The 48,449-nt window shown below is 70.8% G+C and carries 53 protein-coding genes; 28 read left to right on the top strand and 25 right to left on the bottom strand.

Features of this window, described 5'->3' with window-relative positions:
• Positions 1–107: 107 nt before the first annotated feature.
• Positions 108–1,208, top strand: a complete 1,101-nt coding sequence (locus EXE48_RS16575) for a DUF2891 domain-containing protein (protein ID WP_053770918.1) — start codon at positions 108–110, stop codon at positions 1,206–1,208.
• Here the strand turns inward: EXE48_RS16575 and uppS are convergent.
• A complete protein-coding gene (gene uppS, locus EXE48_RS16570; RefSeq protein ID WP_053770917.1) occupies positions 1,205–2,209 on the bottom strand; it encodes a polyprenyl diphosphate synthase in 1,005 nt (334 codons plus the stop codon). The two genes, EXE48_RS16575 and uppS, sit on opposite strands and share 4 nt — an antisense overlap.
• Before the next feature lie 65 nt (positions 2,210–2,274).
• Here uppS and lwrS point away from each other — a divergent pair, with 65 nt between their 5' ends.
• From lwrS to EXE48_RS16545, 5 genes are all read left to right on the top strand, one after another.
• The gene (gene lwrS, locus EXE48_RS16565) at positions 2,275–2,658 is read left to right on the top strand and encodes an LWR-salt protein (protein ID WP_137712062.1); all 384 of its coding nucleotides are present in this window, start codon (positions 2,275–2,277) and stop codon (positions 2,656–2,658) included.
• A gap of 51 nt (positions 2,659–2,709) precedes the next feature.
• Complete coding sequence (locus tag EXE48_RS16560; RefSeq protein WP_053770915.1) at positions 2,710–3,078, top strand: hypothetical protein; 369 nt, start codon at positions 2,710–2,712, stop codon at positions 3,076–3,078.
• A gap of 62 nt (positions 3,079–3,140) precedes the next feature.
• Positions 3,141–3,857, top strand: coding sequence for an HAD family hydrolase (locus tag EXE48_RS16555; protein ID WP_137712061.1), 717 nt, complete (start codon positions 3,141–3,143; stop codon positions 3,855–3,857).
• Positions 3,858–3,891: 34 nt separating this feature from the next.
• Entirely contained in the window at positions 3,892–4,215 is a 324-nt protein-coding gene (locus EXE48_RS16550) for a PadR family transcriptional regulator (protein WP_053770913.1), read from the top strand.
• 76 nt (positions 4,216–4,291) lie between these two features.
• Positions 4,292–4,807 carry a CopG family ribbon-helix-helix protein gene (locus EXE48_RS16545; protein ID WP_137712060.1) on the top strand — a complete coding sequence of 172 codons (516 nt, stop codon included), beginning with the start codon at positions 4,292–4,294 and terminating at the stop codon, positions 4,805–4,807.
• A gap of 43 nt (positions 4,808–4,850) precedes the next feature.
• Here EXE48_RS16545 and EXE48_RS16540 read toward each other — a convergent pair whose 3' ends face one another.
• Positions 4,851–7,082 (bottom strand): AAA family ATPase, encoded by a 2,232-nt coding sequence (locus EXE48_RS16540; RefSeq protein WP_137712059.1) that lies wholly within the window; start codon positions 7,080–7,082, stop codon positions 4,851–4,853.
• A gap of 490 nt (positions 7,083–7,572) precedes the next feature.
• On the opposite strand from EXE48_RS16540, the gene endA reads away from it, so the two are divergent.
• Positions 7,573–8,727 (top strand): tRNA-intron lyase, encoded by a 1,155-nt coding sequence (gene endA / locus EXE48_RS16535; protein WP_121599786.1) that lies wholly within the window; start codon positions 7,573–7,575, stop codon positions 8,725–8,727.
• A 55-nt stretch (positions 8,728–8,782) separates the two neighbouring features.
• Complete coding sequence (locus EXE48_RS16530) at positions 8,783–9,385, top strand: LURP-one-related family protein (RefSeq protein WP_053770910.1); 603 nt, start codon at positions 8,783–8,785, stop codon at positions 9,383–9,385.
• Positions 9,386–9,422: 37 nt separating this feature from the next.
• Here EXE48_RS16530 and EXE48_RS16525 read toward each other — a convergent pair whose 3' ends face one another.
• Positions 9,423–10,277, bottom strand: coding sequence for an NmrA family NAD(P)-binding protein (locus tag EXE48_RS16525; protein ID WP_137712058.1), 855 nt, complete (start codon positions 10,275–10,277; stop codon positions 9,423–9,425).
• Positions 10,274–10,933 carry an NAD(P)-dependent oxidoreductase gene (locus tag EXE48_RS16520; RefSeq protein ID WP_077152245.1) on the bottom strand — a complete coding sequence of 220 codons (660 nt, stop codon included), beginning with the start codon at positions 10,931–10,933 and terminating at the stop codon, positions 10,274–10,276. Before EXE48_RS16520 ends, EXE48_RS16525 begins: the two co-directional genes overlap by 4 nt.
• A 115-nt stretch (positions 10,934–11,048) precedes the next feature.
• On the opposite strand from EXE48_RS16520, the gene EXE48_RS16515 reads away from it, so the two are divergent.
• The 3 genes from EXE48_RS16515 (at position 11,049) to EXE48_RS16505 (ending at position 13,465) form a co-directional block, all read left to right on the top strand.
• Entirely contained in the window at positions 11,049–11,456 is a 408-nt protein-coding gene (locus EXE48_RS16515) for a winged helix-turn-helix transcriptional regulator (RefSeq protein ID WP_053770908.1), read from the top strand.
• Positions 11,457–11,555: 99 nt separating this feature from the next.
• A complete protein-coding gene (locus tag EXE48_RS16510; RefSeq protein ID WP_053770907.1) occupies positions 11,556–12,596 on the top strand; it encodes an ABC transporter ATP-binding protein in 1,041 nt (346 codons plus the stop codon).
• Complete coding sequence (locus EXE48_RS16505) at positions 12,593–13,465, top strand: ABC transporter permease (RefSeq protein WP_137705310.1); 873 nt, start codon at positions 12,593–12,595, stop codon at positions 13,463–13,465. Before EXE48_RS16510 ends, EXE48_RS16505 begins: the two co-directional genes overlap by 4 nt.
• A gap of 49 nt (positions 13,466–13,514) precedes the next feature.
• Here the strand turns inward: EXE48_RS16505 and serS are convergent, their stop codons facing one another.
• The gene (gene serS / locus EXE48_RS16500) at positions 13,515–14,885 is read right to left on the bottom strand and encodes a serine--tRNA ligase (RefSeq protein WP_137712057.1); all 1,371 of its coding nucleotides are present in this window, start codon (positions 14,883–14,885) and stop codon (positions 13,515–13,517) included.
• Positions 14,886–14,972: 87 nt separating this feature from the next.
• Positions 14,973–15,542, bottom strand: coding sequence for a DUF8162 family protein (locus tag EXE48_RS16495; protein WP_053770904.1), 570 nt, complete (start codon positions 15,540–15,542; stop codon positions 14,973–14,975).
• Positions 15,543–15,660: 118 nt separating this feature from the next.
• On the opposite strand from EXE48_RS16495, the gene EXE48_RS16490 reads away from it, so the two are divergent.
• The 5 genes from EXE48_RS16490 (at position 15,661) to yciH (ending at position 22,062) form a co-directional block, all read left to right on the top strand.
• Positions 15,661–16,992 carry a dihydroorotase gene (locus EXE48_RS16490; protein ID WP_137712056.1) on the top strand — a complete coding sequence of 444 codons (1,332 nt, stop codon included), beginning with the start codon at positions 15,661–15,663 and terminating at the stop codon, positions 16,990–16,992.
• A gap of 208 nt (positions 16,993–17,200) precedes the next feature.
• Complete coding sequence (locus EXE48_RS16485) at positions 17,201–18,241, top strand: AAA family ATPase (protein ID WP_053770902.1); 1,041 nt, start codon at positions 17,201–17,203, stop codon at positions 18,239–18,241.
• Positions 18,242–18,271: 30 nt separating this feature from the next.
• Positions 18,272–19,432, top strand: a complete 1,161-nt coding sequence (locus EXE48_RS16480; protein WP_053770901.1) for a DUF58 domain-containing protein — start codon at positions 18,272–18,274, stop codon at positions 19,430–19,432.
• A complete protein-coding gene (locus EXE48_RS16475; RefSeq protein ID WP_137712055.1) occupies positions 19,429–21,714 on the top strand; it encodes a transglutaminase TgpA family protein in 2,286 nt (761 codons plus the stop codon). The genes EXE48_RS16480 and EXE48_RS16475 overlap by 4 nt, the downstream gene beginning before the upstream one ends.
• A gap of 54 nt (positions 21,715–21,768) precedes the next feature.
• A complete protein-coding gene (yciH, locus tag EXE48_RS16470; RefSeq protein ID WP_004596695.1) occupies positions 21,769–22,062 on the top strand; it encodes a stress response translation initiation inhibitor YciH in 294 nt (97 codons plus the stop codon).
• Between the two features lie 119 nt (positions 22,063–22,181).
• On the opposite strand, the gene EXE48_RS16465 is transcribed toward yciH, so the two are convergent.
• On the bottom strand, positions 22,182–23,015 hold the full coding sequence (locus EXE48_RS16465; protein WP_053770899.1) for a geranylgeranylglycerol-phosphate geranylgeranyltransferase: 834 nt from the start codon (positions 23,013–23,015) through the stop codon (positions 22,182–22,184).
• 145 nt (positions 23,016–23,160) lie between these two features.
• On the opposite strand from EXE48_RS16465, the gene EXE48_RS16460 reads away from it, so the two are divergent.
• From EXE48_RS16460 to EXE48_RS18515, 3 genes are all read left to right on the top strand, one after another.
• Positions 23,161–24,204 (top strand): disk-shape morphogenesis protein volactin, encoded by a 1,044-nt coding sequence (locus tag EXE48_RS16460; RefSeq protein WP_053770898.1) that lies wholly within the window; start codon positions 23,161–23,163, stop codon positions 24,202–24,204.
• Between the two features lie 129 nt (positions 24,205–24,333).
• Entirely contained in the window at positions 24,334–24,942 is a 609-nt protein-coding gene (locus EXE48_RS16455; protein ID WP_053770897.1) for a helix-turn-helix domain-containing protein, read from the top strand.
• Between the two features lie 69 nt (positions 24,943–25,011).
• Positions 25,012–25,179: a hypothetical protein gene (locus tag EXE48_RS18515; protein WP_158295141.1), complete on the top strand. Its 168-nt coding sequence runs from the start codon at positions 25,012–25,014 to the stop codon at positions 25,177–25,179.
• A 19-nt stretch (positions 25,180–25,198) separates the two neighbouring features.
• Here EXE48_RS18515 and EXE48_RS16450 read toward each other — a convergent pair whose 3' ends face one another.
• Positions 25,199–26,434, bottom strand: a complete 1,236-nt coding sequence (locus EXE48_RS16450) for a TIGR04347 family pseudo-SAM/SPASM protein (RefSeq protein ID WP_137712053.1) — start codon at positions 26,432–26,434, stop codon at positions 25,199–25,201.
• Entirely contained in the window at positions 26,431–26,805 is a 375-nt protein-coding gene (locus EXE48_RS16445) for an Htur_1727 family rSAM-partnered candidate RiPP (RefSeq protein WP_137712052.1), read from the bottom strand. The genes EXE48_RS16450 and EXE48_RS16445 overlap by 4 nt, the downstream gene beginning before the upstream one ends.
• Before the next feature lie 329 nt (positions 26,806–27,134).
• On the opposite strand from EXE48_RS16445, the gene EXE48_RS16440 reads away from it, so the two are divergent.
• Positions 27,135–28,541, top strand: a complete 1,407-nt coding sequence (locus EXE48_RS16440) for an ATP-binding protein (RefSeq protein WP_053770894.1) — start codon at positions 27,135–27,137, stop codon at positions 28,539–28,541.
• A 356-nt stretch (positions 28,542–28,897) separates the two neighbouring features.
• On the opposite strand, the gene fer is transcribed toward EXE48_RS16440, so the two are convergent.
• The gene (gene fer, locus EXE48_RS16435; protein ID WP_049931604.1) at positions 28,898–29,287 is read right to left on the bottom strand and encodes a ferredoxin Fer; all 390 of its coding nucleotides are present in this window, start codon (positions 29,285–29,287) and stop codon (positions 28,898–28,900) included.
• A gap of 232 nt (positions 29,288–29,519) precedes the next feature.
• Between fer and EXE48_RS16430 the strand changes: the two genes are divergently transcribed.
• Together EXE48_RS16430 and EXE48_RS16425 are read left to right on the top strand one after the other, a co-directional pair.
• Positions 29,520–30,389: a CheF family chemotaxis protein gene (locus EXE48_RS16430; protein ID WP_137712051.1), complete on the top strand. Its 870-nt coding sequence runs from the start codon at positions 29,520–29,522 to the stop codon at positions 30,387–30,389.
• A gap of 82 nt (positions 30,390–30,471) precedes the next feature.
• Positions 30,472–31,377 (top strand): heavy-metal-associated domain-containing protein, encoded by a 906-nt coding sequence (locus tag EXE48_RS16425; RefSeq protein WP_137712050.1) that lies wholly within the window; start codon positions 30,472–30,474, stop codon positions 31,375–31,377.
• A gap of 249 nt (positions 31,378–31,626) precedes the next feature.
• Here the strand turns inward: EXE48_RS16425 and EXE48_RS16420 are convergent, their stop codons facing one another.
• From EXE48_RS16420 to EXE48_RS16385, 8 genes are all read right to left on the bottom strand, one after another.
• The gene (locus tag EXE48_RS16420) at positions 31,627–31,860 is read right to left on the bottom strand and encodes a hypothetical protein (RefSeq protein ID WP_053770891.1); all 234 of its coding nucleotides are present in this window, start codon (positions 31,858–31,860) and stop codon (positions 31,627–31,629) included.
• Positions 31,857–33,848: a TRAP transporter permease gene (locus tag EXE48_RS16415; RefSeq protein ID WP_137712049.1), complete on the bottom strand. Its 1,992-nt coding sequence runs from the start codon at positions 33,846–33,848 to the stop codon at positions 31,857–31,859. The genes EXE48_RS16420 and EXE48_RS16415 overlap by 4 nt, the downstream gene beginning before the upstream one ends.
• Before the next feature lie 154 nt (positions 33,849–34,002).
• A complete protein-coding gene (locus tag EXE48_RS16410; RefSeq protein WP_053770889.1) occupies positions 34,003–35,094 on the bottom strand; it encodes a TAXI family TRAP transporter solute-binding subunit in 1,092 nt (363 codons plus the stop codon).
• 173 nt (positions 35,095–35,267) lie between these two features.
• Entirely contained in the window at positions 35,268–35,696 is a 429-nt protein-coding gene (locus EXE48_RS16405) for a universal stress protein (RefSeq protein ID WP_053770888.1), read from the bottom strand.
• 51 nt (positions 35,697–35,747) lie between these two features.
• Positions 35,748–36,569, bottom strand: a complete 822-nt coding sequence (locus EXE48_RS16400; protein WP_053770887.1) for a fumarylacetoacetate hydrolase family protein — start codon at positions 36,567–36,569, stop codon at positions 35,748–35,750.
• A gap of 21 nt (positions 36,570–36,590) precedes the next feature.
• On the bottom strand, positions 36,591–36,938 hold the full coding sequence (locus tag EXE48_RS16395) for a cupin domain-containing protein (RefSeq protein ID WP_053770886.1): 348 nt from the start codon (positions 36,936–36,938) through the stop codon (positions 36,591–36,593).
• Positions 36,935–37,723 carry an SDR family oxidoreductase gene (locus EXE48_RS16390; protein WP_053770885.1) on the bottom strand — a complete coding sequence of 263 codons (789 nt, stop codon included), beginning with the start codon at positions 37,721–37,723 and terminating at the stop codon, positions 36,935–36,937. The genes EXE48_RS16395 and EXE48_RS16390 overlap by 4 nt, the downstream gene beginning before the upstream one ends.
• A gap of 98 nt (positions 37,724–37,821) precedes the next feature.
• Entirely contained in the window at positions 37,822–39,141 is a 1,320-nt protein-coding gene (locus EXE48_RS16385) for a nickel pincer cofactor-dependent isomerase, group 22 (RefSeq protein ID WP_053770884.1), read from the bottom strand.
• Between the two features lie 224 nt (positions 39,142–39,365).
• Here EXE48_RS16385 and EXE48_RS16380 point away from each other — a divergent pair, with 224 nt between their 5' ends.
• From EXE48_RS16380 to EXE48_RS16355, 6 genes are all read left to right on the top strand, one after another.
• Positions 39,366–40,586, top strand: a complete 1,221-nt coding sequence (locus tag EXE48_RS16380) for a mandelate racemase/muconate lactonizing enzyme family protein (RefSeq protein WP_137705301.1) — start codon at positions 39,366–39,368, stop codon at positions 40,584–40,586.
• Between the two features lie 179 nt (positions 40,587–40,765).
• Complete coding sequence (locus EXE48_RS16375) at positions 40,766–41,926, top strand: acyl-CoA dehydrogenase family protein (protein WP_137705300.1); 1,161 nt, start codon at positions 40,766–40,768, stop codon at positions 41,924–41,926.
• Positions 41,927–41,976: 50 nt separating this feature from the next.
• The gene (locus EXE48_RS16370) at positions 41,977–42,369 is read left to right on the top strand and encodes a CopG family ribbon-helix-helix protein (protein ID WP_053770881.1); all 393 of its coding nucleotides are present in this window, start codon (positions 41,977–41,979) and stop codon (positions 42,367–42,369) included.
• Between the two features lie 78 nt (positions 42,370–42,447).
• Entirely contained in the window at positions 42,448–43,032 is a 585-nt protein-coding gene (locus tag EXE48_RS16365; RefSeq protein WP_053770880.1) for a methyltransferase family protein, read from the top strand.
• Positions 43,033–43,191: 159 nt separating this feature from the next.
• Positions 43,192–43,428 (top strand): hypothetical protein, encoded by a 237-nt coding sequence (locus EXE48_RS16360; protein ID WP_053770879.1) that lies wholly within the window; start codon positions 43,192–43,194, stop codon positions 43,426–43,428.
• Positions 43,421–43,774 carry a type II toxin-antitoxin system PemK/MazF family toxin gene (locus tag EXE48_RS16355; protein WP_053770878.1) on the top strand — a complete coding sequence of 118 codons (354 nt, stop codon included), beginning with the start codon at positions 43,421–43,423 and terminating at the stop codon, positions 43,772–43,774. Before EXE48_RS16360 ends, EXE48_RS16355 begins: the two co-directional genes overlap by 8 nt.
• A gap of 171 nt (positions 43,775–43,945) precedes the next feature.
• Here EXE48_RS16355 and EXE48_RS16350 read toward each other — a convergent pair whose 3' ends face one another.
• The 7 genes from EXE48_RS16350 to EXE48_RS16320 form a co-directional block, all read right to left on the bottom strand.
• Positions 43,946–44,362 (bottom strand): PIN domain-containing protein, encoded by a 417-nt coding sequence (locus EXE48_RS16350; protein ID WP_053770877.1) that lies wholly within the window; start codon positions 44,360–44,362, stop codon positions 43,946–43,948.
• A 9-nt stretch (positions 44,363–44,371) separates the two neighbouring features.
• Complete coding sequence (locus tag EXE48_RS16345; protein ID WP_053770876.1) at positions 44,372–44,602, bottom strand: AF_0619 family ribbon-helix-helix protein; 231 nt, start codon at positions 44,600–44,602, stop codon at positions 44,372–44,374.
• A gap of 244 nt (positions 44,603–44,846) precedes the next feature.
• Positions 44,847–45,140 (bottom strand): chorismate mutase, encoded by a 294-nt coding sequence (locus EXE48_RS16340; RefSeq protein WP_004596730.1) that lies wholly within the window; start codon positions 45,138–45,140, stop codon positions 44,847–44,849.
• Between the two features lie 22 nt (positions 45,141–45,162).
• A complete protein-coding gene (locus EXE48_RS16335) occupies positions 45,163–46,056 on the bottom strand; it encodes a shikimate kinase (RefSeq protein WP_053770875.1) in 894 nt (297 codons plus the stop codon).
• Positions 46,057–46,153: 97 nt separating this feature from the next.
• A complete protein-coding gene (locus tag EXE48_RS16330) occupies positions 46,154–46,783 on the bottom strand; it encodes a hypothetical protein (RefSeq protein ID WP_053770874.1) in 630 nt (209 codons plus the stop codon).
• The gene (locus tag EXE48_RS16325) at positions 46,780–47,241 is read right to left on the bottom strand and encodes a hypothetical protein (RefSeq protein ID WP_121599808.1); all 462 of its coding nucleotides are present in this window, start codon (positions 47,239–47,241) and stop codon (positions 46,780–46,782) included. Before EXE48_RS16325 ends, EXE48_RS16330 begins: the two co-directional genes overlap by 4 nt.
• On the bottom strand, positions 47,238–48,449 hold a 1,212-nt coding region (locus tag EXE48_RS16320; RefSeq protein WP_137712048.1), incomplete at its 5' end, for a hypothetical protein. The genes EXE48_RS16325 and EXE48_RS16320, both read right to left, overlap by 4 nt.

Below are 48,449 nucleotides of genomic sequence, written 5' to 3'. Positions count from 1 at the left end.
CGGCGGGAGGGTGCGGGCCGACGGGGTGACGCGGCCCGACCTGACGCCCGCGCCGCCCCGCCGCACGCGACCGACCGATTGAACAGGCGCGCCGCCGACCCGCCGCCATGAACGCCTTCGAGGAGCTGTCGCCGGACGCGCTCCGGGCCGGCCGCGCGGACGCGCTCGACGACGCCGTCGCCGCCGCGCTGGCAGCGCACCCGCTCGACGGTGTCGAGACCGAGTACCCGCACTACCGGGGGACCGTGGAGGGCCCGGAGGCGCCCCCGCGCCCCTCGGAGACGCACCCCGTCTTCTACGGCTGCTTCGACTGGCACTCCGCCGTCCACAGCCACTGGGCGCTCGTCCGCGCGCTGCGGCTCGCCCCCGACCACCCGAACGAGGCCGAGATCGCGGCTGGCGTCGACGAGCGATTGACGCCCGAGAACGTCGCCCGCGAGGTCGACTACCTCGACGAGAACCCCGGATTCGAGGAGCCGTACGGCTGGTCCTGGCTGCTGCGCCTCGCCGCGGAGCTCGACCTGTGGGACGACCCCCGCGCCGACGCGTGGCGCGAGACGCTCCGCCCGCTCGAAGACCGGATCAGCCGCGGAACCCGCGAGTCGTTCCTCGGGGTCGACCGCCCGCAGCGCGTCGGGACCCACGGCAACAGCGCATTCGCGCTCGCCGCCGTCCTCGACTACGCGCGGGTCGTCGGCGACGCCGCCTTCGAACGCGAGGCCGAAGCGGCGGCGCGGCGGCTGTACGCCGACGACACCGCCGCGGTCGTCGGCGCGGAGCCGGTCGGCTGGGACTTCCTCTCCCCGGCGCTCGTCGAGGCGGACCTCATGCGCCGCGTCCTCGGCCCCGACCCGTTCGCGGCGTGGCTCGGCCGGTTCCTGCCCGACCTCAGCGCGCCCCCGCACGACGCGCTGCTCGCGCCCGTCGACGTCGAGCCGGAGGAGGGCGACGGCGCCGCGATGCACCTGATCGGGCTCAACGTCTCCCGCGCGTGGTGTCTCGCCGGGCTGAGCGACGCGCTGGCGGATCGGACCGGCCCCGTGGCGGCCCGGCTCCGAGAGCCCCTCGACGCCGCGGCGCGCCGCCACGCCGAGGCGGGGGCCGCGGACGTGCGCACCGACGACTACGCGGGGTCGCACTGGCTCTCGTCGTTCGCGCTGTACCTGCTGACGCGGAACGAGGCCGGGATCGCGCCCGGCGCCGCTTAGTCGGCTCCCGACGGGTCGCGCGCGTCGCCGGTCCCGCCGTCGGTCCGACCGACCGAGTCGCCGTCGGTCGACCCGACGGCCTCGCCCTCCGCGATGCCGAGGGCGTCGTCCGAGAGGTCGCTCCCGTCGAGCCGGGGGACGCGCTCCCGGAGCCGGGCGGCGGCGGCCCGCGCCTCCGCGAACTCGACCTCGGCGAGCGCGCGCACCAGCGCGGCGGCCCGCTCCGCCCGGGCGCGCTGCCACGACTCCTCGCGCGACTCGTAGGTGCGGATCGCGCGCAGGAAGTCGGCCTCGGAGAACTCCGGCCAGTACGGCGCACAGAAGTAGACGGCCGCCTCGTTGCCGTTCGCGTGCCACGGGAGGAAGTTGGACGTTCGCTCGTCGCCGCCGGTGCGGACGATCAGGTCCACGTCGCGGATCGGCCGGTCGTACAGCCGCTCCTCGACGGTCTCGACGTCGACGTCCTCGGGGGCCATCTCGCCGGCGTCGACGTCCCGGGCGATGGCGCGCGCGGCGTCGAGCAGCTCGGTCCGACCGCCGTACGCGAGCGCGACGTTGAGCGTGAAGCGGTCGTTACCGGCGGTGCGCCGCTCCGCGTACGCGACCGCGTCGCGGACCCGCGGCGGGAGGCGGGGCACGTCGCCGATGGCCCGGACGCGGACGCCCTGCTCGTGGACGCGGTCGGCGTCGGCGAACTCGCGCAGCTTGCGTTCCAACAGGTCGAAGAGGGGCTCTAGCTCCTCGTCGGGGCGCTCGAAGTTCTCCGTGGAGAAGGCGTAGAGGGTGAGCTCAGAGACGCCGAGGTCGGCGCACCAGTCGAGGACGCGCTCGGTGGTGTCCGCGCCGGCGCGGTGCCCGTCGGGGGCGTCGTCGCCGCGCTCGCGGGCGTACCGCCGGTTCCCGTCCTGGATGACGGCGACGTGGGCGGGGACGTCGTCGATCTCGCGGCGGAGGTGTCGCCGGTACGCGCGCCCGGCGAGGCCGCGGAGTCGGTTCAGCATCTTCCCTGACTCAGACGGCCGAGCGGTATGTACTTTTATCCTCCCGCCGGTCCTCCGGCCCGAAGATGGAGGCCGCCTACGTCGTCAGCGTCGCGATCCGGCTCGACCCGCCGGCCGCCGCCGTCGACCCCGACCGCTTCGAGACGACGGTGGAACTCCCCGCGAGCGAGCCGGGGACGGACGGGTGGCTGTTCTTCCGCGACCGCCTGTGGCGCGGCGAGATCGGCGACGAGCCGTCGTTCCGGCGGTTGGCGGAGGAGCGGCTGGGGCTCGCGGACGCCGGGAGCGTCGAGGTCGTCGCCGCCGACTTTCGGGAGCTGCGAACCGACGGGGCGTACCTCGACGCGCTGACGGCGGCGATCGCCGACGACCTTGACCGGTTCAACGCCGACTCGGTCGACGAGGTCCTCCGCAAGTACCTCGGCTCGTCGGTCCACGTGCGGGGCTGATCCAGCGGGACGCAGCCCAGATTTATGCCCGCTCGCGGCGACGCGTTCGGTATGCGCCCTCCCCTCGACGAGACGACCGAAACAGGTTCGGACGGGTCAGGCCGCGCGGGCGGGACCGCCGGCGACGAGACCGCCGGCGACGCGGCCGGTCGCGGCGCTTCCGGGGACGCCCCCGAGTACGACGCCGCCGACCGCTACTGGGTCGTCAGGGAGGCGGTCGAGGACGCGCTGATGAACGTGTTCTGGACGCTCGCCCTGTTGGGGTTCGGCCTCGCGCTGCTGGCCGGCGGCGCGCTCGCGGTGCTCGAAAACGGTGGCTCGCGGATCTCGGTTCTCGTCGGCGTCGCCCTGGTCGGTCTCGGCGTCGGCAACGTCGCCGTCGCGCTCGACGTGCGACTCCCGTTCGTGAGCGCCGACTGAGCGCTCGAACCGTCGCCGGAGCTTCACAACGCACTTACCCGGTGGCGGCGAAAGGACGTGGAATGCGGATCGCCGACTACGATTTCCACCTCTTCGACCTCGACGGGACGCTCGTCGACGCCGAGTGGGAGTACACCCGGACGGTGTTCGACCGCGTCGGCGACCGGCTCGACCGCGAGTTCTCGGACCGCGAGGCGCGCGTCCTCTGGCACGGGCTCGGCGGGTCGCGCGCCGAGACGCTCCGCGGAATGGGGGTCGACCCCGACGCGTTCTGGCCCGCGTTCCACGCCGTGGAGGACCCGGTCGCCCGCGCGGAGGCGACGTACCTCCACGACGCCGCGCGACTGCTCGACCGCGTGGGCGAGGTCGGCGGGCCGACCGGCCTCGTCACCCACTGCCAGGAGTTCCTCGCCGAGCCGGTCCTCGACCGCCTCGACCTCGGCGGCCGCTTCGACGCGGTCGTCTGCTGTACCGACGAGACGGGCTGGAAGCCGGCGCCGGACCCGATAGAGGCCGCGACGAGCGAACTCGGCGTCGACCCCGCCCGCCACCGCGGCTACTACGTCGGCGACGGCGAGAGCGACGTGGCGGCCGCCTGGAACGCCGGCCTCGACGCGGTCCACGTCGAGCGCGTCGGCCACGACGAGCGCGGCCGCTGTATCCTCGGGGACCGGCGCGTGCGCCGCCTCGACGAACTGGTCGGCGGCGAGGGCCGGACCGACGCCGGCCGGAGCGGCGACGACCCGCTCGGCGCCGGCGAGCCGGTCGACGCGTCGTGAGCGATTTATCCGCCCGCGGGGCGAGGCGCCGACCATGACGAAGTGGTTCCACAGCGGCCGGCGCCGCGACCTCTGCGCGCTCCTGTACGACCACGGCGAGCTGCGCGCGCAGTCGGCGAAGAGCCGGCTGGAATCGCATTACGACGAGCGGATCGACCCCGGGTCCTTCTACGGCACGCTCTCCGCGCTCGTCGAGGCCGGATACCTCGACCGCCGGGCCGAGGGGATCGCCGACGTGTACGCGCTCACCGACGCGGGCGAGGCCGCGCTGCTCGCCCACTACGACTGGCTCGGCGAGCGGATCGAGGGCGGCGACGGGGACGACGGCGACGGGGACGACGGCGACGACGGAAGGTAGCGAGGCGGCGGGCGGGGGGCGGAGGGCCGCGGGCCGGACCTCAAGGATTAACAACTCCGTGGGCGTGAATTAACATATGACAGTCGTCAGCGTGTCCATGCCGGAGGAGTTGCTCGAACGGATCGACCGGTTCGCGGACGAGCACGGGTACACCGGCCGGAGCGAGGTCGTCCGCGAGGCCTCGCGGAACCTCCTCGGGGAGTTCGAGGACGCCAAGCTGGAGGACCGGGCCCTGATGGCCGTGGTGACCGTCCTGTTCAACTACGAGACGACGAGCGTCGAGGAGCGGATGATGCGGCTGCGACACGAGGACGAGGGGATCGTCGCCTCGAACTTCCACAGCCACGTCGGCTCGCAGTACTGTATGGAGCTGTTCGTGCTGGAGGGGGGCTTAGAGGAGATATCGGCGTTCGTCGGGAAGGTCCGCGCGACGAAGGACACGCTCACGGTCGATTACAGCGTCACGCCGGTGGACGAGTTCGGCGCCGGCGCGCTCGGCGACGGCCACGCCCACGGCGGGCACGGGCACGGGGCGTCCGAGGAGGCGGAGGGGCAGGCGGACGCGACCGCCGAGGCGAACGAGGACGGCTGAGCGGGCCGCGGCCCGGGAGGACGGACCCGGCCGCTCGCCCGCCTCAGGTGGTCTCGGGGCGGACGGACTCTATCGCCGCGTCGAAGTCCTCCCCGGTGATCCCGACCTCGTCTGCGTGGTCGTTGGCCGCCTCGCCGTGCTCGTCGGCGACGCGCTCGATGGCGCGCATCGCGGCCGCCCGCGACAGCGAGGCGATCTCCGCGCCGGAGTACCCCTCGGTCTCGTCGGCGACGCGCTCCAGGTCCACCCCGTCGGTCAGCGGCTTGTCGCGGGTGTGAACCTCTAGGATCTTGCGCCGGGCCTCGCGGTCCGGCTCCGGCACCTCGACGTGGGTCTCCAGGCGCCCGGGGCGGAGCAGCGCCGGGTCGAGCGCGTTCCGCCGGTTCGTCGCCGCGAGGACGACGAGGTTCGGGTTGTCGCTGGCGCGGTCGAGCTCGGTCAGGAGCTGGGAGACGACGCGCTCGCTCACGCCGGAGCCGTCGCCGCCGGCCGCGTCGCGGTCGGTCGCGACCGCGTCGATCTCGTCGAAGAAGACGATGGCCGGCGCGGCCTGTCGGGCCCGGTCGAACAGCTCGCGGACCGCCTTCTCCGACTCGCCGACGTACCGGTCGAGCAGCTCCGGCCCCGCGACCTGGATGAAGTTGACGCCGCTCTCGCCCGCGATGGCGCGCGCGAGCAGCGTCTTCCCGGTCCCCGGCGGGCCGTACAGCAGGACGCCGGTCGGCGGGTCCGCGCCCGCCGCGTCGAACAGCGGGCCGTACGACAGCGGCCACGTCACGGCGCGGTCGAGCTCCGCCTTCGCGTCGTCTAAGCCCCCCACGTCGGCGAAGTCGGTCGTCGGCTGCTCGGCGACGTACTCGCGCATCGCGCTCGGCTCGACGTTCGCGTGCGCGGCCTCGAAGTCCGCCTTCCCGACCGTCACCTCGTTCAGCGCGCGGGAGTCGGACTCCCGGGCGCGGCGGAGCGCGGTCATCGCCGCCTCCTGCGCGAGCCCCTCGATGTCGGCGCCGACGAACCCGTGCGTCCGGCTCGCGATCCGGTCTAAGTCCACGTCGTCCGCGAGCGGCATCCGGCGGGTGTGGACGTCGAGGATCTGTCGGCGACCGGACTCGCCGGGGACGCCGATCTCGATCTCGCGGTCGAACCGGCCGCCCCGCCGGAGGGCGGGGTCGATGGTGTCGACGCGGTTCGTCGCGCCGATGACGATCACGTCGCCGCGCGCGTCAAGCCCGTCCATCAGCGAGAGCAGCTGGCCGACGACGCGGTTCTCGACGTCGCCGCCGTCGTCGCGCTTGCCCGCGATCGAGTCGATCTCGTCGAAGAAGACGATGGCCGGGGCGTCCTCGCTCGCGCGCTCGAACACCTCGCGGAGCCGCTCCTCCGACTCCCCCTTGTACTTCGACATGATCTCCGGGCCGTCGACGGTGATGAACGTCGCGTCGACCTCGTTGGCGACGGCGCGGGCGATGAGCGTCTTCCCGGTCCCCGGCGGCCCGTGGAGGAGGACGCCCTTCGGCGGGTCGATGCCGAGCCGGGTGAACACCTCCGGCTCGGAGAGCGGCAGTTCGATCGTCTCCCGGACCAGCTCCAACTCCTCGTCTAACCCCCCGATGTCCTCGTAGGTCGCGCCCGCGGTGTGCTCGGCCGGCGGGGCGTCGCCGCCCTTCGGACGGGCGTCGTCGCCCGGGCGGTCGGTCCCCGAGCCGGCGGCGGACCCGGACCGGTCGTCGGCCGACGCGCCTCCGCGGCCGCCCGCGTCCGCCCCGTCGCCGGCGTACTCGACCGACACGTCCGTCGCCGCCGTGATGCGGACGGTCCCCGCGGGCGACGTCCGCGCCACCACGAAGCGGAGGCCGCCGAGCCGCTCGACGTGGACGGCCTCGCCCTCGGTGACGGGGCGGTCGCGGAGCTCCCGGGAGAGCGCCCGCTCGACCACCTCGCGGCTCACGTCCACCTCCGCGAGGCGGCCGGGGGCGGTCAGCGTCGCGCGGTCGGCGTCGGACACGTCGACCGGGGCTATCGTCACGGTGTCGCCGACCCTCACGCCGGCGTTCGCGCGGGTGTCGGCGTCGATGAGGACGGAGCCGTCGCCGGCGTCGGGACCGCCCGGCCACACCTTCGCGACCGCGGTGCGCTCGCCGCGCACCTCGACGGTGTCGCCGCTGAGGAGGGCGAGCCGCTTGCGGGCCGACTCGGGGAGCCTGGCGATGCCCCGGCCCGCGTCCCGCTTCTCGGCGGCACGCACCGTGAGCCGGAGCCCTGCGGTGTCGTTCATACCACTCGTTCTCGCCGGCGGCTCTTTACAGTTGTCCGACACCGTCGTGAACCGGTTCCCGATCATAGTTGTGGGATTGAAACAGCCGTGCGGGAACGACGATTACTTATAAAAGAGGATACGGTCGGCGCGTGCCTGCGAGCGGTCGCCCTCGGCGACCGCGAGCCAGCACGCGCGAGGGAGTCGCTGGCGCCGACGGCGCCAGCGACGAGGTTGGGGAGGCGTGAGGTGCGGTTGCGGTGCGGTGCGGGGTGGGGCTCAAAGGGGCAGTCGCGAGGCGGGCGCAGGTGACGCGAGCACCGCAGGGAGCGAACGAAGTGAGCGACTGAGGAGCGCGGCGAGCGTGCGCCCGCCTCGCGACTGGGGCTTTGGAGGTGTTCTCCGCAGCGTCCCCGCTCGTTTATGAGTGTACCACCGCCCGATCCGATTCGCCCCGGTCCCGCGAGCACCGACCGCAACCCCCTTCCCTCGGCCGGCCGCGATAGCTGGTATGCAACCGACGGGACACCTGCGGGGCGACGCGGTCCGCGTCGGCGGGGACGCCCGCCAGCGCTTCTACGACGCCCGGGGGTACGGGCGACCGCTCGACGGTAACGAGATCGCGCTCTCGCGGGTTGAGGCCGCCCACCTGCTGTTCCGCGGCGACCTCTCGGGGATAGAACTCGGCGGCGACGGGAGCGCCGAGACCGACGCCGACCCGGTCGGCTTCGAGCGCTTCTTCGTCGCGAGCGCGGCCGCGGCCGACCGCTTCGCGGTGCGCTTCCTCGTCTACTCGGACCTCCGCGACCGCGGCTTCTACCTCTCGCCCGCACGCGAGCCGTGGCCCGGCGGGCGAGACGCGGCGAGCGACGCGGTCGACTTCGTCGCCTACGAGCGCGGCGCGACCCCCGACACGGGGAACGTGAAGTACCCAATCCAGGTCGTCGGCGAGCGCGAGTCAATCGCGGCCGCCGGGCTCGCGGGGCGCACGCTCGCGGTCGTCGACGAGGAGTCCGACATCACCTACTTCGCGGCCGAGAAGGGCGCGATCGACGGCGCGACGGGGTACGAGCCGCCGGCGGCCCTGAGCGGCGTCCTCCTCGCGGACCGCGTCGTCGTCTGGGACGCCCCCGAGGGGCTGTACGAGCGCGGCTTCTACGGGCGCCCGCTCACCGGACGCGCCGCCGACGTCGAGGGCGCGCTCCAGCTCTCCCTCGTCGAGGCCGCGTCGCTGGCCGCCGACGGACGCCTGTCGCTGTCGGCGTCGGTCGGGAATCCCGAGGCTGCGGACGCGGAATCGGGGGACGCCGCCGCCCGGATCGTCGCCCGCGGCCGCGACGTGGAGGGCGAGCGGTTCGATCGCCGGCTCGCCGTCTACCGGCGCCTCCGCGCGGCCGACGCGGTGCCGAAGACCGGCTTCAAGTTCGGCGCCGACTTCCGGACGTACCTCGACGTGGAGACGGTCGAGGACCTCCCGCACTCCGAACACCTCGTGCGCGTGGTGGGGCCGGGCCACGAGTTCTCGCCCCGAGAGCTCTCGCTCGACGTGCGGCTCGCGGGCGGCGTCCGCAAGGAGATGGTGTTCGCCCTGACCGAGGTCGGCGACGGGCGTCCCGGCGACAGCGCAGACGTGGAGTGGCTCGCCGTCGACCGGCTGACGCCCTGACGCCCGGGTCGGCGCGAACAGAAGGCTTTTTTGACCGCTCGCCGTCGTCGCGTCCATGCCGTTTCCCTCCGCGTCCGACGCCGAGTCGGGCACGTACGACATCTCGACCGTCGACCTCAGCGACGACCGCTACGAGGTGAAACAGTCGCTGGTCCGGAACAAGTACGCCGTCCGGGACAGCGCCGGAAACGTCGTCCTCCGCGGGAAACAGAAGATGTTCAAGCTGAAAGAGGAGTTCCCGTTCGTCACCGGGGACGACGAGGACGCCTTCTCGGTGAAGGCGGGCGGGATCGTCGACATCGGCGGCAACTACGCCATCGTCGACGCGGGCACCGGCGAGGAGGTGGTCGTGCTCGACGAGGACTACTCGCTGTTCGTCGAGAACTGGACGGTCCGCGACCCCGACACGGGAGAGGCGCTGGCGACGATCGAGTCCAAGAACAAGCTGCTGTCGGCGCTCCGGCACCTCGTCGGCGCCGCGAACCTGATCCCGAACAAGTACGAGATATTCGACGCCGACGGCGGCCACGTCGGCGACATCGAGGGGCAGTTCTCGATGCGGGACGCCTACACGGTCACCGTCGACGACGCGAGCGACGTGCCCAAGGAGGCGGTGATCGCCGCCGCCTGTATCCTCGACGCCCTGGAGAACCAGTAGCGGCGCTCGCGGCGCCCCGGTGGAAACCGCGGCCGCGCTACGGTCGGAACTCGTCCGCGTAGTCCGCGACGAACTCGCGGACCGTCCGCGGCGGGCGCCCGAGGACCGCCTCGACGTCGCCCGTCGTCCGGCCGGAGCGACCCAGCCGCACGACCGAGTACTCGGCGGTCATGAACGCGACGAACCCCGGGGAGAAGCCGCGTTCGTACATCCGCCGCGCGAACGTCAGTCGCGACGGGTCGGCGTACGCGATCGGTCTGTCGAGCACCGCCGCGAATATCTCGGCCACCTCCTCGAAGTCGAGCGCGGCCGGGCCGGTGAGGTCGTACGCCCGGTCCGCGTGACCCGACTCGGTGAGCGCCCGCGCGGCGACCGCCGCGACGTCCCGCGCGTCGGTGAAGCTCAGGACGCCGTCGCCGGCCGGGACGAATATCTCGTCGCGCTCGACGATCTCTCGGCGGTGGATCTCGCTCAGGTTCTGGGCGAACCACGAGGCGCGGAGGAACGTGTGGTCCATGCCGGTCCCGGCGAGGTGGCGCTCGATCCGACGATGGGGGAGGACCGGGAACTTCTCCGCGCCGAGGATCGAGAGGAAGACCACGTGCTCGACGCCCACGCGGTCGGCGGCGTCGGCGAACTCGCGGACGTCGCTCACCGCGCTCCCCGGCGGGTACAGGAGGAAAAGTCGGTCGACGCCAGCCAGCGCCGCCCCCCACGTCTCGGGGCGACCGAGGTCGAACGCCACGGGCTCCGGGCCGTCGCCGAACGCGTCCCGCGCGTGCTCCGGCCTCCGGGTCGCCACGCGGACGGACGCGTCCCGGTCCGCGAGCGCTCTGACGAGCGGATCGCCGACGGTCCCCGTCGCACCGGTGACCAGTAACCGTTCGGTCATCGCTCGTCCGCGACCTTCGGCATCTCGCCGACGTATTCGACCCCTTCGAGGCAGTCGAGGACGAACGCGGCGACGTTCGCCCGCGCGGCGGCGTCGCGCACCCCGAGCGTGAGGTCCGTCCCGTGTCGGAACGCGCCCGCGTGCGCGGCCTCGGTGAGGCGCGGGGCGCGAACGACCGTCCAGCGCGCGTCGCTGGTCCGGACGGTCTCGACGTGGTCGCGGGCGTCTTCGAGGGCCGCCCGCGCCAGCAGCTTCAGGAGCGACTCCATCACCCTCCCGCCGAGACTCACCGACTCGCCCGCCTCCCTGACACCCGCGCCGACGAGCGTCACGAAGCGATCGACGCCGTGCTCGTCCATCGCCGCGAGCACGTGCTCGCCGGCCGCCGTGAGGAGGTCGTCCGGGCTCCCGTCGGTCTGTCCGAGGACGCTGACGACGGCGTCGACCGGGGTCCCGTCCCCGCCGACGGCGCGGTCGACGCCGTCGCCGGTGTACGCGTCGCCCGCGACGACGGCGACCCGGTCGTCGTCCCGGACCGACGACGAGAGGCTCGCGGGGTCCCGGACGAACGCGACCACCTCGTGCCCGCGGTCGAGCGCCTGTTCGACGAGCGGCCGGCCGGTTCGTCCCGACGCACCGAGTACTGCGATTCGCATACCCGAGAGCAGCGCGCCGAGGACATATACTTGTGACTTCGAAGCTTCGAAGTATTAGCCCGCATTCGGCCTGTATCCCAAAGATACAATAGCAATAGCGTGCAGTGATCGCTCGATGAACGGACAGAGCGATGTGCCGGACGTGCCCGGACTGAGCGGGGGGTTGACTCGCGCGGAGGCGACCGCCCTCCGCGAGTCGTTCGCCCCGGAGGAGCAGGAGCGCATCGGTCGGACGGTGGCCGAGCTCCTGGATCTCCTCGGAAAGACGCGCACGATGGCGGTGTTGAGCGCGTTCGCGTTCGCCGAGGACTCGCTGCGGTTCAGCGACTTGGAGAGCGAACTCGACGCCGCCCCGAACACGCTCTCGGCGCGGTTGAAGGAGCTGACCGAGGCGGGGCTGCTCGACCGCGAGGCGTACGACGAGGTGCCGCCCCGGGTGGAGTACACGCCGACGGAGAAGGCGGAGTCGCTGTTCCCCGCCTTCGCGCACCTCCACCACTGGGCGATCGAACACGAACTCTGACGTACCGAGCGGTCCACCGCGCTCGCCGGCTTCAATTTTCGTAGTAACAATGGACGTTCGAAGTCGGGAGTATATGCCGCCGGATCCGGTACTACGGATATGCCTACACAGGACACGGCGGGGCCGAGCGACCGGTCCCGAGACGGCAGCGCCGGCGAGCCGGCGTCCGCCGCCGCGATCGACGTCGACGGGCTCGAACTCACCTACGCGGACGGGACCGTCGCCGTCGACGGGATCGACATGACCGTTCCCGAGGGGGAGTTCTTCGGCTTTCTGGGGCCGAACGGGGCCGGCAAGACGACGACGATCAAGGTCTTCGCGACGCTTCTGTCCCCGACCGGCGGAACGGTCCGGGTCAGCGGCTTCGACGTGCGCTCCGACTCCCGGAAGGTCCGCGAGTCGATCGGGTACATGGCTCAGGAGACGAGCATCGACCCCGAGCTCACCGCCGCGGAGAACATCCGGTTCGCCTGCGAGGCGTACGGAGTCCCGCGGGACGAGCAGTCCGAGCGGGTCGACGAACTGCTCGACCTCGTCGACCTGGCGGACGTGGCCGACAAGCGGGCCGAGGAGTTCTCGGGCGGGATGAAAAAGCGGCTCGACGCCGCGACGGCGCTGGTCCATCGACCGCCGCTCGTCTTCCTGGACGAGCCGACGACGGGGCTCGACCCGAAGGCCCGCAACCGACTGTGGGAGTACTTCCGACGCATCAACGACCTCGGGACGACGATCTTCCTGACGACGCAGTACCTGGAGGAGGCGGACCAGCTCTGCGACCGCCTGGCGGTCATCCTCGACGGCGAGATCGTCGCCGACGGGAGCCCGAGCGAGCTCAAACGCGAGGTCGGGGGTGAGGTCCTCGACGTGGAACTGGAGGGCGACGGGACGGCAACCGAGCGGGCCGCGGCGATAGCGCGGGAGTTCGACGCCTTCGCGGACGCCTCGGTCGCCGAGACCGAGGAGGGAATCAGCGTCACCGCGGAGACGGCCCGGGAGCACGGCACCGACCTCCTCGTCGCGCTCCGGGACGCGGACGTAACGGTGACCGGGTTCAACATCCGCGCGCCGACGCTCGACGACGTCTTCCTCGCGATCACCGGTGAAGAGCTCGACATCGACGACGAGGAGGTGGCGCGATGAGCGCGCCCGCGAACGACCGCTCGGGGTCGAGCGCGCGCTCCGGGAACACGTTCGTCGGCGACGCGTGGGTGAACTTCAAGCGGTGGAACCTCAAGGCCGTGCGGAACCCGTTCGTCCTCGTCGTCTCGCTCGTCCAGCCGATCATCTTCCTCGTGCTGTTCACGGAGGTGTTCGGAAACGTCGCGGGCGGCGCGGTTAACCGGGGGCTGCCGGGGATCAGCTACGAGACGTATCTCGTGCCGGCGATCACCATTCAGGTGGCGCTCGCGGCGGCGATCACCTCCGGCGTCGGGCTCGTGAACGACATCGAGAACGGCATGTTCGAGAAGGTGCTCGTCACGCCGATGAGCCGCACGGCCGTCTTCGTCGGCAAGACCGCCGCGGAGGTGTTCCGGATCGCGGTCCAGATCGCGATCATCCTCGGGCTCGGCGTCCTCCTCGGCGCCGACATCGTCACCGGCGTCGCCGGGGCGGCGGGGATCGTCGCGGTCGGGATCCTGTTCTCGCTCTGGTTCGTCGCGTTCTCGAACGCCGTCGCGATCCTCACGCGAGACCAGGAGTCGACGATCATCAGCGCGAACCTGCTGCAGTTCCCGCTGCTGTTCCTGTCGAGCGCGTTCCTCCCGCTCGAAGCGCTCCCGGGGTGGATCCAGACGTTCGCCCGCGTCAACCCCGTGACCTACGGCGTCGACGCCGCTCGCTCGCTCATGATCGACCAGGACGTGATGACGGTCATCGACGTCGCGTGGTTCGGCGGGACGCTCGACGGCGTCGCGCCCGGCGTCGCCGTGCTCGTCGGGCTCGACCTCGTGTTGGGCGCAGTCGCCGTCGTGCTGCTCTCCCGCGCGTCGAGTTCGGACGTGAAGTAGGTGGAAGCGCCGACGCCGCTTCGGGGCGCGAGCGGTCGGAGGGCGTGCCCTACTCCCCGCCCAGCTTCGACTCGCCGACCGCGTCGCCGCCCTCGATGACCTCGGTGCCGCCCATGTACGGGCGCAGCGCCTCGGGGACGGTGACGGTGCCGTCGTCGTTCTGGTAGTACTCCAGGATGGCGACGACGATCCGCGGGACCGCGAGCCCCGAGCCGTTCAGGGTGTGGAGGTACTCCGCGGACTCGTGGTGCTCCTCGCGGTACCGGATGCCGGCGCGGCGCGCCTGGAAGTCCTCGAAGTTCGAGACGGACGAGACCTCCAGCCAGCGGCCGCCCTGCTCGGGGCCCTCGTCCATGTCGTCGGCCGGCGCCCACACCTCGATGTCGTACTTCTTCGCCTGCGTGAACCCGAGGTCACCGGTACACATCTCCAGGATGCGGTAGGGGAGTTCGAGGCGGCGCAGGACCTCCTCGGCCTCGTCGACGAGCCCCTCGAAGCGCTCGTCGCTCTCCTCGGGCCGGACGAAGTTCACCATCTCCACCTTGTTGAACTGGTGGACGCGGACGATCCCGCGAGTCTCGGTGCCGTGTTCGCCCGCCTCCTGCCGGAAGTTCGGCGTGTACGCCTGGTACTTCAGCGGGAGGTCCTCGCCGAGGAGGATCTCGTCGCGGTGGAGGTTCGTGACGGGCACCTCCGCGGTCGGGAGCAGCCAGAGGTCGTCGTCGTCGTACGCCTCCTCGTTCGTCCCCTCGACGCGGTAGGCGTCCTCGGTGAACTTCGGCAGCTGGCCGGTGCCGCGCATCGACGCGGAGTTGACAGGGATCGGCGGGAACACGTCCTCGTACCCCTGCTCGCGGTGGACGTCGAGCATGAACTGGATCAGCGCGTGTTCGAGGCGGGCGCCGTCGCCCTTCGCGACGTAGAAGCCGCCGCCCGCGACCTTCGAGCCGCGCTCGAAGTCGAGGATCTGCAGCTCCTCGCCGATGTCGTAGTGCGGCTCGACGTCGGCCGGGAGGTCGCGGCGGTCGTCGAACCCCTCGCGGCGGCGCTCGACGTTCTCGGACTCGTCGGCGCCGACCGGGACCGACTCCTGCGGGATCTGGGGCAGTTCGAGCAGCGACGCCTCCAACTCGGCCTCCAGCTCGTCGGCGCGCTCCTCGATCGCCTGAAGCTCGGCCTTGAGGTCCTGCGAGCGCTCGATCGCCTCTTCGGCCGCTTCCTCCTTCCCGGCCGCCTTCAGCTCGCCGATCGTCGAGGAGACCTCGTTGCGCTCGTGGCGCAGGTCGTCGCCGCGCTGTTTCAGCTCCCGCCACTCCTCGTCGACGTCGAGTATCCGGTCGAGGTCCACGTCGACGCCCTTGTTGTCGAGCGCCTCGCGGACGACCTCGGGGTTCTCCCGGACGAACTGTCGAGACAGCATTTGGCGGGGATTCCGCGGGACGACCCAAAACCGTATCGGAGCGTCGGCAGCGGTTGGCACGGGGCGGTGCGGCGACGGCGGCCGCCGTCAGTACCCGCCCGGCAGCGCCATCCCGACCGCGAGCGCGACGAGCGGGACCGCGGCGACGGCCGCGTACCACAGCCCAGCGCCGCCGAGGAGGAGGTACGTCGAGACGCCGTAACCGGTCGGGTCCCAGTTGAGCCCGAGCCGCGGGAGCCCGAACACGGCGACCGCCGGCGCGACGAGGCCGACCGCGACCGCGCCGAGCAGCGCCGTGAGCAGGAACCCGGAGCTCCAGGCGGGGCCCGCCTCGGCGGCGCGCGCGACGGTGAGGACGACCCCGGCGAGGTACGGCACCGAGAGCCCGACCGAGACGCCGAGGTAGGAGGGGAGGAGCCGCCCCGTCGGCGGCAGGGCGCGGAACAGCGCGCGGAGGCGCTCGGCGGCGAGGAACGGCGCGCACAACCCCGCGGCGACGATACCGGGGAAGAGGAACAGCGCGACCGTCCACAGCCAGCCGACGACCGCGTCCGCGACGGCGGGGGCCGCGAGGGGCGCGGCCGCGCCCGAGAGCGGGGAGAGGGCACCCGAGAGCGGAGGGGCGGCGCCCGAGAGGGCGGAGAGGGCAGCGACCATGCGCGAGGGAGCCCGCGCCGGCGACAAACGTCTTGCGGTGCCTCGTGGCGGGCCGCCGCGGACCCCGCGACCGGGAACCACCAGCGTTTATCCCGCTCGCCGCGACCGGCCGACAACGATGCTCATCACGGGCGCGACGCTGGCCGACGGCCGGGTTCGAGACGTGCGGATCGGCGACGACGGACGGATCGACGCTGTCGCCGGAGGGCTCGGGGCCGACGCCGGCGAGCGCGTCATCGAGGCCCGCGGGAGGCACCTCCTGCCGGGCGCGGTCGACGTCCACGTCCACTTCCGCGAGCCGGGCGGGAGCCACAAGGAGACGTGGACTTCGGGGTCACGGAGCGCGGCCGCGGGCGGCGTCACGACCGTCGTCGACCAGCCGAACACCTCGCCGCCCACCGTCGACGGCGCGGCGTTCGACGAGAAGGCCGCGCTCGCGGCCGACTCGCTCGTCGACTACGGGATCAACGGCGGCGTCACGGAGGAGTGGGACCCCGAGGGCCTCTTCGACCGCCCGCTGTTCGCGCTCGGCGAGGTGTTCCTCGCGGACTCGACGGGCGACATGGGCATCGACGCTGACCTGTTCGCCGACGCGCTCGACGCGGCGGCCCGGCGCGACGCCCCCGTCACCGTTCACGCCGAGGACGCGACGCTGTTCGACGAGGGGGCGCTCGACGGCGACCTCGGGGGCGTCGGCACGGCCGCGACCGCCGACGCGTGGTCGGCCTACCGGACGGCCGACGCCGAGGTCGCCGCGGTCGAGCGCGCGCTCGCGGCGGCCGCGGACCGCGACGCGCAGGTCCACGTCGCGCACACCTCGACGCCGGAGGCCGTCGACGCCGTCGTCGAGGCCCGCGACGACGGGGCGGACGCGACCTGCGAGGTCACGCCGCACCACCTGTTCCTCTCCCGCGAGCGGGCGCGGTCGCTCGGGACGTTCGGGCGGATGAACCCGCCGCTCCGCTCGGAGGAGCGCCGCGAGGCCCTGTTCGCGCGGCTCGCCCAGGGCACGGTCGACGTGGTGGCGACCGACCACGCGCCCCACACCGTCGCGGAGAAGCGCCGCGGGCTCGTCGACGCGCCGAGCGGCGTCCCCGGCGTCGAGACGCTGTACCCGCTCCTCCTCGAATCGGCCCGGACCGGGGAGCTGTCGCTCGAACGCGTCCGCGACGTGGTCGCCGCGAACCCCGCCGAGACGTTCGGCCTCGGCCGGAAGGGACGGGTCGCGGAGGGGCGCGACGCCGACCTCGTCCTCGTCGACACCGCCGACCCGCGGGAGATAGCGGCCGCCGCGCTCCACAGCGCCTGCGGGTGGACCCCCTTCGAGGGGCTCCGCGGCGTCTTCCCGGAGGTCACCCTCGTCCGGGGCGAGGTCGTCTACGAGCGCGACCCGGCGACCGGCGCGGCGTCGTTCGGCGACCCGGTCGGTCGGAACGTCCGGAAGTCGTAGGTCCGCGGCGAACGGCCCGGTCGCGAGGCGCGAATCGTCGCCCGCGACCGTCGGCGCCGAAGGGGCGAAATCGGCCGAGACGAGCGGACCGCCGCCGGCGGAACGCATATGCCGTTGCTCGCCTTACCCGTGGTATATCGATGATCACGGGGAGCATTCGCACGGTCGCCTTCGGACGGGAGCCCGACCCGAACGAGGCCGGCCGAACATGACGGACCCCGGAGAGTCGGGGCCGTTCGGCGCCGGTCCCGCGGAGCCGGTGGACGGCGAGGCGGAATCGACCGGCGGCGAGGTCGGCGGGGCGGCCGCCGCCGCGGGCGTCGACCCCGAGACCCCCGCGGACGTGGCCGCGCTCGCTGACCGCATCGTCGGGGAGGTCGAGGACGTGATCGTCGGCAAGCGCGACGCCGTCGAGCACGTCCTCGTCACCGTGCTGGCGCGCGGGCACCTCCTCGTCGAGGACGTGCCCGGCGTCGGGAAGACGACGCTCGCGAAGTCGGTCGCGCGATCGATCGACGGCTCGTTCAAGCGCGTCCAGTTCACCCCCGACCTGCTGCCCTCCGACGTGACCGGCGTCAACGTGTTCAACCGCCGCACCGACGAGTTCGACTTCCAGCCCGGCCCGGTGTTCGCGAACGTCGTCCTCGGCGACGAGATCAACCGCGCCCCGCCGAAGACGCAGTCGGCGCTGCTGGAGGCGATGGAGGAGAACCAGGTGACGACCGACGGGACGACCCGCGCCCTGCCGGACCCGTTCTGCGTGATCGCGACCCAGAACGACGTCGAGCCGGGACAGACCTACGAACTGCCCGTCGCGGAGGTCGACCGCTTCACGAAGAAGATCCGGCTCGGCTACCCGGACACCGACGAGGAGGCCGCGATCCTCGGGCGGCTCACCGGCGACCACCCGGTCGACGCGGTGGAGCCGGTGGCGACGGTCGCCGACGTGCGCCGGGCCCGCCGGATCGTCGGCGAGATCGAGGCCTCGGAGGCGGTCCGGGAGTACGTGGCCCGGCTCGCGGTGTTCACCCGCCGAAACGCCAGGCTCGGGGCGAGCCCGCGCGGGAGCCTCGCGCTGGTCCGCGCGTCGCAGGCCCGCGCCGCGCTGGAGGGCCGCGGGTACGTGATCCCCGACGACGTTCAGGCGGAGGCCCCGACCGTGCTCTCGCACCGGATCCGGACCGAGTCGGGCGGAACCGACGGCGCCGACGTGGTTCAGGACGCGCTCGACCGGATCCGCGTGGAGTGACGAGATGACGCCGACACCGCCCTCGATCGGATGACGCCCGAACTCACCCGCCGGGGGCGCGTCGCCGGCGCCGTCGGCCTCGTCGCGGCCACGAGCGCGCTCGCCGCCGGCGGCCGCGCGCTCGACGCCATCGTCATCCCCGTCGCCATCGCGCTCGCGGCGGGCTACGTCCAGGTGTCGCGCGTCGACGCCCCGACCGTCCGGCACGTGACGCCCGCCGACGGGTTCGTCGGGGAGACGCGCGAGGTCCGCCTGGAGTTCGGCCCGGCGGCGCGGGACGGCGGCGGCGCGTCCTCGTTCCTCGCCGACGTTCGGGTCCGGGTCGACGAGGGGCTCGACGGACCGACGGCGCCGATCCGCGCGGCCGTCGGCACGGAGCCCGTGTCGTACGCCGTCACGTACCGCGAGCGCGGCGAGCGGACGCTCGGCCCGGTCGAGCTCACCGCGACCGACGTGTTCGGCCTCTTCGAGCGCTCGCTGCTCGTCGACGAGACCGACGCGGTGACCGTGTACCCGCCGCGCGACCCGATCCCGGCGCGGTTCCGACGGGCGCTGTACGCGGCCGACGCGGTCGACGTGAGCCGTCAGCGCGAGGAGTTCGACCGCCTGCGGGAGTACACCCGCGGCGACGCGGTCCGCGACGTCCACTGGGCGACGACCGCCAAGCGCGACGAGATCGTCGTCAAGGAGTTCGCGGCCGAGACCGCGCGGAACCGGGTGACGATCGCGGGCGGGACGGAGGTCAGCGGCGGCGGGCGCGCCGGCCGCGACGGCGACCCGTTCGGCGGCGTGGGCCGCGACGGCGACGCGGACGCCGACCGCACCGCGAGCGCGGCCGCGGCCGACGAGCTCGCGCGGGCGACCGTGAGCCTCGCGCTGGCGCTGCTCGAAGACGGCGTCCCCGTCGACGTGCGGCTGCCCGGCGGGCGGGTCTCGGCGGCCCCCGGCGGCCGCGGGCGGCGCGAGGTACTGGAGCTGGCGGCGCGGACCGGCCCGGGCGCGGTCGCCGACGACGAGGCCGACGTGACGGTCGTCGCCGGCGCGGACGACGCCCGGTTCCGCGCGGGCGACCGGTCCGAGTCCTTCGCCGACCTGCGCCGCGAGGCCGAGGCGGAGCGCGCGACCGGGGACGGCGCCGGGGCTGGCCGGGCCGACGCGGCGCCGGACGGACGGGAGGTGGCGTCGCCGTGAGCCGCGGGGCGTCCGTCCGGGAGCGGCTCGCCTCGGGCGGTCCCGCCGGGGACGAGCGGCGGCTGGCCGACCCGGCGGTCGTCGGCGTCGCGGTCGTCGCCGCGGCGTACCTCGCCGTGTTCTTCGAGGTGACGAACGTCGTCGGCGGAACGGGGCGGACCGCGGCGGTCGTCGCGGTCGCGGGGCTCGGCGGGGTCGCGCTGGCGCGGGCGGTCGGCGAGCGAACGGCGCTGTGGCTGGCGGGACTGCTGTTCGCCGCGGGGCTGGCGGGGTACTTCCTCGCGATCCCCGCGAGCCAGCGCGCGCTGTTCACGGTCCGGAGCGTCGCCTTGGACCTCCTCGCGCTGTCGACGGGGCTCTCCGTGCTGCGGCTGGCGCTCGCGGACGTGTGGGTGCTCGCCGTGGCGCCGGTACCGACGTTCCTCGTCGGCTACTTCGCCGGCCGCGGGCGCCACGTCGCGGCCGCGAGCGTCGGCGGCGGGACCCTCGGCTTCCTCGTGCTCACGGGCGACGCGGAGACGGGGGCGGCGGTCGCCGGCGTGGTCGGGCTCGCGCTCGCCGTCGGCCTCTCGACGCTCTCGACGCCGGGCCGGCGCCGCGGCCACGCGGGCACGTTCGCGCTGGTGGTCGCCGCCATGGTCGTCGCGAGCGCGACGATCACCGTGATCCCGGCGGGCGCGGCGGCGCCGCTGGGCCTCGACCGCGGCACGACGACGCTGGAGTCGAGCCTGAGCGGCGAGGACGAACTCGACGTGATCGGCACCACGCGGCTCTCCCCCGAGGTGCGGTACACGATCGAGAGCCCCGTCGAACGGAACTGGCACACCGGGGCGTACGACACCTACACCGGCGACGGCTGGGTGCGGACCGGGGAGCGGTCCCCGCTCGGCGCTTCGCTCTCCGGTCCGCCCGGTTCGAGCGAAGCGGCCTCCGTGTCGATAACCGCGGAGACGGAGTCGACCGCATTGCCGGCGCCGTGGAAGCCGGTCTCGGCGTCCGCGTCCGACGGGGGAACGGTCGAGTTGGACGAGCGCGGCAGCCTCCGGCTCGCCGAGCCGCTTGAGCCGGGTGAGGAGGCGACGGTGACGAGCCGCGTCCTCGACGCCGATCCCGCGACGCTCCGGAACGCCAGCACCGACTACCCCGAGGCGATCGAGGAGCGGTACACCCAACTGCCCGAGAGCACGCCCGACCGGGTCGGCGAGCGGACCGAGGAGATACTCGCGGCCGCGGACGCCGAATCGCCGTACGAGCGGGCGGCCGCGGTCGAGGCGTACCTGCGCTCGGAGTACGACTACTCGCTGACCGTCGAGCGGCCCGAGGGCGACGTGGCGGACGCGTTCCTCTTCGAGATGGACGCCGGCTACTGCGTGTACTTCGCGACGACGATGGCGGCGATGCTCCGGACACAGGGGATCCCCACGCGGATGGAGACGGGCTACACCTCGGGGCAGCGGGTCGGAGAGGACAAGTACGTCGTCCGCGGGCAGAACGCCCACGCGTGGGTGTCGATCTACGTGCCCGACCACGGCTGGGTTGCGTTCGACCCGACCCCGTCCGACCCCCGCGACGAGGCGCGGGACACCAGACTCGCGGAGGCGCGTGCCGACGGGGCGGAGAACGTCGACACCGAGGCGTCCACGCCCAACCAGACGCTGGAGGCGGGGCCCAGTACGGTCCGCCCGGACTCGATCGGCGGCGCCACCACACCGAACGCCGACGGAAACGGCTCGACCGGCCCGCAAACTGAGGACGCGAACGCGACGAACGGCACCGGAAACGTCTCGGAGGCAGAGATCTCCCAGCTCGAGGGCGCGGAGGCGAACGGCGTCGAGCCGACCGGCGAGTCCGACGGCTCCGGAGGGGGCGGGCTCCTGCCGACGCCGAGCGCGGAGACCGCGCTCTACTGGCTGCTCGTCGCCGGCCTCGCCGTCGCGGGGGTTCGGCGGACCGGCCTCGCGAGCCGCGCGGGCCAGCGGATCGGTCCGTTGCTCCCGCGGCGGCGCGGCGACCCGACCGCGGACGCCGAGCGGGCGTTCGCCGACCTCGAACGGCTGCTCGCCGAGCCATACCGCGAGCGGCGGCCGGGAGAGACCCCGCGGCGCTACGTCGAGACGATGCGGGCGCTCGGCGCCGACGAGCGCGTCGAGACCGTCGCGACCGCGTACGAGCGCGCCGCCTACGCCGGGTCGGTGACGCGGTCCGAGGCCGACGCCGCCCGGCGGGCCGTCCGCGGGCTCGCGCTGGAGCGACTGCCGCTCATCGGGCGGTTCGTCCGCTGATCGGGGGGCTTCCCGACACTATTTAATACGGGCGTCCTGTAGATTCGGGCTGTAATGTCGGAAGTCTGCTCGACGTGCGGACTGCCCCAGGAACTCTGCGTCTGCGAGGACGTCGCGAAGGAGTCCCAGCAGATCAGCATCCGCATCGACGAGCGCAGGTACGGTAAGGAGGTAACGGTCATCGAAGGATTCGACCCGAAGGACGTGGATCTGAGCTCCCTCTCGTCGGATCTCAAGTCGAAGTTCGCCTGCGGGGGCACCGTCGAGGACGGCGCCATCGAGCTCCAGGGGAACCACTCGGGTCGCGTGGAGGACTTCCTCCGCGACAAGGGCTTCAACGTCGCGTGACCGTCACCTGACCGTCCGCCGTCGAGCATCGCTTCGAGCGAGACCGTTTTTTCGCCGCGCCACTCTCCTATTAGCGGCCGTGCGACCCGTCTCACGCGACCACGACTGCGTGACCTCCCTCATGCGACCACGGCGGCTCGCCCGACGACGAAGGCGGCCGCCGCGAGGAAGGTGCCGTACTTGAACCGGCGCTGCGCCGCCGCGGGGTCATCGAACCCCTCGTATGTGGCGTACAGCATGACCGCGTCGGCGACCGCGACGACCGCGAGGTACGCCGCGCCGAGGGTCCCGGAGAGGTACGGCAGGGGGCTGACGGCGACGGCGGCGACGAGCGCGGCCGCGCCGATCCACAGCGCGGTGCGCTCGCCGACCGCGATGGGGAGCGTCGCGAGCCCCTCCTCGCGGTCGCCGGCCACGTCCTCGACGTCTTTGATCACCTCGCGCGTGAACGTCGAGAGCCCCGCGAGCGCCGCGAGGACGAGGACCGCCCGCGGGTTCCCGACCGCGGCGCCGCCGAACAGGAACGTCGAGCCGACGAGGTAGGCGACCAGGGCGTTGCCGAGGCCGGGCGTCCCCTTGAACAGGCTCGTGTAGGTGAGCAGAGCGACGAGGTTCACCGCGGCGATGGCGATTGCCGCCGGGGGGAGCGCGACCGCGACCGCGACGGCGACGGCGAACCAGGTCGCGGCCGTCGCGAGCGCGAGCCGCGGCGGGACGGCGCCGCGCGGGATCGGACGGTCCGGGCGGTTGACGGCGTCTATCTCGCGGTCGAAGTAGTCGTTGATCGCGTTGCCCGCGGCGACCGCGAAGACGGTCGTCGCGGCCGCGAGCGCGGTCGGGACGGCGGCGCCGCTCGCGCCGGCGACGAACGCGCCGGTGGCCGTGAGCACTCCGGCCGCGACGCAGTTGCCGAGGCGGGCGAGCTGGACGAGGCCGCGGAGGGTGTCTCGCACGTCGTCCGCGTACTCCCGCCCGCGAGGAATAAACGGTGCGGGATCCGTCGGGGACCCCCCGTCCCGAAGGCGTTCGCCCGGCCGGGAGCGAGGTCGGATCGACCCGCCACGAACGTTTATCAGGTCCGAAATGAAATACCCGGATATGGCCAAGGGCTTAGACGTCGGTACGATGAACATCCTCTCCGGACGACAGGAAGGCGCGGAGACGGTGTTCGTACAGCAGCGGAACTCGTTCGTCGAGATCGAGTACAGCGACATGGCCGAGCAGATGCTCTCGCGCAGCGAGGTCCTCCACATCCGCAAGGACGACAAGGTGTACGTCGTCGGCGACGACGCCCTCAACTTCGCGAACATCTTCAACAAGGAGACCCGACGGCCGATGCAACACGGCATCCTCTCCAGCGAGGAGGCCTCGGCCATCCCGATGATCAAGCTGATCACCGAACAAGTGGTCGGCGAGCCCTCGAAGCCGAACGAGCGCCTGTTCTACTCCAGCCCGGCGGACCCCATCGACTCGCCGCTCACGACGCTGTACCACGAGAAGACGCTCGAGTCGATGCTCGGCGACATGGGGTACGACCCCGAGCCGATCAACGAGGGGATGGCGGTCATCTACTCCGAGCTGGCCGACAACAACTTCACCGGCCTCGGGATCAGCTTCGGCGCGGGGATGACCAACGTCTGTCTCGCCTACTACGCGGTGCCCGTGATGAAGTTCTCCATCGCCCGCGGGGGCGACTGGGTCGACGAGCAGACCGCGCAGGCGACGGGCACGCCCGTCGACAAGGTGACGAGCATCAAGGAGGACGACTTCGAGCTCGACTTCCGCACCGACGTCGGCGGCGTCGAGGGCGCGCTCGCCATCTACTACGAGAACCTGCTCGATTACGTCATCGAGAACATCACGCGCGAGGTCGACGAGGAGGACGTCGAGGAGGGCCTCGACGTGCCCGTCGTCGTCACCGGCGGCACCTCCAGCCCGAACGGCTTCGAAGACCTGTTCGCCGACCACCTCGCGGACGCGAACATCCCGTTCTCGATCAGCGGCGTGCGCTCCGCCGAGGAGCCGATGTACAGCGTCGCCAGCGGGGCGCTCGTCGCCGCGCGCTCCGAGGAGGGCGACGAGGAGTCGGCCGGCGGGAGCGAGCCGGCCGCCGAGGAGGCCGCCCCCGAGTCCGAGGACTGAGGCGCGACCGACCCGCGCCTCCGACGCGACCTCGACCCCGATTCCGACCATTTTTACACCCGACCGGCGCGGCGCCGGATCCCGGGAATCCGCCGAAAGATGAAACCGACGCCGTCCGTAGCGACTGACATGTCCGACGCCGCCGGCGCCGAGGGTGACCGCCGCCTGCGGGTCGACCTCGACGTCGACCCGAGGGGCGACCGCGGCTGTCCGATCGTCGACGAGGCCGACGAGGCCGCCGAGGTGGCGGTCAACGCGGTCGGCGACGAGTGCGTGGTCGACGTGACGACGCCGGACGGGGACGTCCGCCGCGGGACCGGCGAAGTCGACGAGGACTGCCTCTGTCACGCGTTCGGGCGGCTCGGCTACGTCCCGCACTTCCGCCGCGTCGAGGACGGGACGGTCCTCGTCACGACATACGTCGACGACCGCGACGCGGTCCGCCGGTTGGTCGGGGAGCTCCGGGAGGTCGTCGACCGCGTGCGGCTCGTGCGGCTCGCGGTCGTGGAGGGACCGGACGCGACCGAACAGGTCACCTTCGACCTCTCCTCGCTGACGCCGAAACAGCGGCGCGGGCTCGAACTCGCGGTCGTCCGCGGCTACTTCGACGACGACCGCGACGTGCGCCTGAGCGAGTTGGCCGACGAGCTAGCGATCAGCAAGTCCGCGCTCTCCCAGCGGCTCCGCACGGCGCAGGCGAAGCTAGTGACGGACGTCTTCGACGGCGCCGAGCGGTGAGCGGTTCCTCTTGAAGCGGTACACCGGTAAAGCGGGAGGCGGAGGCGTCGCCGGCCCCTCGGTCCGAACATGGACGACGAGGACCCGCCGGCCGTCGAGCCGGTCCGAGACGGCGTCACGCTCGGACTCGTGCGCGACGCCATCGGCGTCGCCCGCGGCGAAGTGCCCGCGGAGCGCTTCTCGGCGAAGTACGGGACGGGGAGAGACGCCGAGGGCGCGGGCGAGGAACGGGAGTGAGCGCGGCCGGGCGAGCGCCTCAGTCGTCGGCGGGTGCGGATCGGTCGGCGGCGTCGATCCGGGCGAGCGCCTCCTCGCCGGCGCGCTCGGCCTCGGTGAGGTAGCACTTCGGGTCGGGGGCGAACGGGTCGCCGTGCGCCGAGAGCGCGCGGAGCCGCGACCCGCCCCGACAGATCGACTGGTACGCGCAGTCGGCGCAGCGGCCGGCGAGGCGGTCCTCGCGCTCGCGGAGGCCGGCGAGGAGCGGGTTCGACTCGTCGGACCAGATCGCGCCGAACGAGCGGTCGCGGACGTTGCCGGGCGAGTACCCCTGCCAGAACTGCGTGAGGTGGACGTTGCCGACGGGGTCGACGTCCGCGACGCGCTCGCCGGTCGGGTCGCCGCCGTTGCGTTCGAGGTAGCGGTAGATCAGGCGGGCGCGGTCGGACCCGACCTCGCGGTCGGCGTACTCGACGAGGTGGCCGGCGTCGGCGTAGTTGCCGACGAGCAGCGTCTCTATCTCCTCGCCGGCCGCGTGGTACTCGCGGGTGAGGTCACAGAGGTCGGTGACGGCCTGCCGAGTCGCCTCCGGGGAGAGGTCGACGTCGGAGATGTCGGCGCCGCGGCCGCCGTAGTCGAGGTGATAGAAGCAGAAGCGGTCGACGCCCACGTCGACGAGCAGGTCGACGACGCCCGCGAGGTCGTCGACGTTGTGCTCGGTGATCGTGTACCGCAGGCCCGTCTTGAGCCCCACGTCGAGGCAGGCCTCGATGCCGCGGACCGCGGCGTCGAACGCGCCCTCCTCGCCGCGGATGCGGTCGTTGCGCTCGGGGATCCCGTCGACGGAGACGCCGGCGTACTTGAGCCCCGCCTCCTTCAGCTCCCGGGCGCGGTCACGGGTGAGGAGCGTGCCGTTCGTCGAGAGGACCGGCCGGATCCCGCTGTCGTCGGCGTACGCGATCAGCTCGGGCAGGTCCTCCCGGACGAGGGGCTCGCCGCCGGAGAACAGGACGACGGGGACGCCGAACTCGGCGAGGTCGTCGATGAGCGCCTTCCCCTCCGCGGTGGAGAGCTCGTTCGGGGCGCCCTCGGCGTCGGCGCCCGCGTAGCAGTGCTCGCAGTAGAGGTTACACCGCTTCGTGGTGTTCCAGACGACGACCGGCCGCCGCTGTTTCTCCTCCGTGATCTGCGACTCCTCGGAGTCGTCGGCCGCGTCGTATCGGAGTCCGTCGCTCTCGGCGTCGAGCCCGCAGAGGAGCTTGCTGACGGAGATCATCGCGACCCCTCCTCGTCGGCGTCGACCGCGGGCGCGCCGGCGCGGGAGGCGGTCGGCGTCCCCTCGGTCTCCTCGTAGACGCGCGGTTCGTCCGCGTCGGCGGCCTCGTCGTCCGGTCCGTCCGCGTCGACCGCGAGCGATTCCGCGGAGTACCGGGACACCTCCGCGGCCGGACACACCCACACGTCGCGGGCGTACCACGCGAAGAGCTTGCTCGCCTCCTCGTGAGCGACGTCCGGCGTCGGCGCGGCGACGGTGCCGACGTGGCGGAGCGGGTCCGACTCCGCCTCGCGGACGAACACCTCGAACCGGCGACCGTCGGCCGACCGCGGCCCGTTCGCGTCTTCGGTTCGGTCCGTCTTCTCGACCATACCCCCCGTACGGACGGTCCCCCGAACGGGGTTTCGCGCGTTCTCAGGGCCGCGAAATTCGCCCGAACAGGTTCGGGCGGCGAGAGCGGCGGCTCGGTCACCGGGGCGGAGCCGCCCGCGACCGGCGGCGCCGTCGCTGACGGAGCGGCGGGAGATGCGAGGACCGCGAGCGGCGCGGCCCCGCGTGAGAACGGCCTGTCACCACAGGTGAGAGCCGGTCAGATGACGCGGTTCCCTTTACTGTTGCCTCAACTACTGTAGTTTGAACTACGATAGTTTAGACTACGCTATCCGCGCGTTTTATGTGCTGGTGAGTCAAAGGTGGAGGTATGCCCGCGTTCGTCAACCGAGAACAGGAACTCGACAGACTCCACGAGTTATACGAGAGTGGGTCCGCGGAGTTGAGCGTCGTCTACGGACGTCGGCGGATGGGGAAGACAGCGCTCGTCGTCAAATCCATCGAAGACCGTGACGACGCGGTGTACCATCAGGCTGCACACGGGACGACGGAGCAACAACTCGACTCCTTCATCGCTGATGCCGCAACGGTGTTCCCGGGAGTCAATCGGATTCGGAAAGACTGGGAGAACGTTCTCACGTACCTTGCTGAGCAGGACGCAGTCGTCATCCTCGACGAGTTCCCGTATCTCGTTGACGAAAACGAAGCGCTCCCCTCCCTCGTCCAGCGAATCTGGGACCACGAAGTCGCTGATACGGCTGTGACCTTCGTGTTGACTGGCTCGGCGATCGGGATGATACACAGGATCGCACTCGACGGGAGTTCACCGCTGTACGGGCGGATATCGAAACGGCCGAACGGGAAACTCGAAATCGGTCCGCTCCCGTTCGCGGCCGCGATGGAGTTCTTCCCGAACTACGCGCCAGCCGAACAGGTGATCGCATACGGTGTGTTCGGGGGGACACCGGAGTACCTCCGAGCAATGGACGATACGCAGTCACTCCAAGGGAACATCACGGAGACCTTGCTGCTCAGGGATGGCGGCCTCCACGAGGAGCCCGAGGACGTCCTGTACCGGGAACTGGACGAGGTCGATCGGTATTTCGCCGTCCTGAAAGCGATGGCGGAGGGGAACCACAAGAGAAACGAGATCATCCAGGCGGCGGGCATCAACGCCAACAGCGCGAGTTACTACCTCTCCCGCCTGCGGGAACTCCAGATAATCGAGCAGGAGTACCCAGTAACCGTTGACCCGTCCCGGAGTCGGAATAGCCGGTATCGAATCCGAGACCAACTGTTCGCGTTCTGGTTCCGGTTCGTGCACGGCCGTTCGTCTCGGTACGAAGTGTTCGGAGCGGACGCGTACGACGAACTGGTCGAACCGCATCTTCCGGACTTCGTCAGTTCGTCGTTCGAGCGACTCTGCCAGCGGGCAGTTCTCTACGAGTACGGGGACGCGTACACGTTCACGGAATCCCCAGGTCGGTGGTGGGACACCGACGGCCGTGAAATCGATATCGTGGCCCCGACGAACGGCGACACGCTACTGGTCGGGGAAGCGAAGTTCCAGCAACAACCGACGGGGTACGACGTTCTCGCTCAGCTCGAACGGGAGGCACCCGAAATCGAGTGGTCACCAGCTGACAGCGACGTGAACTACGAGTACGTACTGTTCAGCCGAAGCGGGTTCGCATCCTCAGTGGAGGAAGCGGCCGAGGAGCGGGACGATCTCGGTCTGTTCACAGTTGACGATGTCGTTGAGAACCTGTCCGAATAGCTGTTCCCAAGAATCGCTTCCCTTCGTGTGCAGCGAGGGGCAAAGGGGAACGAGCGAGAACACGAACGCTGCGTCGTCGGTGGAGTGTGGCTGAGCAGGAGTCATCGGTACGAGTGCGAGAGAAAGCGTGGGAGCCCCACACCTACTGACAGCACGACCCGCGTGCTATCAGTACGACTATTTTGCAGCCACGTTGTCAGAACGAAAGCGGAAAACGCGAATCTGTTCTGAACGCAGTTAGTGCTGCAAGAGAAAACGGTTAGTAGAGAGCAATTTCAGGCCGGAAACGGCTGGTCTGAACTGTCGCCACCCCTGGAAGGGGCCGCGTCTGTTTAACGAGCGTTGAACGCTGTTGTTTAGATGACGCGGTTCTGCAGGTAGTCGAGGTGTTTCGCGTTGTAGACGATCTTGACCTCGTCGGTGGCCGGGCTGCCGATACAGGTGAGGCGGACGTTCTTCTCCTCGACCTCCTCGTCGGAGAGGATCTGCTGCATGTCCATCTCGATGTCGCCCTCCTTGACGATGGACGCGCAGTTCGCGCAGGCGCCGGCGCGGCACGAGAAGGGCCAGTCGTAGCCCTGCGCCTCGGCCGATTCGAGGATGTACTCGCCCTGGTTCACTTCGAGGGTGCCGTAGTCCTCCTCGTCGAGGCCCGCGTCGGCGGCCTCCTCGAAGAGGTTGTCGTCGTCCATCGACCAGCCGTGGTCGTCGAGCACTTCGTAGTTGAGGTATTCTACTGTGGGCATCACCTGACGGTTTGGTGCCCACGTCATTAGGCTTTGCTGTTCCCCAGCCGACCACCCCGGCACCGGGCGCCGTCGACCGAACAAATTCGGTCCTGTTCGGCGAGTCCCGCCGCTCCGATCCCCCGACCCGTCCCGCTCGACCGGCGGCCCGCGGCGCTCGGGTGACATCTCGTTATCACGACTGATACGGGGTGAGTAACAATAAATAGCGTACAGCGCTCAGGTGACACCGATGGAGGAGTCCGTCGTCGCCGACTTCGTCGGCCGCGTCCACGCGGCGAGTTTCGGGGCCGACGAACCGGTGACGGGTCGCGTCCTGTTGAGCCAGCGGCGAATGGTCCTCGCGACGGACGACGGGAAGGAGACGGTCCCGCTCTCGCGGGTGTTCGACGTCGTCGTCGGGAGCGTCCCGGGCGACCTGCGCTCGTTCTTCAACGACAGCGTCACCGTCGCGTACGACCGCGACGGGTCGCGGCGCTCGGCGCTCGTGGAGGGCGAGGCCGAGGACATGGACCGGTTCACCCGGCTCCTGTTCAAGGTGCTGTTGCGGAACGTCGCCGTCACCGTTCGGCACCCCGCGAAGGTCGGCGGGCGCGTCACCGACGCCGGCGACCACCGCGCTTCGGTGTCGGTGTCGCCCGGCGAGATACGGTTCAGGGACTGCCCGGAGCCGTTCGTCGTCGACCTCTCCGCCGTGATCGACTACGAGCGGACCGACCGCACCCTCGGGGGCACGAAGCGCCCGGCGCTCGTCTTCCGCCACGTCACCGACGGACAGACGGTCACGTCGATCGCGACCGTCCCGAACGAGCGGGCGCTCAACATCCTCGGCCGATACATCAAGATCGAGTACGACGAGGCCATGGAGGACCTCGACTCGTTCGACCCGACCGAAGAGCAACTGGAGATTCTCGTGTCGATCTACTCCGCCGGCGGCGAGGCGAACATCGCCGACGTGGTCACGGGCGACGTCACCCAGACCTCGATGATCCTCGACACGCTCCGGGAGGCCGACCTCGTCGCCGACGGCGAGAGCGGGGCCGCGCTCACCCGGAAGGGGCAGATGATCGTGAGCTCCTACCTCGAATCGGTGAACGCCTGACGCGCGTCGCCGGCGCGTCGGCCGCCGAACGCGCCGCCGCCGCGGGGGAAGTTTCATGCTTGTGTAACCGTAGGTACCTCTCATGCGAGACGACGACCACCGCGGCGGCGAGACGCCGCTCGACGCCGTGGTCCGCGAACGCGGAATCGACGCCCCCGACGCGGCCGGGGAGCGCGGCCCGCCCGGAGGCGAGGCGCCCGCGGGCGACGCCGCCGTATCGGGCCCGCGGGTCGCCCGCGTGCCGGCGGACCACGACCACGACACGTTCTCCGTCGAGGGGATCGACACCGACCGGCGCGAGGGGCTGGTGGAGGCGGTCCTCCGCGACGTCGACGGCGTCAGCGCCGCCTCGGCGACCCGGCGCAACGGGACGGTCGGCGTCCACCACGACCCGTCGGTGTCGCGCGAGGCGCTCCGCGAGGTGTTGGCGGAGTGCGGGCTCGTCGTCGCGCCCGGCGACGAGGCGTTCGAGGCGCGGCGGGCCGCGCAGTTCGCGTCGGCCCGCGTGGCGGTCGCGGTCCTCTTCGGGCTGATGGTCGCGACGCCGTACATCGCGGTGCTGTACCCGACCCGGGTGGAGTGGCTGTTCTACGACCCCGTGACTGTCCAGTACCTTCAGTCGATCCTCGACTCGGCGATGACGACGCACTTCTTCATCAACCTCGGCGCGCTGTCCGGGCTCGCGTTCCTCGTCGCTTGCGCGCCCGCGATCCGCCGCGCGGTCGCCGCGGCGCGCGACGGACGGTTCACCAACGAGGCTGCGTTCGTCGGGGGCGTCGCCGCCCTCCACGGGTACAGCACGCTGGTCGCGTTCGCCGGCGTCGAGGGCGCGGTCCACTACGACCTCGTCGCGTACGCGGTCGTCGTCGCCACGCTCTGGACGGAGTTCGGCGTCACCGACACCGCGACCGACCCCGCGTCGAGCGACGACGCGGCGGCGGAGGCGACGGCCGACGAGCCGGTCGCGATGACCGACGGCGGTCGCTGACGCGGTCCGCGCTCGCGGCGTTTTCCTCGCGATACATTCTCGCCCTCACGTTGCTCGACGGTCGCCCGTTTCTCGCGCACGCTCGGAATCGTCCCGTCCGTGCGAGCGAGCGGACGGTTCACGGACGAGGCGGACGCCCGTTCGACGAGCGGAGGCAGTCACTGTCGACGGGTCAAGGGCAACATCGCGGCGGGCGGTCGAACGAGAGCGAAGAAGGATAGTCGCGGCGGCCGGGGGCCGCCCGCGGCCTCACAGCAGTTCGAGGTAGATGAGCAACCACCAGACGTAGCCGCCGGTGAGCGCGAGGGCGGTGAGCAGTTCGAGCGCGCCGACGTACTTCGAGCCGTGCGTCCGGCGGAACGCCTGGACCTTCTCCACCTGGTTCCACACCGGCAGCAGCGGCTCCGGAATGATCTCGTCGAGCCCGCCGGCCTGCTGTGCCGACTGCTCGGCGACCGCCTCGGGGGAGTCGTCGTCGCTCATTGGCTCGCCCCCCTGCCGAACGGCAGCGTGAGACCGCGGATCATCACCTTCTCCGCGACGAACACGGCCGCGAAGACCGCGATGCCGGCGATTTTCGCGACGTTCGACGGGTACACCATGATCAGCACGCCGAGCGTCGCGAGCAGCGCGCGCGCGCCGAGCTTCCGACCGGGGCGCATCTTGAACGGGTAGTTCAGCCCGTAGATGATCGTGACCGCGCCGAGCAGGACGAGCAGCCCGACGTACAGCGTGTTCATCCCGACGTCCATCGAGATCAGACCCGGGTTGTAGACGAACGCGACCGGCAGGATGAAAAGCGGCGCGGCGATCCGGATCGCCGCCCCGCAGGTCCGCCAGAAGTTGGCCTCCGCGATCCCCGCGGCTATCACCGCCGCGGTGGCCACCGGCGGCGTGATCCCCGCGAGGATCGCCGCGTAGAACATCGTGTAGTGGGCGGTGATGGCCGGGACGTTGAACTCGGAGACGAAGGTCGGCACGATGAGGATGGCCACGATGACGTAGGCGGCCACGGTCGGCATGCCGACCCCCATCAGGATCGCGACCCCCATCCCGAGCAGCACCGCGAACAGCAGCACGCCGCCCGAGATGTTGATGAGCAGCAGCGCGATCTTCGCCGGGATCCCGGTCGTGCTGAAGAGGTTCACGACGCCGCTGATGACGACGAGGATGATCGCGATGGGCGCGAGGATGATCGCGCCGCGCCGGATCCCGTGAACGGTGTTTTTCACCTGCGTGACGAGTTCGCTGACCGGACTGACGCCCGAACTGTCGACGACACGCTGGAGCGGCGGCATGAGCGTCCCCGTGATCATCATCGCGACCACGGTGTACAGCGCGGAGGTCATCACGGTGTACTGCGCGATGCCGAGCAGGTAGATGAGGATCCCGAACGGGACGCCGAACCGGACCGCCTCGAACACCTTCTTCTCGGTCGAGAGCGTCTCGTCGAAGAACTCGGAGAACTCCATGTCCTGGCTGCTGGAGTCCGCGATGGCGAGGTAGTGGACCGCGATGGAGATGGAGACGACCAAGATGGCGGCCGGGACGAGGCCGGCGACGACGATGTCGAGGTACGGGACGCCGAGGTACGAGGCCATCACGAACGCGGACGCCCCCATCACGGGCGGCAGCACCTGGCCGGAGGTGGAGGCGACCGCCTCGATGCCCGCCGCCCGGTGGCCCTTCATCCCGGCCTCCTGCATCGTCGGGATGGTGAACGACCCCGTCATCGCGGCGTTGGCGGTGTACGATCCGTTGATGGAGCCGATGACCGCCGAGGAGAGCACGGCGGTCTGGGCGATCCCGGACTCGATGTACTTCGCGGCCACGATGGCGACGCGCAGGATCAGGTCGAACGCGCCGTACGCGAACAGCAGCCCGGCGTACAGCAGGAACGGCGCGATCCACGAGGCCGTGATCTGCGTGAGGCTCCCGTAGAACCCGTACAGGTCGGTGACCGTCGCTTGGAGCAGCGTCGCCTGATTCATCCCCGCGTGGCCCAACACGCCGGGCACGAGGTTCCCGAACATCGCGTACCCGAACACGGCGAAGACGAGCCCGAGGAACACGTTGCCGAACTCGCGCCACGTGAGGTACATCAGCGAGAGGATCACCAGCCGCGCGAGCATGTACTCGTGTTCGAGCGCGTACCCCTGCCGCTGGAGGTACACGTCCTGGAAGTTGATCGCGAAGAACGCCGACGCGGTCATCAGCGCGAGCGACGCGGGGATCAGCACGGCGCCGTCGATCCAGTCGCCGTCCGAGATGGCGAGCCGCGTCTCGTTGAGCGCGTACACGGTCAGGATGCCGCCGACGAACGCGGTCGCGAACCGCACCTGCGAGATCGCCTGCGTCTGCGCCCAGTAGAGGACGCCGGCCCAGAACAGCAGCGCCGCCCCCGTGACGGTGATGTCGAGCCCCCGAAGGAGTCCGGACTCGGAGTCCGCCGAGGCCGTTTCCGTACTCATTGGCGCGGATGTACCGCGGAGCGGATGGTCGGTCGCCCGGACGTGAGTGATAGTGTCATAGTTGGTGTCTGAGTTGTCGGTTGCGTATTTGATGATTTTAAATTACTGATCGGTACACCGCGGCGAACGGAGCGAAAGCCCGGTTACCGACCGATTAGGGGCTTTCGCCTTCGGTCAGGCTGTCGTCCCAGGCGTCGTTGTCCCGGTAGTACTGGACGGCGCCGCGGTGGACCGGGATGTTCTCGCGGGCGGAGGCGAGCATGTCGGCGGTCGACTCGAAGTCGTTGAACTGCGCCTCGCCCTCGTTGACGGTGTCGTTGTGCTCGTCGACGACGCGGCACAGCTCGTAGACGGCGTCGGGGTTCGCCTCGGGGTTGAACGTGTAGTTCACCTCCAGGTTCCAGTGGAACACCTCGTCCGTGCCGATGTCGGTGCCCGCGATGGACCAGTCGTCGTAGCTCGTGGTGCCGGTGCCGGCCCCGTCGTACGACTCGGCGGACTCGATGAGCGCGTCGGTCGGCTCGACGTAGTGGATGTCGACCCGGGAGGCGATCTCCTGGACGAAGCCGGTGTACCGCACGCCGGGCGTCCCGTACGCGATGCTGGCGTCGATGGTCCCCTCCTCCATCGCCCCGGGCGCGGAGTCGACGCCCATGTTCTGGATGTTCATCTGGTCGAAGACGTCGGCCGTCGGGTCCTGCGACCAGACGTCGAGCGTCGTCGCGCGCGTCGAGTACCCCGGCTCGGCCGGATAGACGTTCGCGCCGGCCAGGTCGTCGAACGTCTCGATCCCCGTGCCGTCGCGGGCGATGACGTAGATGCTGTACGGGAACGCGTAGAAGCCGTACTGCGGGATGCGCTCGACGGGCTGTTCCGCGAACGCGCCCGTCTCGCTGAGCGCCTTCGACAGCGAGTTGTTGTCGGTGATGCCGGCGTTGAACTGGTTGTTCGCCATCCGGCGGATCGTCCCGATGTATCCCGGGCTCTCGATGGTCGAGTAGCTCAGCGTGTCGCTCTCCTGGCTCACCGCGCGCTCGACCGCGAGGCCGACGTCCTGCGTCCCGCCGGCCGACGTGCCGACGCGCAGCGAGAGGTCCTGGCTGCCGCCGTCGCCCCCGTCGCCGCCGTCGGAGCCGTCTCCCCCGTCGCCGCCGTCCCCGCCGCCGGAACAGCCGGCGAGTCCGGTGATGCCTACCGCGCCGGTACCGTACAGGAACTTCCGCCGATCGATTGAGTTCTCGGACATACTCAACCGAGTACTCCCAGTCGATCATTAACAATGTGTCTGTTTATTTCAGTTCAACTCAAATGAATATTCATTATAATGGTCGTCAGCAAACACGTCACCGGAACAGGTTACCATTCGAGGCCGGCGACATCGGATCCGATCACTGGTCGGGACCCCGGTGCCGGCGCCGGTTACTCGTCGAGGATGACCGTCACCGGTCGGTCGGCCGCGAGCAGCACCGACTGCGTCGTGCTCCCGAACAGCATCTTGCCGGTCGGGCTCCGCCGACGCCCGCTCATCGTGATGTTGTCGACGTCGAGTTCCTCGGCGACCTCGATGATCGTCTCCGCGGGCTCGCCGTGCTCGCGCCGCTTCGACGTCGCCACCTCGGCCGCCTCCAAGCGCGCCTCGACGGCCGCGACGGCCTCGGGGAAGTTCTCCTCGTTCCACACGTCCTCGGAGTCGACGCGGCCGCCCTCGCCGCTGACCTCGAACCCCTCGTAGACGTTGAGCAGCACCGCCTCGACCTCCTCGGCGGCGTTCGGAAGCGACGCGACCGCGTCCGCGGCGGCCGGCGCGTGTTCGGTCTCTCCGCCGACCGGTAGCAGTACTCGGTACATATCCGCCACTACCCGAATGCAGGTAATAAAAGTAGCCGCCGGCTCGCCGGCCTACCGCGTCACCGGCGCGGTGACGGACCCGACGGACTCGACGACCGCCCGCACCTCGTCGCCGGGGTCGATGGGCGCCGCGCCGGGCGTCCCGGTGCTGAACAGGTCGCCGGGCTCCAGCGTCATCACGTCGGAGTGGAACGAGACGATCTCCGCCGGCGGGAACAGCATGTTCCGGACCTCGTTTTCGGCCCGCACCTCCCCGTTGACCTCCGTCCGCACGGAGAGCCCGTCGAGGTCGACCGGGCCGTCGGGCACCGCGAGCGCGGCGCCGGGGACGAGGAACGTGTCGTAGCTCTTCGCCCGCGTGAGGAAGCGCGGGTTCCGCCGGAGCACGTCCTCGGCGGTCATGTCGATCACGGGGAGGAAGCCCGCGATCACGTCGTCGACGTCGCCCTCGGCGACGTTCCGACACGTCCGCCCCATCACGACCGCCAGTTCGGCCTCGGCGGTCACCCGCTCGCTCTGCGACTCCGGGGGCAGCCGGATCGGGCCGCCGGGGCCCGCCAAGACCGACCGCGGCTTCATGAAGCTCGCCGGCTCGTCGGGGCGCTGCTCGTCGAGGTCCCCGGCGTGCGCCTCGTAGTTCAGGCCGACCCCCCAGAGCTTCCCGAACGACTCCAGGGGCGCGCCGAACGACACGTCCGCTGCCGGGACGGGGTCCGCCGGCGCGTCGGCCGGGTCTCCCAGGTCGCCCGCGGCCGCCCGGGGAAGCGCGTCGCGGACACTCCTCAGGTCGGGCTCGACGGCGTCGAGCGGGACGTACCCCTCGTCGTCGCCGAGCAGCGGCTCGCCGGTCGCCGTGCGCGCGAGGTACTTCATCGCGGGGTGGCTCCGTTCATCTCACTCCTCCCGGTCCGTCCAGAAGTCGAACGAGCGCCCGGGCGCGAACACGTCGAGGCCGACCGCGCGCTCGTCGCCGGTGTTCTCGACCCTGTGGGGCTCGTTGGCCTCTAAGAGGACCGAGTCGTTCTTCTGAAGCGTGACCTCGTCGTCCTCGGAGACGACAGTGAGCTCGCCCTCCAGGCAGAGGCACACCTGCTCGTTCTCGTGGTCGTGCATCGGGGAGCTGTGGCCCGGCGGCTTCTCGAACCACTCGAAGGAGAACCGGTCGCTGCCCGCCATCGAGACGCGGCGCCAGCCCTCGTCGGGCTCGTACGTCTCCGCCTCGTCGAACGCCACCGGCTTCATAGGTTCGCTCCGGTGGAGCCGCCGTCGATCGGGAGGGCGGTGCCGTTGACGTACCCCGACTTCGGCGACGAGAGGAAGGCGACGGTGTTGCCGAGCTCCATCGGGTCGCCGATGCGTTCGAGCGGGTTCTGTGCCCAGTCGTCGAGCCCCTCCTCGTAGGAGTCGTAGTCGCCGCGCTCGACGGCGGCCTCGACGAGGTCCCGGATTCGGCTCGTCTCGTGGGGACCCGGCAGGACCGCGTTCGCGCGTACCTCCGGGGCGAACTCCTTCGAGAGCGTCTTCTCCAGACCGATGACGCTCATCCGCACGGAGTTCGACAGCACGAGGCTGTCGATGGCCTCCTTGACGCTGCGGGAGGTCACGTTGACGATAGTGCCGCCGTCGCCCTCCTTGAGGTACGGATACGACTCCCGCGCCAGTCGGACGACGCTCATCACGAGCAGGTCGTAGGCGTGCTGCCAGTCCTCGTCGTCGGTGTCGAGGAACGCGCCGGAGGGCGGGCCGCCGGCGCTCGTCACGAGGTGGTCGATCGTGCCGAACTCGTCGACGGTCGCTTCCACGAGCGCCGCGACCTCGTCGGCGTCGGTCAGGTCCGCCGAGTGGGCGACGACCTCGCCGGTCGCGACGGCCTCGACCTCGGCTTTCGCGTCCCCCAGCCGCCCCTCGTCGCGGCCGTTGATGACGACGTCGACGCCCTCGCGTGCGAGCGCCTTCGCCGATGCCTTGCCGAGCCCGCTGGACGATGCGGTGACGAGCGCCGCGTTGCCGTCGATCTGTAGGTCCATGTCTCACCGATCCCGAGTACGGCGTGAAAACGTTTGCCTACAGGCAACCGGGCGGTCTCAGGCGGCGACGCGGCGGGTTCGACCGGTCGACGCGAGCGCTACGGGTCCGCGTCGCCGTCGCTCGCCGGCTCGAATCCCGCCGTCCCCGCGTCGAACGTCACCGTCTCGCGGCCGGTCACGACCGCGGCTTCGGGGAGGTCCTCGATCAGGGCGTCGGAGACGCGGAACTCGCCGAGCTCCTGCGTGTTCCGGATCCACACGATCCGGGCGCTCTCCGGGTCGTACGCCCCCAGCGCGGCCGCCGCGGTCCGGAGCGCGAACTCGTCGTCGGGCGCGACCACGGGGAGCTTCGACTTCGCGAGCGAGCCGCTCGTGAGCGCGTTCGCGTACGACTTCGTCAGGTCCAGCTGGTCGACCGCGGCCCGCCGGGTGAGGTCCGCCAGCCCGATCCCGTTGCCGTTCCCCTTCGTCGCCTCGGTGAGTCCCCGGACGTAGATGAGGTCGATGTCGGGCGTCTCGGGGTCGGGCGCGTTGAGGACGCGGTACCGACCGATGACGTTCGTGTCCATGCCGGCGCCCGAGATCTCCTTGCCGATCTCGTCGACGACCAGGAGGTCGACGTCGTCGACCGGCAGCGTCGGCATCTCCTCGTAGGCGCGCTCCAGCAGCGCCGGCTCGCGGTCAAGGAACGAGCCCGCCGGGACGCCCTCGACGTGGCCGATCTCCTCCTCGAAGTTCTCGACGAGGGCGACGCCGCCGACGATCGGAGTCTCCTCCTCGATGACGTCGAGCGCCGCCGCCAGCGTCTCGACGTACCCCTCGGCGATCGCCGTCGAGTGGAACGTCTTCGCGCCGCGCTGCTTGCCGAGCCCGACGACGGTCATCTTCGCGAGCCCGCTCTCGATCGGCCCGGTGAAATTGGTGTGGGCCTTCACGCGGTTCACCACCAGGGCCGCGTCCGCTTCGAGCGCCGCCTCGGCGAAGTACACCGGCGTCTCGGCGTCGCCGACGGACACGGTCGCCAGCTCCGCCGCCGCCATGCGCGCGTCGATCGGCGCGCCGACGGACTCCTCGGTGACGCCGAGCGCCGCCAGCACCTCGCGCTGTCCCTCGGGCGTCGCGCCGCCGTGACTGCCCATCGCGGGCACGACGACCGGGTCGAAGCCCCGCTCGTCGAGGCGGTCGACGACCCCCGCCGCGACCTCGTCGATGCGGTCGATCCCGCGGCTGCCCACCCCGACCGCCACGGTCGCGCCCGCGGAGAGACCGTCGAGGTCGAGCGCGCCGAGCGACTCGCGCGCGGCCCCGACGGGGTCGTCGAGGCGCTCCGTCCGCGGCTCGTACCGCACCCGCGCGAACTCCGGAAGCGGCTGCGGGTCGATGAGTCCGTCGACGTCGGCTCGCTCGGGGAACTCCATACGGGGCCCCTCGCGGCGCCGATACAAAAGCTGCCGGTGGCGGATCGCCGCCGGATCGCCCGGGACGGTATCCGGTTCCGCCCGGGCCGTCTCGACCGAGAGCATTGCCGATACAGCGTTCTACTTGTAGCCGTGTGACGCCGCAGCACACGTGCGGACGGCCGACCCCGAGGCGCCAGCGAGCTTCCGCCGCCCCGCGTTCGAGACCGCTACCACCACCACACATGCGAGACTACTCAGACCAGATCGACACCCGCGACCCGGACCGAGACGTACGGATCACCGGCCTCGACGCCTGCGTCGTCGAGGGGAACTTCGAGTGGAACCTGATCAAAGTCGAGACCGACGCCGGCGTCACCGGGATCGGTGAGGCGTACCGCGGCGGCGGGATCCCGGAGCTCGTCGACTACACGAACCGGTTCCTCGTCGGCGAGAATCCGCTCGACGCGGGGCGGCTCGTGCGGTACATCTTCCAGGAGATGTCGGGCCACGGCGGTACGACCGGGAAGGTCGTCACCGCGGCGTCGGGCATCGAGATCGCGCTCCTGGACGCCGCCGGGAAGATCCTCGGGCTCCCGGTCTACCAGCTGCTCGGCTCGAAGTACCGCGACGAGGTTCGGCTCTACTGCGACTGCCACGCCGGCGAGGCGTACGCGGTCGAGGACGGCGCGACCGCCTACGCCGACGCGGAGGCGTACTCGCCCGAGGCGTACGCCGCCGAGGCCGCGCGCGTCACCGACATGGGCTTCTCCGCGCTGAAGTTCGACCTCGACCTCCCCGCGGACAACGAGAACGACCCGTACAACGGGCGCCTGACGAACGCGGCGATCCGGGAGAAAAAGGAGATCGTCGCGGCCGTGCGCGACGAGATCGGGTACGACGTCGACCTCGCGTTCGACTGCCACTGGGACTACTCCGTCGAGAGCGCGAAGCGGCTCGCCCACGAGTTGGAGGAGTTCGACCTGATGTGGCTCGAAGACCTCGTCCCGCCCGAGAACATGGAGGCGCAAAAGGAGGTGACGAAGGCGACGCGGACGCCGGTCGCGACCGGCGAGAACCGCTTCCGCGTGTTCGAGCTGTCGGACCTGATCTACGACCACGGCGTCGACATCGTTACCCCCGACCCGACGACCGTCGGCGGGCTCACGGAGACGATGCGGATCGCCGACCGCGCCGAGGAGAACTACGTGCCGCTGTCCCCGCACAACGTCTGTAGCCCGGTCGGGACGATGGCCTGCGTCCACCTCGGCGCCGCCACGCCGAACTTCGACCTGCTGGAGTACCACGCGCTGGAGGTCGACTGGTGGGACGACCTACTGGCGCGCGACGAGCCGCTGATCGAGGACGGCCGCATCGCGGTGCCGGAGGGGCCCGGGCTCGGGATCGAGCTCGACGAGGCCGTCGTCGAGGAGCACCTGCTCGACGGGACGGACGGCTGGGACTGAGGCGCCGCGAGGGGGCGCTCGCCGACTGGGGTCCCGGGTGATCGCCGGCCCGCTTCCGGGGGCTCCGCCCGGCGGCGGTTTCGGCGTCGCGGCCGGCTCACTCGACGGCGAAATCGGCGGTTTTGGTCGCTGAGCGGACACAACTATACTTATTTATCCGTGGGATCGCAAGCGATCGTATGCTTGATTACTTCGACATGGAGTCGACGCTGTCAGAGGAAGAGCGGCTGCTCGTCGACTCCGCGCGGTCGTTCGTCGAGGGGGAGGTCCCGGACATGGGAGACCACTGGATCGAGGGCACGTTCCCCACGGAACTGATCCCGAAGATGGGCGAGATGGGCTTTTACGCGCCGAACCTCGACGGGTACGGCCTGCCGGGCGTCAGCGAGACGGCGTACGGCCTGCTGATGCGCGAACTCGAGGCGTGCGACTCCGGGCTCCGCTCGATGGCGAGCGTCCAGGGGGCGCTGGTGATGTACCCGATCCACGCCTTCGGCAGCGACGAGCAGAAGGAGGAGTGGCTCCCGCGGCTCGGCACCGGCGACGCGGTCGGCTGCTTCGGGCTCACGGAGCCGGAGCACGGGTCGAACCCCTCCGCGATGGAGACGATGGCCGAACCGGACGGCGACGGGTACGTCCTGAACGGCTCGAAGACGTGGATCACGAACTCCCCGATCGCCGACGTCGCGGTCGTGTGGGCGAAGGACCACGGCGAGGAGGGGACGCCGGTCCGCGGCTTCCTCGTCGAGACCGACCGCGACGGCGTCACGACGAACGAGATCGACGAGAAGCTCAGCCTCCGGGCGTCGATCACGGGCGAGATCAGCCTCCAGAACGTCCGCGTCCCGGCCGAGAACCGCCTCCCCGGCGTCGAGGGCATGAAGGGCCCGCTGTCGTGTCTGACGCAGGCCCGCTACGGCATCGCGTGGGGCGCGGTCGGCGCCGCGCGGGACTGCTTCGAGGTCGCGCGCGAGTACGCCACCGACCGCGAGCAGTTCGGGAAGCCGATCGGCGGCTTCCAGATGCAACAGGAGAAGCTCGCGGAGATGGCGACGCAGATCACGCTCGCCCAGCTGCTCGCTCACCGGCTCGCGGACCTCAAGGAGGCCGGCGAGATGCGGCCGCAGCACGTCTCGATGGCCAAGCGTAACAACGTTCGGATGGCCCGCGACCAGTCGCGGATCGCCCGGGAGATGCTCGGCGGCAACGGGATCACAGCCGACTACTCGCCGATGCGCCACATGGCGAACATGGAGACGGTGTACACCTACGAGGGCACCCACGACATCCACACCCTGATCCTCGGCGAGGACCTCACCGGGATCCAGGCGTATCAGTAAGCGGACCGGCATACCGACCCTCTTGTGCCCGCGGGCCCGACGACGAGGTGATGCGAACGAGTTTCAACGTCCCCGAGGGGTTGATCGAGGAGTTCGACCGGACGTGGCGGGACGAAGGGATCGAGAACCGGTCGCGGGCGGTCCGGGAGGCGATGCGGGAGTACGTCGAGTCGCACGCGCGGCTCGAAGACACGGCGGGCGAGGTCGTCGCGCTCCTCGGCTTCGACTACCGTCACCACGAGGTGATCCGGGAGCTCCACGGCGTCCAACACGAGTACCAGGACGTCATCCTCAACACGAGTCACACGCACCAAGGAGAGTGGTGTCTCGAGTCCCTGTTCTGCCGCGGCGACGCCGCCCGCGTCCGGGAACTGACGTACCGACTGCGCGACTTCGACGCCGTTCGCCGCGTGAAGGTGATGATGATCCGGGACGGCGATTGACTTCGGAGTTTCCGGACCTCCAGCGCGGAACCGGCCGGACCGTGGATTTGATACCTGTCGGTTCGTCAATCAGACTCGATGCTCGTACTCGTCGCGTTCGCCGCCGCGGCGGGCTGCCTCCTCGGGCTGTCGGCGCTGATGGTCGCCTCCCTGCTCGCGCCCGAGCGTCGGCTCTGGCCCGCGGGCGACGACGACCGGAAGCGCCGGGTCTACCTCGCGTTCAGCCGCCCGCTGTTGCCCGCGGTGTTCGCGACTGGCGTCCTCAACTGGAACGCCGGCCCGCTCGCGGCCCCGTGGCACCTCGGCGTCGGCGCCGTCGGCGTGCTGGTCGCGTTCGGGGTTCTCGGCAGGTCCGCCGTCGACCTCGGGCAGGAGGCGACCGAAGGGCGCAAAGACGAGCTCCGGACCGACGGCCTCTATCGGTACACCCGCAACCCCCAGAACGTCGGCTACGTCCTTCTGTTCGCGACGTACGCCGTCCTCGCGAACTCCCCGCTCGTCGGTGTGTTGACCGTCGAATTCGCCGTCGTCACCGTGCTCCAGGTGCTCGCCGAGGAAGCCTGGCTCCGCGAGGTCTACGGGGACGCCTACGACGAGTACTGCGAGCGCGTCCGCCGGTTCGTCGGCGTCAGGACGCTCACGCGCGCGCTCGGCGACGACTAACCCCGACACCGGTCCGACACGCCGAGCCGCTTCCCGATTCTCCCGCCGCTCCGCCTCGCTCAGGTAGCTGAAATCCATAATACACCTATACCCGCTACGGGGAAATTCGTGGGTAATAGTGGGCAACACATATCAGCGGTGGGTCCGTACCATTCGTCGATGAAAGTCGACGCGACAGACCTCAAAACGAAGGAGACGGACGACCGGGGTCGAGTCTACCTCGGCACCGAGTACGCGAACAAGCGCGTCACCGTCGCCGTCGTCGAGGTCGAGTCCGACAAGCCGGACGACGACGAGCTGGCAGCCGCCTATCGGGAGGCCTCCGAGAGCGCGGAGGCGCTCGCCGCGGAGTGGAGCGAAACGTCCGACGAAGCGTGGGAACGCCTCGATGAGTGACGGCACGGACGTGCGACGGGGCGATGTGGTAATCGTTCGACTCGACCCCGCCGAGGGACAGGGGATGAAGAAGACGCGCCCGGCCGTGGTCGTTCAAAACGATATCGGAAACCGGAACTCCAGTACGACCATTGTCGCGCCCGTCACGGGGACCTACCGCGACTATCCGTTCGAGGTGTTCGTCGAGGCGGACGGGTCACCGCTCGAAAAGAATTCGTCAGTCCGGCTCGACCAGCTTCGAACCGTCTCGGTTCCGGAACGGGTTCACTCGGTCGTCGGTTCACTCGACGGACCTACGATGGCTGAAGTCGACGAGGCGTTACAGCTGAGTCTCGGCCTCGACTGAGCTACCGGCTCTCTCTTTGTTCAACTTTGTTCAGGTGGCTGAAATTCATGATAGATTCTCGTGAAAATAGTGTCTAATCACGCGCCCAATACCACAGAAATCGGAATACAGAGGGTGTGTATTGGTGTCGTATATAAATAGGTCTCCGCTGTTTTAGGGCGTTCCGATCGGCTAACGTGTGTCGAACGAGTCGATCACGTCGCTCGTCGAATACGTCTCGACGTGAGTCTGTTCGTCGAAATCAGTATCATCACTCCAGACTGCCGCGTCCTCTGCCAGGGCGCACGCGACATATAGCACGTCGTCGGGATCTGTTTCACCGATCGCTGCTTCGGCCTCTTCGATGTGCGGATAGAACTCTTGGGCGGGAACGACCTCTATGTACTGAAACAGGAGGTCGATAAACTGGGCGACTCGCTCTGGACTCATGCCGGACTTCTGGACGATCAACTCTGTGTAGTTCTCGATCTCGTCGTAGACGAATTCGGGTGTCAGTAGGTCGGGTTCGAGTGTGACAATATGTTCACGGGTTTTCGAGTCAGCGATGAGTGCGGAGATGACGACGTTGGCATCGACGACCAGCTTCATTCGTCGAGGCTACTCCGATTCCTCTTCCACGCGGTCGCGTGCGCTCGCGTTGATTTTATTGGCGATCTCCGCGACATCGCTCTCGGTGAGTTCACTCCCGGACGTGAGTTCGTCCATCACGTCGAGCGTCTCGATCTTGTCCTGAATAGCCTGTCGGGTGACCTCGCTCCAGTTGATCTCTGGATGTTGCTCCATTCGGTCTTTCAGATCGTCATCGACGTTGACGGTGATACTCGGCATACAGGAAACTATGCGTACACAGAATATTGTGTCTTTGGGTCGAGACGCAGTAAGAACTGACCGATAGCTTCGCGGTGTTCGTCTTATCGAGACTGAACGGAGTGTTATTGGAACGTATGCGATACGGATCAGTATCCGGTCTTCCGGCTGCTCACCGACTCTGATCGAACGCGAAGAACGCCTCAGAACCGAACTTCAGATGACTAATTAGAAGTTAGAGCGCCTGAGGTGCGTGTATTCGGCCTCACCGACTCTCTCTTTGCTCAACTTTGTTCAACTCGATCAGTAGCCGGAAGATGGCCTTCACCAGGTTGGCGTCCACGTCGAAGCGCTCGGCGTTCTCGCCGGCGCGCTCCATCACCCGCTCCTCCTGCCCCTCGTCGGTCGTCGGCAGGTCGCGCTCCTCCTTCACGGCCGCCACGGTGTCGGCGACGTACGTCCGGCGGGCGATCAGCTCGACTATCTCGCGGTCGATGTCCTCGATCTCGTGTCGCAGTTCGTCGAGGCTCCGGTCCTCCGCGTTGGGTGTGTCGCTCATTGGTAGTGGGGTAGTGGTGTGGTCACTCGACGGCCGCGCCGTCGTTTCTGGTCGCCGATCGTCGCAGCGTTCCGGGGCGGTCGCCCCAGGCGTCGGCGACCGCGTCGAGGTCGGTCTCGGGGTCGTCGGGGGCCGCGACGGCGACGACGCTCGGGCCGGTCCCCGACAGCGACACCGCGGTCGCGTGGGGCATCGCCTCGACCGCGGGGTCGGCGTCGAAGCCGAGTGCGGCCGAGAACGCCAGCCCGTTCACCGTCATCGCCTCGCCGTACCGGCCGTCGAGCGCGAGGTCGGCGACGAGGTCCGCCATCGGCGCGACGGCCTCGCAGCGCGCCACGTCGGCGTCGGCCGAGTAGGCCCGCTCGGGCGGGGTCCAGACGAGGGCGTCCCAGTCGACCGCCTCGCGACGGCGCAGCTCGTCGGCGCCGTTGTCGGTGACGGTGACGCCGCCGAGCATCGACGCGGTCGCGTCATCGAACGCGCCCGTGACCGTGACGCCGGCCTCGCGGGCCGCGCGCACGCCGAGCCGGCAGGCCGCGAGGCGGGTGACGTCGACCGCGGGGTCGTCCGGATCGTCGCCGACCGCGAGCCCGAGCGCGTCGCAGGTCGCGAGGACGGCCGCGTTGGCGGCCGCGCTGGAGCTCTTTAGACCCGCCGCCAGCGGCACGTCGCTGTCGGTCCGGACGCGGCCGCCCTCGCCGTCGCCCCAGCGGTCGGTCGCGAGCGCGACGCAGCGCTCGATCAGGTCGGTGTCGGCGGCGGCGTCCTCGGCTATCTCGCCCTCCACGCCGTCGGCCGCGGGGTCCAGCTCGACCGTCGCGCGCGTCTCGACGTCGAGGCCGAACGCCGCGCCCGTGCCGGTCGCGAGCGCGTTCAACACGGTCCCGGCGCCGAGCGCCGCCGCCTGTCCCTCCATGGGTTCACGGCTCGCGACCGCGGACAAAGAGGTAGCGATCACGGCGAGTCTCTCTGCCGAGAGCGGACCGGAAACAGCGGCCACGATCGGGGTCGCGTCAGAGCGGCTCCGCGCGCCGCACCGCCGCGTCGACGGCGTACCGGTCGCGCTCGGGACGGACCGGCGTCTCGTCGCTCTCGAAGCGGATCGTCACGTCGAACGACCGCGAGCGGCCCTCCCCGAACCGGTCGTCCGGGGAGAAGCGGCGCGTGACGTAGCCGAAGCCGACCGCCTCGCGCTCGTCCGTGCCCGGTCTGACGGCGTACGCGTCGGCGCGGAACTCGACGGTCCCGTACTCGAACCGGCCGGCGTTCCGGACGGTCAGGCGGGCCCGAACTCTGGTCCACCCGCCGCCTTCCGTCACCTCGCGGACGGTCGCGTCGGTCACGACGAGCCCGGAGCCGTCGGGACCGACCTCGTCCGGGGTCGACGCGTCTTCGGACGCGTCCCCGTCGCTTCCAGCGTCGCCGCCGGACCCGCTTTCGTCCCCGTCGCCGTCTGCGTCGCTCCCGTTCGCACCGTCGCCCGTCTGCCGGGCGTCCGAGCCCTCCTCCTCCGACGTGACGAGGCAGCCGGCCAGGAGTCCGGCGGCGCCGACCGCGAGGACGCCTCGCCGCGACGCGCGTCGGATCGGTCTGTCCGGCCGGCCGTCGTCGCCGGAGCCGGGCCGACCGAAGTCGGCGGTCATCGCATCACCGTCCCGAGGACGCCGGTCGACGCGCCGACGGCGCCGGCGACGAACGCGGTCGCGAGCGTCGGGACGACGGCGTCGACGAGGCCGTGCGCCTGCGCGGCGGCGTCGCCCTGCGAGACCACGATCACCGTGACCGCGATCAGCCCGTACGCCAGCGCGCCGAGGCCCGTCCCGAGCCCGCAGGTCGTCGCCGCGGAGCCGACGCCGCGGGCGCGCGAGCCGACGAGGACGCCGAGGACGCCGGCCAGCGGGACGGCGGAGACGAGGACGGTCGCGGTCGCGGCGAGGTAGGACTGCGCGACGAACACGGGGCCGAACCGCGCCGTCTCGCCGGTCGCGGCGGTCGCGAGCGCCGCCTCCGCCCAGCCCGTCGCGGCCGCGCCGACGATGCCGACGCCGACGCCGACCAGGCCGAACACGGCGGCGACGAGACCGATCTGTTTCGCGTTCACGCGCCGGTCACCCACCCGTGCCGCAGGCGACCGTGCCACCCGGTCCGCTCCTCCCACGCGTCGCCCGAGAAGCCGGTCGCGAGCAGGAACTCGCCCGCCCGGACGAGGTAGCCGTACTGGACGCCGGCGTGCTCGTCGAAGCCGTACCGCTCGCCCTCCGCCTCGCGGTGGTAGAAGCGGTGCCAGGCCGTCGGGCCGTCGTCGGTCTCGCCGTCCGCGTCGGAGGCGTTTCCGCTCTCGGTGGCGTTTCCGTCCGCGGACGCGTTCCCGCTGAAGTCGGACCCGGCGAGCGTCGCCTCGGGATCGACCGGCGCGCGGCCCTCTGTCGCCCCCTCGTCGAGGGCCGTCGAGAGCCGCGCCTCGGCGGTCTCGGCGTCCGGGTAGCGCTGGACGTGGACCGGGACGCCGTCGAGTTCGCGGGGCCACCCCTCGAACGCCTCCCGGCGGCGGGTCCCCAGCGGCGGCCGCCGCGCGTACGCGACGAACAGCTCCTCGACGCGGTCCTCCGGCTGGGGGATCGGGCCGAGACGAGCGCGGAGCTCCCGCTGCCGCTCGGAGTCGAACGCGTCGCCGTAGATGCGCGGGATCCGGTCGCGGTCGACCCCGTCGCGGTCGTAGGGTCGGTGCGCGTACGTCGAGAAGTCGCGGCTCGCGACAGCGAGCTCGACGAGCGTGCCGCCCGTGACGCGGCCGCGCTCGGGGTCCTCGGGCGGGAGCGGCGCCAGCAGTCGGCGGAACAGCCGGTTGTAGATCGGGTCCCGAGAGAACTCCTCCTCGACGTAGATGGCGGTCCCGACGCTCGCGAGGTCGCGGCGCATGCGGTCGAGCTCCTCCAGCGCGCGGTCGACGTCGTTGCGCGGGGCGAACTCCCGCAGGACCGCGACGTGGCGGTCGACGCGGGCGCGGATCCGCGGGCCGGGCGAGAAGTGGGGTTCGAGCGCCGCGGCCGCGCGGTCGGCGGCGGTCTCGCCCGCGGCCGCGACCGCGTCGACTTGTTCGGTCGCGATCGCCGCCTCCTCGTCGACGGTCGCGCGGACCGAGCGGACCGTCGCGACCGCGTCGGCTATCGCGTCGCGGTAGGTCGCGACCGCCGCCGGGTACTCGGTCGCGAACCACACCGCGTCGTCGACGACCGCGCGCGTCGCCGTCGCCAGCGCGGCGTTGGCGTCCGGCGGGCCGCCGTCGGTCTGCTCGGGCGGGTCGTCGGG

It is taken from the genome of Halorubrum sp. ASP1, from assembly GCF_005435135.1.
In the GTDB taxonomy this organism is placed as follows: domain Archaea; phylum Halobacteriota; class Halobacteria; order Halobacteriales; family Haloferacaceae; genus Halorubrum; species Halorubrum tropicale.
Note: the sequence above shows the minus strand (reverse complement) of the source record. Positions and strands in the feature narration are given on the sequence as shown.

What these genes read in the sequence shown, in the direction of transcription:
- EXE48_RS16575 (WP_053770918.1), top strand. Translation starts at nt 108, where the DNA reads ATGAACGCCTTCGAGGAGCTGTCGCCGGACGCGCTCCGGGCCGGCCGC.
- uppS (WP_053770917.1), bottom strand. Translation starts at nt 2,209, where the DNA reads ATGCTGAACCGACTCCGCGGCCTCGCCGGGCGCGCGTACCGGCGACAC.
- lwrS (WP_137712062.1), top strand. Translation starts at nt 2,275, where the DNA reads ATGGAGGCCGCCTACGTCGTCAGCGTCGCGATCCGGCTCGACCCGCCG.
- EXE48_RS16560 (WP_053770915.1), top strand. Translation starts at nt 2,710, where the DNA reads ATGCGCCCTCCCCTCGACGAGACGACCGAAACAGGTTCGGACGGGTCA.
- EXE48_RS16555 (WP_137712061.1), top strand. Translation starts at nt 3,141, where the DNA reads ATGCGGATCGCCGACTACGATTTCCACCTCTTCGACCTCGACGGGACG.
- EXE48_RS16550 (WP_053770913.1), top strand. Translation starts at nt 3,892, where the DNA reads ATGACGAAGTGGTTCCACAGCGGCCGGCGCCGCGACCTCTGCGCGCTC.
- EXE48_RS16545 (WP_137712060.1), top strand. Translation starts at nt 4,292, where the DNA reads ATGACAGTCGTCAGCGTGTCCATGCCGGAGGAGTTGCTCGAACGGATC.
- EXE48_RS16540 (WP_137712059.1), bottom strand. Translation starts at nt 7,082, where the DNA reads ATGAACGACACCGCAGGGCTCCGGCTCACGGTGCGTGCCGCCGAGAAG.
- endA (WP_121599786.1), top strand. Translation starts at nt 7,573, where the DNA reads ATGCAACCGACGGGACACCTGCGGGGCGACGCGGTCCGCGTCGGCGGG.
- EXE48_RS16530 (WP_053770910.1), top strand. Translation starts at nt 8,783, where the DNA reads ATGCCGTTTCCCTCCGCGTCCGACGCCGAGTCGGGCACGTACGACATC.
- EXE48_RS16525 (WP_137712058.1), bottom strand. Translation starts at nt 10,277, where the DNA reads ATGACCGAACGGTTACTGGTCACCGGTGCGACGGGGACCGTCGGCGAT.
- EXE48_RS16520 (WP_077152245.1), bottom strand. Translation starts at nt 10,933, where the DNA reads ATGCGAATCGCAGTACTCGGTGCGTCGGGACGAACCGGCCGGCCGCTC.
- EXE48_RS16515 (WP_053770908.1), top strand. Translation starts at nt 11,049, where the DNA reads ATGAACGGACAGAGCGATGTGCCGGACGTGCCCGGACTGAGCGGGGGG.
- EXE48_RS16510 (WP_053770907.1), top strand. Translation starts at nt 11,556, where the DNA reads ATGCCTACACAGGACACGGCGGGGCCGAGCGACCGGTCCCGAGACGGC.
- EXE48_RS16505 (WP_137705310.1), top strand. Translation starts at nt 12,593, where the DNA reads ATGAGCGCGCCCGCGAACGACCGCTCGGGGTCGAGCGCGCGCTCCGGG.
- serS (WP_137712057.1), bottom strand. Translation starts at nt 14,885, where the DNA reads ATGCTGTCTCGACAGTTCGTCCGGGAGAACCCCGAGGTCGTCCGCGAG.
- EXE48_RS16495 (WP_053770904.1), bottom strand. Translation starts at nt 15,542, where the DNA reads ATGGTCGCTGCCCTCTCCGCCCTCTCGGGCGCCGCCCCTCCGCTCTCG.
- EXE48_RS16490 (WP_137712056.1), top strand. Translation starts at nt 15,661, where the DNA reads ATGCTCATCACGGGCGCGACGCTGGCCGACGGCCGGGTTCGAGACGTG.
- EXE48_RS16485 (WP_053770902.1), top strand. Translation starts at nt 17,201, where the DNA reads ATGACGGACCCCGGAGAGTCGGGGCCGTTCGGCGCCGGTCCCGCGGAG.
- EXE48_RS16480 (WP_053770901.1), top strand. Translation starts at nt 18,272, where the DNA reads ATGACGCCCGAACTCACCCGCCGGGGGCGCGTCGCCGGCGCCGTCGGC.
- yciH (WP_004596695.1), top strand. Translation starts at nt 21,769, where the DNA reads ATGTCGGAAGTCTGCTCGACGTGCGGACTGCCCCAGGAACTCTGCGTC.
- EXE48_RS16460 (WP_053770898.1), top strand. Translation starts at nt 23,161, where the DNA reads ATGGCCAAGGGCTTAGACGTCGGTACGATGAACATCCTCTCCGGACGA.
- EXE48_RS16455 (WP_053770897.1), top strand. Translation starts at nt 24,334, where the DNA reads ATGTCCGACGCCGCCGGCGCCGAGGGTGACCGCCGCCTGCGGGTCGAC.
- EXE48_RS18515 (WP_158295141.1), top strand. Translation starts at nt 25,012, where the DNA reads ATGGACGACGAGGACCCGCCGGCCGTCGAGCCGGTCCGAGACGGCGTC.
- EXE48_RS16450 (WP_137712053.1), bottom strand. Translation starts at nt 26,434, where the DNA reads ATGATCTCCGTCAGCAAGCTCCTCTGCGGGCTCGACGCCGAGAGCGAC.
- EXE48_RS16445 (WP_137712052.1), bottom strand. Translation starts at nt 26,805, where the DNA reads ATGGTCGAGAAGACGGACCGAACCGAAGACGCGAACGGGCCGCGGTCG.
- EXE48_RS16440 (WP_053770894.1), top strand. Translation starts at nt 27,135, where the DNA reads ATGCCCGCGTTCGTCAACCGAGAACAGGAACTCGACAGACTCCACGAG.
- fer (WP_049931604.1), bottom strand. Translation starts at nt 29,287, where the DNA reads ATGCCCACAGTAGAATACCTCAACTACGAAGTGCTCGACGACCACGGC.
- EXE48_RS16430 (WP_137712051.1), top strand. Translation starts at nt 29,520, where the DNA reads ATGGAGGAGTCCGTCGTCGCCGACTTCGTCGGCCGCGTCCACGCGGCG.
- EXE48_RS16425 (WP_137712050.1), top strand. Translation starts at nt 30,472, where the DNA reads ATGCGAGACGACGACCACCGCGGCGGCGAGACGCCGCTCGACGCCGTG.
- EXE48_RS16420 (WP_053770891.1), bottom strand. Translation starts at nt 31,860, where the DNA reads ATGAGCGACGACGACTCCCCCGAGGCGGTCGCCGAGCAGTCGGCACAG.
- EXE48_RS16415 (WP_137712049.1), bottom strand. Translation starts at nt 33,848, where the DNA reads ATGAGTACGGAAACGGCCTCGGCGGACTCCGAGTCCGGACTCCTTCGG.
- EXE48_RS16410 (WP_053770889.1), bottom strand. Translation starts at nt 35,094, where the DNA reads ATGTCCGAGAACTCAATCGATCGGCGGAAGTTCCTGTACGGTACCGGC.
- EXE48_RS16405 (WP_053770888.1), bottom strand. Translation starts at nt 35,696, where the DNA reads ATGTACCGAGTACTGCTACCGGTCGGCGGAGAGACCGAACACGCGCCG.
- EXE48_RS16400 (WP_053770887.1), bottom strand. Translation starts at nt 36,569, where the DNA reads ATGAAGTACCTCGCGCGCACGGCGACCGGCGAGCCGCTGCTCGGCGAC.
- EXE48_RS16395 (WP_053770886.1), bottom strand. Translation starts at nt 36,938, where the DNA reads ATGAAGCCGGTGGCGTTCGACGAGGCGGAGACGTACGAGCCCGACGAG.
- EXE48_RS16390 (WP_053770885.1), bottom strand. Translation starts at nt 37,723, where the DNA reads ATGGACCTACAGATCGACGGCAACGCGGCGCTCGTCACCGCATCGTCC.
- EXE48_RS16385 (WP_053770884.1), bottom strand. Translation starts at nt 39,141, where the DNA reads ATGGAGTTCCCCGAGCGAGCCGACGTCGACGGACTCATCGACCCGCAG.
- EXE48_RS16380 (WP_137705301.1), top strand. Translation starts at nt 39,366, where the DNA reads ATGCGAGACTACTCAGACCAGATCGACACCCGCGACCCGGACCGAGAC.
- EXE48_RS16375 (WP_137705300.1), top strand. Translation starts at nt 40,766, where the DNA reads ATGCTTGATTACTTCGACATGGAGTCGACGCTGTCAGAGGAAGAGCGG.
- EXE48_RS16370 (WP_053770881.1), top strand. Translation starts at nt 41,977, where the DNA reads ATGCGAACGAGTTTCAACGTCCCCGAGGGGTTGATCGAGGAGTTCGAC.
- EXE48_RS16365 (WP_053770880.1), top strand. Translation starts at nt 42,448, where the DNA reads ATGCTCGTACTCGTCGCGTTCGCCGCCGCGGCGGGCTGCCTCCTCGGG.
- EXE48_RS16360 (WP_053770879.1), top strand. Translation starts at nt 43,192, where the DNA reads ATGAAAGTCGACGCGACAGACCTCAAAACGAAGGAGACGGACGACCGG.
- EXE48_RS16355 (WP_053770878.1), top strand. Translation starts at nt 43,421, where the DNA reads ATGAGTGACGGCACGGACGTGCGACGGGGCGATGTGGTAATCGTTCGA.
- EXE48_RS16350 (WP_053770877.1), bottom strand. Translation starts at nt 44,362, where the DNA reads ATGAAGCTGGTCGTCGATGCCAACGTCGTCATCTCCGCACTCATCGCT.
- EXE48_RS16345 (WP_053770876.1), bottom strand. Translation starts at nt 44,602, where the DNA reads ATGCCGAGTATCACCGTCAACGTCGATGACGATCTGAAAGACCGAATG.
- EXE48_RS16340 (WP_004596730.1), bottom strand. Translation starts at nt 45,140, where the DNA reads ATGAGCGACACACCCAACGCGGAGGACCGGAGCCTCGACGAACTGCGA.
- EXE48_RS16335 (WP_053770875.1), bottom strand. Translation starts at nt 46,056, where the DNA reads ATGGAGGGACAGGCGGCGGCGCTCGGCGCCGGGACCGTGTTGAACGCG.
- EXE48_RS16330 (WP_053770874.1), bottom strand. Translation starts at nt 46,783, where the DNA reads ATGACCGCCGACTTCGGTCGGCCCGGCTCCGGCGACGACGGCCGGCCG.